The sequence below is a fragment of the Serratia sp. DFXYC6 genome (assembly GCF_057196085.1).
In genome coordinates, this window is the sequence record NZ_JBXUNV010000005.1 from 1 (window position 1) to 57042 (window position 57042).

The following is a 57042-nucleotide window of genomic DNA, read 5'->3' on the forward strand; positions in this document are numbered from 1 at the left end:
GCTTTCTTCTCGTTGACCCGGCGGCTTGTCAGTCGTTGTTCCCGGTCAGTGGAGGCGCATTATAGGGAGTTCTCGGCAGGCCGCAACCCCTAATTGCAAAAAACTTTTCAAGCGCGGATTTTTTCAACAAAAGGGCGAAAAAGCGGCGAATTAATGTCACTTTTTCAGGTAAACAGCCATAAAAGCTGGCGATCACTGGAGTAAAATAGAAATAACGATGTCAGTAAGGATCCGCAGCCATGCCGTTAAATGCACAACAACAGGCCGCCCAACGCAATCTTTCTTATCTGCTTGCAGAAAAACTCGGCCAACAAATTCTGGCAGGCGATTATCAGGCCGGCAGCATCCTGCCTGGTGAAATGGAACTGGGCGAGCAATTCGGCGTCAGCCGCACCGCGGTGCGCGAAGCGGTAAAGATGTTAGCCGCCAAAGGCATGTTGTTGCCGCGCCCGCGCATTGGCACCCGCGTGATGCCGCAAAGCCAATGGAATTTCCTCGATCAAGATTTACTGACCTGGTGGATGACGCGGGAAAACTTCGATCAGGTGATGCAACACTTCCTTATCTTGCGCACCTCGCTGGAGCCGCAGGCCTGCGCGTTGGCGGCAAACCACGCCAGCCCGCAACAAACCAAGTTGCTGGCGGGGCTGATGGCGGAAATGCGCGCGCTGCATACCCAGTTTGATCGCGAGCGTTGGATCCAGGTCGATACCCAATTCCACCAGCTTATCTACGAGGCCAGCGGCAACCCGTTCCTGACCTCGTTCGCCAACCTGTTCAGTTCGGTGTACCAAAGCTACTTCCGCGCCATCACCGGCAATGAAGTGATCAAGCTGCGCCATCATCAGGCTATCGTCGATGCGATACTCGCCGGAGACAGCGCAGGCGCACTCGTCGCCTGCCAGGTGCTGCTGAAAGAGAAAGACTAGACACGCTCCCCGCTTATATATAGAAGAAAGAGACGAGGGACAGACGACCATTTAACCAGGACCGACCATGACCCAATCCGCGCGCAGTATGGCAGGACTACCGTGGATCGCCGCAATGGCGTTCTTTATGCAGGCGCTGGACGCCACTATCCTCAACACCGCGCTGCCGGCGATCGCCCAAAGCCTGGGGCGTTCGCCGCTGGCGATGCAATCGGCCGTCATCAGCTACACGCTGACGGTGGCGATGCTGATCCCGGTCAGCGGTTGGCTGGCGGACCGCTTCGGCACCCGCCGCGTGTTCATCTTCGCCGTCACGTTATTCACCCTCGGTTCGCTGTTGTGCGCCCTCTCCCCCACGTTGAGCGTGCTGGTTGCCTCTCGCGTGCTGCAGGGCATCGGCGGCGCGATGATGATGCCGGTCGCGCGGTTGGCGCTGCTGCGCGCCTACCCGCGCAGCGAACTGCTGCCGGTGCTGAACTTCGTCACCATGCCCGGCCTGGTCGGGCCAATTCTCGGGCCGCTGCTGGGCGGCTGGCTGGTAACCTACGCCACCTGGCACTGGATTTTCCTGATCAATATCCCTATCGGTCTGCTCGGCATCTTCTATGCACGCAAATACATGCCGGACTTCACCACGCCCAAACGCCGCTTCGATTTCCTTGGTTTTATGCTGTTCGGCCTGAGTCTGGTGCTGATCTCTACCGGGCTGGAACTGTTTGGCGAGCGGGTGCTGGCGAGCTACGTTTCGCTGGGCATTCTGCTCAGCGGCTTCGTGATGCTGTTCGGCTACATCGCGCACGCACGCCGCCACCCTCAGCCGCTGATCGGTCTCGACCTGTTCAAAACCCGCACCTTCTCGGTCGGCATCGCCGGCAACGTCGCCTCTAGGTTGGGCACCGGCTGCGTGCCGTTTTTAATGCCGCTCATGCTGCAGGTGGGATTCGGTTACACGGCAATCGTCGCCGGTTGCATGATGGCGCCAACCGCCATCGGCTCACTGATGGCGAAATCCACCGTCACTCAGGTGCTGCGCTGGTTCGGTTATCGTAAAACGCTGGTCGGCATCACCGTTATCATCGGGGTGCTGATCGCCCAGTTTGCCCTGCAAAGCCCGGGCATGCCGCTGTGGCTGATGATCCTGCCGCTGTTCGTGCTGGGCATGGCGATGTCCACCCAGTTCACCGCCATGAACACCATCAGCCTGGCGGATTTGAACGACGCCAACGCCAGCGCCGGCAACAGCGTCCTGGCGGTCACCCAACAACTGTCCATCAGCTTCGGCGTGGCGATCAGCGCGGCGGTGCTGCGTTTTTACGAATCCCTGTCGTTAGGCACCATGATCGACCACTTCCACTACACCTTTATCACCATGGGGATCGTCACCGTGGCGTCGGCGCTGGTGTTTATGTTGCTGAGAAGGAAAGATGGCCGCAATTTGATCAGCGGCCAGGAAAGCAAGAAAGAAGCGAAGGCGGCCAGTTAACGGCGGCCCACCGAAGCGCGTTCCACCAGCTCGGGCGTCAGCACCAGCACCTGGGGCGCGCGCTCCGGGTTTTGCAGGCGGTTGATCAGCGCATCGATCGCCAGCTCGCCCAACGAATCCTTCGGTTGATGAATGGTGCTCAGCGGCGGCGCCAGATAACGCGCCAGCTCAATATCATCGTACCCCATCACCGCCATATCCTGCGGCACGGAAAGCCCGGCCTGATACAGCGCCTGATAAACGCCTACCGCCACCGCGTCGTTGCCGGCGAACACCGCATGCGGCGGTTCGTCCAGCGCTAACAGTTGGCGCATGGCGTTCACGCCGCCCTCAAACTCAAAGTCGCAATGCACTTCATACCCTGTCGGAACCGGTAATCCGGCGCGCCGCATCGCGTTGCGATAGCCTTCCAGCCGGTGACGGGCGGTGGTTTTATCCTGCGGGCCGGCGATGCAGGCGATCTTGCGGTAGCCGCGGGCGATCAGATGATCGGTCGCCATCTCGCCGCCCAGCAGCGAGTTATCCTGAATAATATCGTTCGCGCCCTCGAACGGCGCCCAGTCCATCATCACGATCGGCAATGACGGGTAACGGCTCAGGGCATCTTGCGATGGCCGGTGGTTTTCGGTGCACATCAACAGCAAACCGTCGACGCGCTTTTGCAGCAGCGTCTCCATGCTGCGGTTCATGCGCGCGGCGTCTTCTTCGGTATTGCACAGGATCAGACTGTAGCCACGTTCATAGCAGCTGCGCTCCACGCCGCGCACCACTTCAGCATAAAACGGGTTGTTGCTGGCGGTCACCAGCATGCCGATGGTGCGGGTCTGATTAAGCTTCAGGCTGCGCGCCAGCGCAGAAGGCGCATAGTTCAACTGTTCCACGGCCGCCATGACCTTGTCGCGCACGCTGTCGCTGACAAAGCGATTGTTGTTGACCACATGCGAAACGGTAGAGGTTGAAACGCCCGCCAGGCGGGCGACATCTTTCATGGTGGCCAAAGGATCACCCCTGTTGCTGCAAGAAGGCGTCAATCTCTTCGCGCCACGGCACCGAAGGCTGCGCGCCGGGGCGGGTTACGGCGATCGCCGCCGCCGCATGGGCGAAACGCACCGCGTCGGCCATGCTGTTGCCTTCCAACAGGGCGGTCACCAGCGCACCGTTAAAGGTATCGCCGGCGGCGATGGTATCCACCGCTTGCACTTTGAAGCCGGGCACCCGTTTGCCGTTGCCGTTTTCGCTCAGCCACACGCCACGGCTGCCGAGGGTGATGATCACCGTCGCGATGCCTTTGTCGTGCAGCGCCTGCGCCGCGCGCGCCGCATCGGCGTCGTTGTCCACAGCGATGCCGGTCAGGCGCTGCGCTTCGGTTTCATTCGGGGTGATCATATCAATCATCCCCAGCAGCTCGTCCGGCAGCTCGCGCGCCGGGGCCGGGTTGAGGATCACTTGCGTTTGATGTTGCTTCGCCAGGCGGGCGGCGGCGATCACCGTCTCCAACGGCGACTCCAGCTGCATCAGCAGGGCATCGGCGTCGATGACTTTTTGCCGGTAGCGCGCCAGGTAATCCGGCGTTACCGCGGCGTTGGCGCCGGCATTGATGCCGATCACGTTCTCGCCTTCGGCGTTGACGAAGATCAGCGCCACGCCGGTGGTGCTGTCGGCGATGGCTTCAATCGGTTGGGTATCAATGCGATCGCTCGCCAGCTGCCGGCGGACACGCTCGCCGATATCGTCGGCGCCCACGCAGGCGATAAAGGCGATCTCCGCCCCACTGCGCCCGGCCGCCACCGCCTGATTCGCGCCCTTGCCGCCAAACGCCACCTTATACTGCTTCCCGATCACCGTTTCGCCCGGGTGGGGGAATTGTTCAATATTGAGGATATGGTCGGCATTGATGCTGCCCAGAACCACCAGCTTACCTGTTTCCATCGCATTGATTCCTGAATTGCGCGCCATCGTAAACGCCCCGTCCCGATGGCGCTGGTATGACTTACTGAGTGACCAGTTTCAAATCGACCGGAATGGTCGCCGGCACTTTTTCGCCTTTCAGCACTTTATCGGCGGTTTCCACGCCTATCACGCCGATCTGATCGGGACGCTGCGCCACGGTCGCCGCCAGCTTGCCGCCTTCAACCGCTTTCACGCCGTCGGCGGTGCCGTCGAAGCCTACCACGATCACGTCGGTTTTACCGGCGGTTTGCAGCGCACGCAGCGCGCCCAGCGCCATTTCATCGTTCTGGGCAAATACCGCCTGCACATCCGGATGCGCAGTCAGCAGGTTCTGCATCACGTTCAGGCCCTTGGTGCGGTCGAAATCGGCCGGCTGGCTGGCCAGCAGCTTGAATTTATTCTGATCCAGCGACTGTTTGAAGCCTTCGCCGCGTTCACGCGCGGCGGAGGTGCCGGCAATGCCTTCCAGCTGAATCACCTTGGCGTCGGCGCCCGCTTTCTTGGCGATGAAGTCGCCGGCCATTTTGCCGCCCACGCGGTTATCCGAAGCGATATGGCTCACCACTTCACCCTTGCTCGCCACGCGGTCCAGCGTGATGACCGGGATCTTAGCCTGGTTGGCCATCTTGATGGCGTTGCCGACCGCATCGGAGTCGGTCGGGTTGATCAGCAGCAGCTTAGGCGCCCGCACCATCAGATCCTGCACGTTGGCCAGCTCTTTCGCCGGGTTGTTCTGGGAGTCCAGCACCACCAGGTTGTAGCCCAGCTTATTGGCCTCTTGCTGCGCTCCGTCCTTCATCGAGACGAAGAACGGGTTGTTGAGGGTGGACACCACCAGCGCGATGGTCTCTTTGGCCATGGCATTGGCGCTCAGGGTGGCGCTCAGCGCGATGGCGGAGGCTAAGGTTGCCAGTTTTTTCATTTTCATCATCGTGATTCCTGTAGGGGGAGGTTACTTGTTGCTTTTGTTATCTACCAGAACCGCCAGCAGTATCACCACTGCCTTCACGATCATTTGGTAGTAGGAAGAAACACCCAGTAAATTCAGGCCATTGTTCAGGAAGCCGAGGATCAGCGCCCCGATCAGCGTGCCGACGATGCGCCCCTTGCCGCCAGCCAGGCTGGTGCCGCCCAGCACCACGGCGGCGATGGCGTCCAGCTCATAGCCGGTACCGGCGGTCGGCTGTGCCGACGACAGGCGCGCTACTTCGATCACCCCCGCCAGCGCCGCCAGCAGGCCGCACAGCGAGTAGACGATAATCTTCACTTTATCGACGCTGATGCCGGACAGACGGGTCGCCGCCTCGTTGCCGCCCAAGGCATAAATATAGCGGCCCAGGCGCGTATGGTGCAGCATATACCAGGCGGCGATGAACACGATCGCCATGATCCAGATCGGCGTAGGCACACCCAGCGGACGGCCGATGCCGAACCAACCGAAGGTGTCGGCCACGTCGGTGAAACCGGTATTGATCGGGCTGCCGTTGGTGTACACCATGGTGACGCCGCGCAGCAGCAGCATCATCACCAGCGTGGCGATAAAGGCCTGCACTTTGCCTTTGGCGACGATCACCCCGGTGCAGGCGCCAATCGCGGCGCCCAGCGCCAAGGCCGCCGCCACCGCCACCAGCGCGTTGACTTCAAAGCCGACGATCGACGCCGCCACCGCGCCGGTCAGGGCCAGCAGCGATCCCACCGACAGATCGATGCCGGAAGTGAGGATCACCAGCGTCATCCCCACCGCCATGATGGCGTTGACCGAGGTCTGCTGCAGAATATTGAACAGGTTGTTCAGGGTGAAGAAGTTCGGGCTCATGGAAGAGACCACAGCGATCAGCACCAGCAGCGCAATCAACGACTTCTGCTCTAACAGCCACTCTTTACTGAACCAGCGCTTAGCTGCGATAGTCTGGGAACTCATATCTGATTACTCCTGCTTTACGCCGTATTGCTTGCCGACGGCTGCCGCCATCAACGCTTCCTGGGTGGCCTGTTCAATCGGGAACTCGCCGCTGAGATGCCCTTCGTGCATCACCAGAATGCGATCGCTCATGCCCATCACCTCCGGCATTTCCGAAGACACCAGAATGATGCTCAGCCCTTCCTGTTTGAACTGGTTGATTAACTGATAAATCTCTTTTTTGGCGCCGACATCGACGCCGCGCGTCGGCTCATCGAGGATCAGCACCTTCGGCCGGGTCATCAGGCCGCGGGCGATCGCCACTTTTTGCTGATTGCCGCCGGAAAGCAGACCTATAGGCTGCTCCATCGACGGCGTTTTAATATTGAACAGCCGGATGAAATCCCCCACCGCCTGCCGCTCGTCGGCCTGTTTCAGGCTGCCGTCGGCGCGGCTAAAGTAGCGCAGCGCGGTCAGCGACATGTTTTCCTTCACCGACATGCCCAACACCAGGCCGTCGCGCTTGCGGTCTTCCGAGATATAGACGATGCCGTTCGCCAACCCATCCTGCGGCGAATGGGCGACCACCTCGCGGCCGTCCAGGCTGACGGTGCCGGCCTTGCGCGGCGCGGCGCCGTACAGGATCTTCATCAATTCGGTGCGCCCGGCGCCCATCAGCCCGGCCACGCCGAGGATCTCGCCGCGGTACAGCGTAAAGCTGACGTCTTCAACGCCGGGGCCGGAAAGATGACTGACTTCCAGCCGCTTTTCACCACGCGGCAAATCCAGGCGCGGATATTGTTCTTCCAGCTTGCGGCCGACCATCATCTCAATCAGCGAATCTTCCTGCAGCTCGCTCACCGGCCGCTCGGCGATAAACTGCCCGTCGCGGAACACGGTCACGTCGTCGCAGATTTCAAAGATCTCTTTCAGACGGTGCGAGATATAGACGATGCCGCGCCCTTCGGCCTTCAGCTCATTGATCACCTTGAACAGCGAGGCGGTTTCGGTGTCGGTCAGCGCATCGGTCGGTTCGTCCATGATGATCACTTTCGATTCGAAGCTCAGCACCTTGGCAATCTCCACCATCTGCTGATCGCCGATCGACAGCTCGCCCACCAGCCGGTGGCTGCTGTAGCGCAGATTGAGGCGCGCCAGCAAGCGATCGGCCTCGGCGTACATGCGCTTCCAGTCAATGCGGCCGAAACGGTTGACGAACTCGCGGCCGAGGAAGATGTTTTCCGCAATCGTCAGCTGCGGGATCAGGTTCAGCTCCTGATGAATAATGCCGATGCCCGCTTCCTGCGAATCCTTTGGCCCGTTGAACGCCACCTCTTTACCGAGAAAATACTGGCTGCCGGCGTCTTTCTGGTAGATGCCGGTCAGCACTTTCATCATGGTGGACTTCCCGGCGCCGTTTTCCCCCACCAGCGCCATCACCTTGCCGGGATAAACGCTGAGGGCAGCGCCGGAAAGCGCCTTCACGCCGGGAAAGGCTTTATCAATCCCTTTCAGTTGCAGTAAAGGTTGCATAAACGCCTCAGAAAGTTACGCCGGCGCACAGGATCACGTTCGCGTAAGGCGAACACTCCCCGCTGCGGATCACCGCCCGGCTGTGCTCGGTTTGCGCTTTAAACGCCTGATGGCTGATATAGCGCACGCTGATGGTATTGCCCTGGCGTTGGCCCAGTGCGGTCAGTTCAGCCAACAGAGCCTCGTGGAGCGACGGATTCTGTTTCACGATCTCTTCCGCCAGGATGGCGCTTTCTACCTGCATCTCTTGCGTGACCGCCGCGAACACCTGCATGAAGGTCGGCACGCCCTGCGTCAACGCCAGATCGATGCGCTGCGTCGCCGCCGGTATCGGCAGGCCCGCATCGCACAGGGTGAGCTGGTCGGTATGCCCCAGCCGGGCAATCACGGCAGACACGTCAGAATTCAGTAATACGCCTTTTTTCATCTTCTCACTCCGCTAGCGAAACGTTTCGCTCTTTGGGGGAGTTTAAAAAAACGTCAGGGGAAGGCAACCCGGACAATGCAGAAGTGTGATCGTTATCGAAACGTTTCGTTCGCGCACGGAGAAAGCGCAAACAAAAGGGGCTCAGCCATGCTGAGCCCCTGTCAGGCAGATTAGATCTCGACCTGCGTACCGAGTTCGATGACCCGGTTCGGCGGGATTTCGAACTGATCCGGCGCGCGCAGGGCATTGCGGCTCAGGGCGACGAACAGTTTGCCGCGCAGGTAGAGGTACCACGGCCGCTTGGTGAGGATCAGCGATTCATGGGACATGAAGAACGACGTCTCCGACATGCGGCACGGCAACCCTTCCAGCCCGCAGCGGTGGAACACCTCCTCGACGTTCGGTGTTTCGCGCCAGCCGTAGCTGGCCACCACCCGCCAGAAGGTCGGCGACAGCTGCTCGATGGTCACCCGGCGCACGTTGTGCACGTAAGGCGCATCCTCGGTGCGCAGCGTCAGCAGCACCACGCGCTCGTGCAGCACCTTGTTGTGTTTCAGGTTATGCAACAGCGCAAAAGGAATGACGTTGGTGGCGCGCGACAAGAAGACCGCGGTGCCCGGCACCCGTACCGGCGGCGATTTCTCCAGCGAGGCAATCATCGCCTCCAGCGAGTTGCCGTGCTCATGCAGACGACGCAACAGGCGGAAACGCTCGCTCTTCCAGGTAGTCATAATGATGAACATCACCAGCGCCAGGGTCAGCGGTAACCAGCCGCCGGAGAACAGCTTCAGGGCGTTGGCAGAGAACATCGGCACGTCGATGATCAGCAAGATGGTTACGATGCCGATCGCCAGGAAGCGGTTCCAGTGCCAGTTATTAATCGCCACCGAAGTGACCAGAATGCTGGTCAGCACCATGGTGCCGGTGACGGCGATGCCGTACGCCGCCGCCAGGTTGCTGGAGTGCTCGAAGCCGATGATCACCAGCACCACCGAGATGTACAGCGTCCAGTTGATCACCGGAATGTAGATCTGGCCGGATTCCATTTCCGAGGTGTGAATGATGCGCATCGGCGACAGATAGCCCAGGCGCACCGCCTGGCGAGTCAGCGAGAAGACGCCGGAAATCACCGCCTGCGAAGCGATCACCGTCGCCAGGGTCGCCAGAATCAGCAGCGGGATCAGCGCCCAATCGGGCGCCAGCAGGAAGAACGGGTTTTTGATCGCCTCCGGATTTTTCAGCAGCAGCGCCCCTTGGCCGAAGTAGTTGAGCACCAGCGAAGGCAGCACCACGGTGAACCAGGCCAGGCGGATCGGGAACTTGCCGAAGTGCCCCATATCGGCATACAGCGCCTCGACGCCGGTGATCGACAACACCACTGCCCCCAGTGCGAAGAACGACACCTTCTTATATTCAATGAAGAAGTTGAGCGCCCATTTGGGATTCAGCGCCTGCAGCACTTCCGGGTTTGAAATGATGCTGCGCGTGCCCAGCACCGCCAACACGATGAACCACAGCAGCATTACCGGGGCGAACAGCTTGCCGACGCTGCCGGTGCCGTGCTTTTGGATAACGAACAGCAGCGTCAACACCAGAATGGAGAGCGGCACGATATAGGCGTCAAGCGCAGGCGCGGCGATTTCCAACCCCTCTATCGCCGACATCACCGAGATAGCCGGGGTGATCACCACCTCGCCATAGAAGAAGCTGCCACCGATCAGGCCCAGTATCACCAGCACCGCAGTAGTACGCGCCGAGGTATTGCGCCCGGCCAGCGACATCAGCGTCAGAATACCGCCCTCGCCGGCGTTGTCCGCGCGCATCACGTAGGTGAGATATTTGAGGGAAACGATCACGATCAGCATCCAGAAAATCAGCGACAGGAAGCCGAAAACCACGTCTGGACGAACATCGAAGCCGTAATGGCCGGAGAAACACTCTCTCAGCGTATAGAGAGGGCTGGTGCCGATATCACCGTAGACCACGCCGATGGCAGCCAGGGTTACCGCCGATAAGGACTGCTTATGCTCTGCGCTCATAATTCGTTTCTTTATCAGAACATCCGTTAGCGATGCATCCGCATCAGGCAAAATACGGGCTCAAAGATCCGTCACGCCCACCAGAAAGCCGCACAGTATGCACCATTTATACCGCTTGCCTACCCTTATATCAGAGCCGAAAAATAAACAAAATGTGAACCGAATATCCGGCTTAACGTAGAAAAATATTACTAATCAACGGGCTATACCACTAAAAATAATGGTGGTTTATCATCGGATTATCGACCAAGATTGGCTAACTCTCGGACAATGCGACAATTATATGACGCCATCATCCCTTCTGGCAGAACGAATTTCCCGCCTCAGCAGCTCGCTGGAGAGCGGTCTTTATGAGCGGCAAGAGGCAATCCGTCTGTGCCTGCTGGCGGCGCTGAGCGGCGAAAGCGTATTCCTGCTCGGCCCGCCCGGCATCGCCAAGAGCCTGATCGCGCGCCGGCTGAAGTTTGCCTTCCGCAACGCCCGCTCCTTTGAATACCTGATGACGCGTTTTTCCACGCCGGAAGAGGTCTTCGGCCCGCTCTCTATCCAGGCGCTGAAAGATGAGGGGCGCTATCAGCGTCTGACCGCCGGCTATCTGCCGGAAGCGGAGATCGTGTTTCTGGACGAGATCTGGAAGGCTGGCCCGGCGATCCTCAACACCCTGCTGACGGCGATCAACGAACGCCGCTTTCGCAACGGCAACAGCGAAGAACCGATCCCGCTGCGCCTGCTGGTCACCGCCTCCAACGAACTGCCCGAATCGGACAACAGCCTCGAAGCCTTATATGACCGCATGCTGATCCGCCTGTGGCTGGACAAGGTGCAGGATAAACAGAATTTCCGCTCGCTGCTGGTCAACCGCCAGAGCGAAAGCCAAAACCCGGTGCCGGCGGCGCTGAGCATCAGCGACGAAGAGTTTCTGCAGTGGCAGCCGCAGATCGATAAGGTGGCGCTGCCGGAAGCCTGCTTTGAGCTGATTTTCCAACTGCGCCAGCGGCTGGACGCGCTGGAACAGGCGCCGTACGTCTCCGATCGACGCTGGAAAAAAGCCCTGCGCCTGCTGCAGGCCTGCGCCTTCTTCAGCGGGCGCGACGCCATCGCCCCGCTCGATCTGATGCTGTTGAAGGACTGCCTGTGGCACGATCTCACCTCGCTGAAGCTGCTGCAACAGCAGATAGATCAGCTGCTGACCGAGTCGGCCTATCAGCAGCAGTCGATGCTGATCCAGTTGCAACAGATCCACACTCGCTGGCTGCAGGACCAGCAGCAACAAAGCGACCGGCAGGCCATCAGCCTGGTGAAAAAAGGCGGCATGTTCAGCCGCAAACCGCAATACGCGCCGGCCACGCCGTTCGCCGGCGGCACCCTCACTCTGCTGTTGCAAAAGCCGCTGCAGTTGCATGACATTCAGGTCAACCATCTGAGCATCGAAAGCAGCGCGCTGGACAACTGGCTGCAAAAAGGCGGCGACGTGCGCGCCAAGCTGAACGGCATCGGCTTTGCGCAGCCGATCGACCTGGAAGTGGATGACCAACTGCACCTCACGGTGTTGGACGTCAGCCGCCAGCCGTCGTTGCTGGCGCTGCCGGGCAAACAGGCCACCGCCACGCCGCAGGCGCTGCTGGATGAAATGGACGCATTGGCCCAGCGCCTGGCGGAGCAACGCCGCGCCTTCAGCCAACATCAGCCTTGTCTGTTCACCCCCGCCGCCGGCCTGGCCAAGATCGAAGCCAGTCTGCTGCAGGTCGCGGAACAGGTTAAACAGCAACTGCAGCAAATGCGCGGCCAGTAACCATGCTCAGTCTGGAGACGCTCGATCTGCTGCTGGCGATCACCGAAGGCGAGATGATCGAAGAGATGATCGTCGGCATGCTGGCGGCGCCGCAGCTGTCGGTATTCTTTAAAAAGTTTCCGGCCCTTCGCCGAGCGCTGGATCGCGATCTGCCGCGCTGGAAGCTGCAGCTTAAGGAACGCCTGCAGGAGGCGATGGTGCCGCCGGCGCTGGCGCAGGAATTCTATCGCTACCAGCAGTGCCAGCTGGAGAACAACACCCAGTTCTATCACAACCTCAACGACACCATGGAGCTGCTGCGCCAGCTGGCCTCACCGTTTTATGAACAGGCGCGCGCGCTGGTGGACGCCGCCGATCTGCCCAATCATCCGCTGGACGACAGCTTTCAAACGCTGTTTCTGCAGCGCTGGCGCATCAGCCTGACGCTGCAGGCCACCATGCTGCACCACCAACTGCTGGAACAAGAGCGCGAGCAGCTGATGGCGGAACTGCAGGAGCGGTTGGCGCTGAGCGGCGCGCTGGAACCTCTGCTGTCGGAAAACGACACCGCCGCCGGCAGGCTGTGGGACATGAGCAAAGGCCAGCTGCAGCGTGGCGATTATCAGCGGCTGGTGGAGTACGGCAACTTTTTGCAGCAGCAGCCGGAGCTGAAAAAACTGGCGCAACAGCTAGGCCGCAGCTATCAGGCCAAGGCGGTGCAGCAACAGGACGCGCAGCCGGAGCCGTTCAGGGTCATGGTGCAGGTGCCGGCCACGCTGCCGGAAGAAGTGAGCGGCATTCATCAAAGCGACGACATTCTGCGCCTGCTGCCGCCGGAGCTGGCGACGCTGGGGATTGAAGAGCTGGAATTCGAGTTTTATCGCCGCCTGTTGGAAAAGCGGCTGCTGAGCTACCGTCTGCAGGGCGACGTCTGGCAGGAACAGATCCTGATCCGCCAGGTCACTCACCAGCAGCAGGATCAACAGCCGCGCGGGCCGTTTATCGTCTGCGTGGACACCTCCGGATCGATGGGCGGTTTCAACGAACAGTGCGCCAAGGCGTTCTGTCTGGCGCTGCTGCGCATTGCGCTGGCGGACAACCGCCGCTGCTATATCATGCTGTTCGCCAACCAGATCGTGCATTACGAACTCACCGCCGCCAGCGGCATCGAGCAGGCAGTGCGCTTTCTCGGCCAGCAGTTTCGTGGCGGCACCGATCTGGCGGCCTGCCTGAACGCCACCGTCACCAAAATGGCGGAGAGCGGCTGGTTCGACGCCGATGCGGTGATCATTTCCGATTTTATTGCCCAGCGGTTGCCGGAGGAGGTAATAAAGAAGGTGAAACAGCAGCAACAAAGCCACCAGCAACGTTTCCACGCGGTGGCGATGTCCGCCTACGGCAAACCCGGCATCATGCGCATCTTCGATCATATCTGGCGCTTTGATACCGGGCTGAAAAGCCGTTTGATGCGCCGCTGGCGGCGCTAGGCGAGATTAGAGCAGGCCTTCGACCGCGCCGCGCACTTCCGGCGACCACACGCCGCATTGCACCTGGCCGATATGCGACAGTTGCAGCAACAACATCACCAGACGCGACTGACCGATGCCGCCGCCGATGGTCTGCGGCATATCGCCGCGCAGCAACGACTGGTGCCATTCCAACGCCATGCGCTCTTCATCGCCGGTCAGCGCCAGCTGATGTTTCAGCGCGGCGGCGTCAACGCGGATCCCCATGGAGGACAGCTCGAAAGCGTCCTGCAGCACCGGGTTCCACACCACGATATCACCGTTCAGGCCCGCCAGGCCATCCGCCGTCGGCGTGGTCCAGTCATCATAGTCCGGCGCCCGCACATCGTGCGATTTACCGTGTGACAGCTTGCCGCCGATGCCAATCAGGAACACTGCGCCCAATTCTTTGGCGATCGCCCGCTCACGCCCCTTGGCGTCCAGATCAGGGTAGCGCTGCAGCAGGGTTTCGCTGTGCACAAAGTGGATCTGTTCCGGCAGGAACGGGGTCAGGCCATGCTCGCGGCTGACTTCCGCCTCCGTCGCCTTGATCGCAGCGTAAATGCTGCGCACGGTGTTTTTCAGGTAGTCCAGGCTACGCTCACCGTCGCCCATCACCCGTTCCCAGTCCCACTGATCGACGTACACCGAGTGGATAGGCGTCAGGCGGTCTTCATCCGGGCGCAGCGCCTTCATATGGGTATACAGGCCTTCGCCGGCACCGAAATCGTAGCTGCCCAGGGTTTTGCGTTTCCATTTCGCCAGCGAATGCACCACTTCGAAGGTGGCGTCCGGCAAGGTTTTGACTTTGACCTGCACCGCTTTCTCGCTGCCGGAAAGGTTATCCTGCGTGCCGTCGCCCAGGCGGCTAAGGATCGGGGCTTGCACTTCGATCAGACCGAGCTGTTGCTCCAGCTGGCGGGAGAAGAAGGCTTTGACCTGGCTGATTTGTTGTTGTTTTTGGATAAACTGTTTTTTCATTGCCGTATCTCTTGTAAACCTGTCTCTGTTGCCATCGATTAAGCAACAAAATGACACGACAATTCAATATCCATTAATCAATATTGCCTTTTCACTTTTAATCGTTCATTTTTACCCGGACAGAATTCAACAATCGTTAATTAATGGGGGATTAAATGGCGGAAATTTATCAGATCGATAATCTCGATCGCGGCATTCTCAACGCCCTGATGGACAATGCGCGCACACCGTACGCCGAACTGGCGAAAAACTTCGCCGTCAGCCCCGGCACCATTCATGTGCGGGTGGAGAAGATGAAGCAGGCCGGGATCATCACCGGCGCGCGCATCGACGTCAGCCCCAAACAGCTGGGCTACGACGTGTGCTGCTTTATCGGCATCATATTAAAGAGCGCCAAGGATTACCCTTCGGCGCTGAAGAAGCTGGAAAGCCTGGAAGAAGTGGTGGAAGCCTATTACACCACCGGCCACTACAGCGTCTTTATTAAGGTAATGTGCCGATCGATCGACGCGTTGCAACAGGTACTTATCAACAAGATCCAGACCATCGACGAGATCCAGTCCACCGAAACGCTGATCTCACTGCAGAACCCCATTATGCGCACCATCGTGCCGTAACCCGCCAAATTGCATACCCACATTATCCACAGGTAGATCCCAGCCGATTCACAGCGTACAATGCAGCCACTTTGAGTGAGAAGGTTGGGATCGTTGGTTCATGGCAGACATTACTCTGATCAGTGGCAGTACGCTTGGCAGCGCCGAATACGTGGCTGAACATTTGGCTGAAAAGCTGGAAGACGCGGGTTTCTCTACCGAGATGCTGCACGGCCCTGAACTGGATGAACTGCCGTTGACCGGCCGCTGGCTGGTGGTCTCTTCCACGCACGGCGCCGGCGAACTGCCAGATAACCTTCAACCGCTGTTGGAACAGATCGCTGAGCAGCAGCCGGATCTTTCCGAGGTACAGTTCGGCGCCGTCGGTTTGGGCAGTTCGGAATACGATACCTTCTGCGGCGCAATCAAACAGATCGACGATCTGTTGATCGCCAGAGGCGCTAAAAGGATCGGCGATCGTCTCGAGATCGACGTGACCGAGCATGAAATTCCCGAGGATCCGGCCGAGGAATGGGTAAAAAACTGGATTAATTTACTCTAATTCGTCTAAAGATCGTGCGAACGATTGTGGATAACTATACTTAAAAGCAGGGTAAAAGCCGTAGTTATCCCAATAACAACCGTAGTGCGCTTTTTGTCCTGTGCATAACAAGCCTTTTAGATCCCAGCTTATCTGCATCGGGATCACCGATCATTCACAGCAAACGATCCTCCTTAATCTGCTGATCTTCATCGTGAATAGTCACTTATCCACAGAGGATCGCGATCCTAATAAGAGATCTAATAAAGAGATCTTTAAATAAAAAAGATCTTCTTTTAATTACCGACGATCCTGACCACTTGGTCGATCGTCTAAACTTGAGTAGAATCCCCGACCCCAGGGCAAATACGATCGTTCGCAATACGGCGAGGTGCAGTTCCATGTTTTATCCAGATCAATTTGACGTCATCATCATCGGTGGTGGCCATGCAGGTACCGAGGCCGCCATGGCCGCGGCGCGCATGGGACGTCAGACTTTATTATTGACACACAATATCGATACGCTGGGACAGATGTCCTGCAACCCGGCGATTGGCGGTATTGGTAAAGGGCATCTGGTTAAGGAAATTGATGCGCTCGGCGGCCTGATGGCAACGGCGATCGACCATGCCGGCATACAGTTTAGGATACTAAACGCCAGCAAAGGCCCTGCCGTTCGCGCCACTCGCGCTCAGGCGGATCGCGTCCTGTATCGGCAGGCGATCCGTACCGCGTTGGAGAACCAGCCCAACCTGATGATCTTCCAACAGCCGGTTGAGGATCTGATCGTCGAAAACGATCGCGTCGTGGGTGCCGTCACCCAAATGGGTCTGAAATTCCGCGCCAAGGCGGTGGTATTGACCGTAGGCACCTTCCTGGACGGCAAGATCCATATCGGCCTGGAGAATTACAGCGGCGGCCGCGCAGGGGATCCTCCTTCGATCTCGCTGTCGCAGCGTTTGCGTGAACTGCCGCTGCGCGTTAACCGCTTGAAAACCGGTACGCCGCCGCGCATCGACGCCCGCACTATCGATTTCAGCGTATTGGCACCTCAACACGGCGATACGCCGGTGCCGGTATTCTCGTTCCTGGGCGATGCCAGCCAGCACCCGGAACAAATGGCGTGCTACATAACCCACACCAATGAAAAAACCCATGACGTAATCCGCAATAACCTCGATCGCAGCCCGATGTATGCCGGGATCATCGAAGGGATCGGCCCACGTTACTGTCCGTCGATCGAAGACAAGGTCATGCGTTTTGCCGATCGCAACGCGCACCAGATCTTCCTTGAGCCGGAAGGCCTGACCAGCAACGAGATTTACCCTAACGGGATCTCCACCAGCCTGCCGTTCGACGTGCAGATGCAGATCGTTCGTTCAATGGAAGGGATGCAGAACGCGCGTATTATTCGCCCTGGTTATGCCATCGAGTACGATTTCTTCGATCCACGCGATCTGAAACCGACGCTGGAAAGCAAATTTATTCAGGGCCTGTTCTTCGCCGGCCAGATCAACGGCACCACCGGCTATGAAGAAGCCGCCGCACAGGGCCTGCTGGCCGGCCTGAACGCCGGCCGCTTCGCCGATGAACAAGAGGGCTGGGCGCCACGTCGCGATCAGGCCTACCTCGGCGTGCTGGTGGACGACCTCAGCACCCTCGGCACCAAAGAACCGTACCGTATGTTTACCTCACGCGCCGAGTATCGTCTGATGCTGCGCGAAGACAACGCCGATCTCCGCCTGACGGAAAAAGGCCGTGAACTCGGTCTGGTGGACGACGTGCGCTGGGCGCGCTACAGCGAAAAGCTGGAGCGGATCGAACGTGAACGTCAGCGCCTGCGCGACATCTGGATGCACCCGCATGCCGAGAACGTCGAACAGGTCAATGCGTTGCTGAAAGCGCCGCTGTCGCGTGAAGCGAACGGTGAAGAGTTGCTGCGCCGTCCTGAGATGGATTACGCGCAGTTGACCGGCATCGACGCCTTCGCGCCGCCGTTGGACGACGTACAAGCCGCCGAGCAGGTCGAGATCCAGGTCAAATACGAAGGCTATATCGCTCGCCAGCAGGAAGAGATCGAAAAACAGCAGCGCAACGAGAACACCGTGCTGCCGCTGGATCTTGACTACCGTCAGGTTTCGGGGCTGTCGAACGAAGTGATCGCCAAGCTGAACGATCACAAACCGAACTCCATCGGCCAGGCTTCGCGCATCTCCGGCATTACACCGGCGGCGATCTCGATTTTGCTGATCTGGCTGAAAAAGCAGGGACTGCTGCGCCGCAGCGCATAAATCCCGCATCCAGGCGGCCGTTTGCTCAACCCGTAGCCAAACGGCCGCTGACATCACTTGCGCCCTGAATTATCATAGTCGCCTCATTGCGCCAGCTAACCATCCGCTGGTCGTTCAGCGCCTGCCAGAGGATCCGTTGTGCAAAAAAAATTAGACTCGCTGCTCGCGGCAGCAGGCATTGAGCTGCCCGATCAGCAGAAACAGCAGCTGCTGGGCTATGTCGGCATGCTGGATAAGTGGAACAAGGCTTATAACCTCACGTCGGTGCGCGATCCGCAGCAAATGCTGGTGCGCCACATCCTCGACAGTATTGTGGTCAATCCGCATCTGCAGGGCTCGCGTTTTATCGATGTCGGCACCGGCCCCGGCTTGCCGGGCATTCCGCTGGCGATTGTGCGCCCGGATGCGCATTTCACGCTGCTCGACAGCCTGGGCAAGCGCGTGCGTTTCCTGCGCCAGGTGCAGCATGAGCTGGGCCTGAACAATATCGAGCCGGTGCAGAGCCGCGTCGAAGCGTTTCCGGCCGAGCCACCGTTCGATGGCGTGATCAGCCGGGCATTCGCTTCGCTGCAGGATATGCTGTCCTGGTGCCATCACCTGCCGGCGAAAGGGCAGGGGCGTTTTTACGCGTTGAAAGGCGTGCGCCCGGATGAAGAACTGACGCAGCTGCCGGCTGGCGTTAGCCTGGAGTCTATCGTGCGGCTGCAGGTGCCTGAACTGGAAGGCGAACGTCATCTGGTGATTCTTAAGGCAAACTGAGTTTGCTTTTGATCAAACAAGCGTGAATTAAAGGTCGTACCCAGCAGAAAGATAAGCAGGCTAATTAGTTGGTCGCTTTTTTTAGTTAATTTACTTTCTATTAACACAAAAAACGCGGCTAATTAGCGACAATAGAGTAATTGCATTTAGAAATAGTCACGTTAGCAATCATGTGCGAAAGATTGGCGTTTGCTGCTAATGTTAATTGGCTGTTGGAATATTGCCCCGCTGCTTGTCAATAAAAGGTTTTCATCGGGTATACGGATTGTTTTTGAACAGTTAACTAGTAATGTTTTGATTTATATAATTTTTTGATCGCTCAAATTGCTAAAGACGGTTTGGTTGACCATCGGCTATAAATCAGGAAGGGACATTACTGTGATCAGCTTCGCGTTTCTAAACGCAACGCTGGAATAATCAGACAATTAAATGCGCCCTATTATTCCGACCGTTTTCTTGTGAAAATAGGCTGGAATAGGGAAATTTAAATAATTGTTCACCTTTTCGCTACTTATCGATTGAATTCGTTGGTATGCCCCGTATAATTTGCTCGTTTTTTGCTGCTTGACTCAGGACAGCAAAAACAGTTGTATACGTCACTCAGCATACCCCCTCTGGGGTACGGAGAGAACAAACGTCATGTCTGTGTCCCTTTACAGCGGGAAAGTCGCACGCAAACTGCTGTTTTTGCAGTTAATGACTTTTGTTCTGATCAGCGTTGCTTTCTGGCTGAAAAGCCCGGAATGGAGCGCTTCGGCGTTGGCAGGCGGTCTCGCCGCCTGGTTGCCGAGTGCAATGTTTATGCTGTTTGCCTTGCGCCATCAGGCGCAAACGCCGGCGCCCGGTAGGGTTGCCTGGTCGTTCGCCATCGGCGAGGGGCTAAAGGTCGTGATCACCATCGTTTTGCTGATCGTGGCGCTGGGGGTGTTCAAGGCGGAGTTTATACCGCTTGGCCTGACCTATTTAGCGGTGTTAGTGGTGCAGATAGTGGCACCGGCCGTGATTAACAGTTACCGAACTTAACTAAATAAGGGTAAGAGGCATCATGTCTGCAGGAGAAGTCTTGACTCCACAGGAGTATATCGGTCACCACCTGACGCAGCTTCAGGTCGGGACTGGGTTCTGGTCGATCAACATCGACTCGATGTTTTTCTCCGTCGTCCTCGGGGCGCTTTTCCTGGTGATCTTCCGCAAAGTGGCCAAAAACGCCACCAGCGGCGTGCCGGGTAAACTGCAAACCGCCGTGGAGCTGGTGGTCGGTTTCGTCGACAGCAGCGTGCGCGACATGTACCACGGCAAGAGCAAGGTGATTGCGCCGCTGGCGCTGACCGTGTTCGTCTGGGTGTTCCTGATGAACCTGATGGATTTGCTGCCCATCGACTTCCTGCCTTACGTTGGCGAACACATCCTCGGCCTGCCTGCGCTGCGCGTAGTGCCTACCGCCGATGTAAACGTCACGCTGTCGATGGCGCTGGGCGTGTTTATCCTGATTCTGTTCTATAGCATCAAAATGAAAGGCGTTGGCGGGTTCGTTAAAGAGTTGACCATGCAGCCGTTCAACCACCCTGTATTCATTCCTATCAACCTGATTCTTGAAGGTGTCAGCCTGCTGTCCAAACCTGTTTCACTGGGTCTGCGACTGTTCGGCAACATGTATGCGGGTGAGTTGATCTTCATCCTGATTGCCGGCCTGTTGCCGTGGTGGTCACAGTGGGTCCTGAGCTTGCCTTGGGCTATCTTCCACATCCTGATCATTACGCTTCAAGCCTTTATTTTCATGGTTCTGACGATCGTCTATCTGTCGATGGCGTCTGAAGAGCACTGATTTTCTTAAAACACTTGCACTTTTAAACTGAAACAAACTGGAGACTGTCATGGAAAACCTGAGTATGGATCTGCTGTACATGGCTGCCGCTGTGATGATGGGTTTAGCGGCAATCGGTGCTGCGATCGGTATCGGCATCCTGGGTGGTAAATTCTTGGAAGGCGCTGCTCGTCAGCCTGACCTGATTCCTCTGCTGCGTACACAGTTCTTTATCGTTATGGGTCTGGTCGACGCCATCCCGATGATCGCTGTAGGTCTGGGTCTGTACGTGATGTTCGCCGTCGCGTAAGTAGAGCAACCCTCTACGACGTAACCAAACTATTAACTTTTAAAGAGGCATTGTGCTGTGAATCTTAACGCAACAATCCTCGGCCAGGCCATCGCGTTCGTTCTGTTTGTCTGGTTCTGCATGAAGTACGTATGGCCGCCGATCATGGCTGCCATCGAGAAGCGTCAGAAAGAAATCGCTGACGGCCTCGCTTCTGCAGAGCGTGCCAAAAAAGATCTGGACTTAGCGCAAGCCAATGCGACCGACCAGCTGAAAACTGCCAAAGCAGAAGCTCAGGTGATCATCGAGCAAGCGAACAAACGCAAAGCTCAGATCATGGATGAAGCGAAAGCCGAAGCCGAGCAGGAACGTAACAAAATCGTGGCGCAGGCTCAGGCTGAGATCGAAGCCGAACGTAAGCGCGCTCGTGAAGAGTTGCGTAAGCAAGTCGCGATGCTGGCAATTGCCGGCGCCGAGAAGATCATCGAACGTTCCGTGGATGAAGCTGCTAACAGCGACATCGTTGATAAACTGGTCGCTGAACTGTAAGGAGGGAGGGGCTGATGTCTGAATTTGTAACTGTAGCTCGCCCCTACGCCAAAGCAGCTTTTGACTTTGCCGTTGAGCACCAAAGCGTAGAGCGCTGGCAGGAAATGCTGGCGTTTGCGGCTGAAGTCACTCGCAATGAACAGATTTCTGAACTGCTGTCTGGCGCGGTTGCGCCAGAAACGCTGTCCAAGACGTTCATCGCGGTTTGTGGCGATCGGCTCGACGAACATGGCCAGAACTTTATCCGTGTAATGGCCGAAAATGGACGTTTACTGGTTCTTCCTGCCGTGCTGCAGCAGTTCATCGAACTGCGCGCCTCGCTGGAATCCACCGTCGAAGTCGAAGTGCTCTCTGCGAGCGCGCTGAACGACGAACAGCAGGCGAAAATCGCCGCTGCGATGGAAAAACGTCTGTCACGCAAAGTTAAGCTGAATTGCAAAATTGACAAGTCTGTACTGGCCGGCATCGTTGTTCGCGCCGGCGATATGGTGATTGATGGCAGCGTTCGCGGTCGTCTTGAACGCCTGACAGACGTCTTGCAGTCTTAAGGGGACTGGAGCATGCAACTGAATTCCACCGAAATCAGCGAACTGATCAAGCAGCGCATTGCTCAGTTCAATGTAGTGAGCGAAGCTCACAATGAAGGTACTATCGTTTCCGTCAGTGACGGGATCATCCGCGTACACGGCCTGGCCGAAGTTATGCAGGGCGAAATGATCGCGCTGCCTGGCAACCGTTACGCAATCGCATTGAACCTGGAGCGCGACTCCGTCGGTGCCGTGGTCATGGGTCCGTACGCGGATCTGGCCGAAGGCATGAAGGTGAAATGCACCGGCCGTATCCTGGAAGTTCCAGTCGGTCGTGGTCTGCTGGGCCGCGTAGTTAACACCCTGGGCGCGCCAATCGACGGCAAAGGCCCGATTGAGAACGACGGTTTCTCTCCGGTAGAAGCTATCGCGCCAGGCGTTATCGAGCGTCAGTCCGTTGATCAGCCGGTTCAGACTGGCTACAAATCCGTTGACGCCATGATTCCAATCGGCCGTGGCCAGCGTGAGCTGGTGATCGGTGACCGTCAGACCGGTAAAACCGCGCTGGCGATCGATGCGATCATCAACCAACGCGACTCCGGCATCAAATGCGTTTACGTGGCTATCGGCCAGAAAGCGTCCACCATCGCTAACGTGGTGCGCAAACTGGAAGAGCACGGCGCACTGGCCAACACCATCGTGGTGGTGGCGACCGCTTCCGAATCCGCTGCACTGCAATACCTGGCGCCATATGCCGGTTGCGCAATGGGCGAATACTTCCGTGACCGCGGTGAAGATGCGCTGATCGTGTACGATGACCTGTCCAAACAGGCCGTTGCTTACCGCCAGATTTCCCTGCTGCTTCGTCGTCCGCCAGGTCGTGAAGCTTACCCAGGCGACGTATTCTACCTGCACTCCCGCTTGCTGGAGCGCGCAGCGCGCGTCAACGCCGAATACGTTGAAGCCTTCACCAAAGGTGAAGTTAAAGGCCAAACCGGTTCACTGACCGCTCTGCCGATCATTGAAACCCAGGCGGGTGACGTTTCCGCGTTCGTTCCGACCAACGTAATCTCGATTACCGATGGTCAGATCTTCCTGGAATCCAACCTGTTCAACTCCGGTATTCGTCCGGCAGTTAACCCGGGTATCTCCGTATCCCGTGTTGGTGGCGCCGCGCAGACCAAGATCATGAAGAAACTGTCCGGTGGTATCCGTACCGCGCTGGCGCAGTATCGTGAACTGGCTGCGTTCTCCCAGTTCGCATCCGATCTGGACGACGCGACCCGCAAACAGCTGAGCCACGGTCAGAAAGTGACCGAGCTGCTGAAACAGAAACAGTATGCGCCGATGTCGGTTGCACAACAGTCTCTGGTGCTGTTTGCCGCAGAACGCGGTTACCTGAACGACGTCGAAGTCGCCAAAGTGGTGAGCTTCGAAGCCGCGCTGGTAGCCTATGCGGACCGCGAGCACGCCGAACTGCTGAACCACATCAACCAAACTGGCAACTTCAATGATGAGATCGAGGGCAAGTTGAAAGACATCCTCGAGACCTTCAAGAAAACCCAGTCCTGGTAACGCCGAACGGTCCTGCTGTTGAAAGACAGCAGGCCGTCTGGCACTGAGGAGAAGCAGAGATGGCCGGCGCAAAAGAGATACGTAGTAAGATCGCTAGCGTGCAAAACACGCAAAAGATCACTAAAGCGATGGAAATGGTCGCCGCCTCCAAAATGCGTAAATCGCAGGATCGCATGGCGGCCAGCCGTCCTTATGCAGAGACCATGCGCAAAGTGATTGGTCACCTTGCGTTAGGGAATCTGGAGTACAAGCACCCGTACCTGGATGAGCGTGACGTTAAGCGCGTCGGGTATCTGGTGGTGTCTACTGACCGTGGTCTCTGCGGCGGCTTGAACATCAACCTGTTCAAAAAGCTGCTGGCGGAGATGAAAGCCTGGTCCGAAAAAGGCGTCGAAACCGATTTGGCGCTGATTGGCTCTAAAGCGGCCTCTTTCTTTGGTTCCGTGGGCGGCAACGTGGTTGCCCAGGTGACCGGCATGGGGGATAAACCTTCCCTGTCGGATCTGATCGGGCCGGTGAAAGTGATGTTGCAGGCCTACGACGAAGGTCGTTTGGACAAGCTGTACATTGTCAGCAACAAATTTGTTAATACGATGTCCCAAGAGCCGCAGGTGCTTCAGCTGCTGCCGTTACCGCCAGCCGATGACGAAGAGCTGAAGAAAACGCCTTGGGATTACCTGTATGAACCGGATCCAAAAGTGCTGCTTGATACCTTGCTGCGCCGCTATGTGGAGTCGCAGGTTTATCAGGGCGTCGTGGAAAACCTGGCCAGCGAGCAGGCCGCACGAATGGTCGCGATGAAAGCCGCAACCGATAACGGCGGTAGCCTGATCAAAGAGCTGCAGTTGGTATACAACAAGGCGCGTCAGGCCAGCATCACTCAGGAACTCACCGAGATCGTTTCGGGAGCCTCCGCGGTTTAAGCTAGGTTTACGAATTACGTAGAGGATTCAAGATGGCTACTGGAAAGATTATCCAGGTAATCGGCGCCGTGGTGGACGTCGAGTTCCCTCAGGATGCCGTACCAAAAGTGTACGACGCCCTTGAGGTAGAAAACGGCACCGAAAAACTGGTGTTGGAAGTTCAGCAACAGCTGGGCGGTGGCGTGGTTCGCTGTATCGCAATGGGGACCTCCGACGGTCTGCGTCGCGGTCTGAAAGTGAACAACCTGGACCACCCGATTGAAGTGCCGGTGGGTAAAGCTACCCTGGGCCGTATCATGAACGTATTGGGTCAACCCATCGACATGAAAGGCGACATCGGCGAAGAAGAGCGTTGGGCGATTCACCGCGCGGCGCCAAGCTACGAAGAGCTGTCCAGCTCCCAGGAACTGCTGGAAACCGGTATCAAGGTAATGGACCTGATTTGTCCATTCGCCAAGGGCGGTAAAGTCGGTCTGTTCGGCGGTGCGGGCGTAGGTAAAACCGTAAACATGATGGAGCTGATCCGTAACATCGCGATCGAGCACTCCGGTTATTCCGTGTTCGCGGGCGTGGGCGAGCGTACTCGTGAGGGTAACGACTTCTACCACGAAATGACCGACTCCAACGTTCTGGACAAAGTATCTCTGGTTTACGGCCAGATGAACGAGCCACCAGGTAACCGTCTGCGCGTTGCGCTGACCGGTCTGACCATGGCGGAGAAATTCCGTGACGAAGGCCGTGACGTTCTGCTGTTCGTTGACAACATCTACCGTTACACCCTGGCCGGTACCGAAGTGTCCGCACTTCTGGGCCGTATGCCATCCGCGGTAGGTTATCAGCCAACGCTGGCGGAAGAGATGGGCGTTCTGCAAGAACGTATCACCTCGACCAAGACCGGTTCCATCACTTCCGTACAGGCCGTTTACGTTCCTGCGGATGACTTGACTGACCCGTCACCAGCCACCACCTTTGCGCACTTGGACGCAACCGTGGTACTGAGCCGTAACATCGCTTCTCTGGGTATCTACCCGGCCGTTGACCCGCTGGATTCCACCAGCCGTCAGCTGGATCCGCTGGTTGTTGGCCAGGAGCACTACGACGTAGCGCGTGGCGTGCAGTCCATTCTGCAACGCTACCAGGAACTTAAAGATATCATCGCGATCCTGGGTATGGACGAGCTGTCTGAAGAAGACAAACTGGTCGTATCCCGTGCGCGTAAGATCCAACGTTTCCTGTCTCAGCCGTTCTTCGTGGCAGAAGTCTTCACCGGTTCTCCGGGCAAGTTCGTATCGCTGAAAGACACCATCCGTGGTTTCAAAGGCATTATGGACGGCGACTATGACCACCTGCCGGAGCAGGCGTTCTACATGGTTGGCACCATTGAAGAAGCAGTGGAAAAAGCCAAGAAACTGTAACGCCTTGAGAGGAGGGTGATATGGCTATGACTTACCATCTGGATGTAGTCAGCGCGGAAAAACAGATGTTTTCCGGCCTGGTGCAGAAGATCCAGGTGACAGGCAGCGAAGGTGAACTGGGGATCTTCCCTGGCCATGCGCCGCTGCTGACTGCCATCAAGCCTGGCATGGTGCGTATTGTTAAGCAGCACGGTGAAGAAGAGTTCATCTACCTGTCCGGCGGCATCCTCGAGGTGCAGCCGAGCGTGGTTACCGTGCTGGCGGACACTGCTATCCGTGGTACTGACCTCGACGAAGCGAGAGCGTTGGAAGCTAAGCGTAAAGCTGAAGAACACATTCGCAGCTCTCATGGCGATGTCGACTATGCTCAGGCATCCGCTGAACTGGCGAAAGCGATCGCAAAACTGCGCGTTATCGAGCTCACCAGAAAAGCGATGTAATGTTTGGGTGCCCGGCACCCAACTTTAAGAAAGCGGCCTATAGGGTCGCTTTTTTTTTACTTTAAAATAAGCATTTCAGCCCGGCGGGCGGTGTGGTGTATAACCGCTGATATCGGGAAATAAACGTCGCCGATCGCCGACAGTTTTTTCGTCCCGACGCCGAATTAGCCGTGATAGCGGCAGACCAAGGCCCACGCGGCCTGCGCCGGGTTCGTGCAGAGAAATATGTAGTAATATCGCCGCTAAACGGTTTTACTTTCGTCTATCAAAATGGAGTTATCAGGTTGCTTATGTCGAACAGCGCAATGAGCGTGGTCATCCTCGCCGCGGGCAAGGGAACACGCATGTATTCCGATCTTCCCAAGGTCTTACATCCGTTGGCCGGCAAGCCGATGGTGCAACACGTCATTGATGCCGCGATGAAACTGGGCGCGCAACAGGTTCATCTGGTATACGGCCACGGCGGCGATCTGTTGAAAAGCACGTTGACCGAAGGCGCGCTGAACTGGGTGCTGCAGGCCGAGCAACTGGGTACCGGCCATGCGATGCAGCAGGCCGCGCCGCACTTTGCCGACGATGAAGACGTGCTGATGCTGTACGGCGATGTGCCGTTAATCTCCGTGGATACGCTGCAACGCCTGCTGGCGGCCAAGCCGCAGGGCGGCATCGGCCTGCTGACGGTCAAGCTGGACGATCCGAGCGGTTACGGCCGCATCGTGCGTGAGCAGGGCAACGTGGTGGGCATCGTCGAACACAAGGACGCCAGTGAGGCACAGCGCCAGATCAACGAGATCAATACCGGCATCCTGGTGGCGAACGGGCGCGATCTGAAGCGCTGGCTGGGAATGTTGAATAACGACAACGCACAGGGCGAGTTTTACATCACCGATATCATTGCGTTGGCCCATGCCGACGGCAAGAAAATCGAAGCCGTGCACCCGTCGCGTTTAAGTGAAGTGGAAGGCGTGAACAACCGTCTGCAGCTGGCGACTCTGGAGCGCGTATTCCAGTCGGAACAGTCTGAAAAGCTGCTGTTGGCCGGCGTGATGTTGTTGGATCCGGCGCGTTTCGATCTGCGCGGGGAACTTGTTCACGGCCGTGACATCACTATTGATGCGAATGTGATTATCGAAGGTCACGTCAAGCTGGGCGACCGGGTGAAAGTCGGCGCCGGCTGCGTGCTGAAAAACTGCGTGATTGGCGATAACTGCGAGATCAGCCCTTACAGCGTGCTGGAAGACAGCGTGCTGGAAGCAGACTGCACGGTGGGGCCGTTCGCCCGCCTGCGCCCAGGCGCGGAGCTGGCGGCAGGGGCTCACGTCGGCAACTTCGTGGAAATGAAAAAGGCGCGTCTGGGCAAAGGCTCCAAGGCCGGCCACCTCAGCTACCTGGGCGATGCCGAAATCGGTGATGACGTGAATATCGGCGCCGGCACCATCACCTGTAACTACGATGGCGCCAACAAGCACAAAACGCTGATCGGCGATGGCGTGTTCGTCGGTTCCGATACTCAGCTGGTGGCGCCGGTGTCGGTCGGCAAAGGATCCACCATCGCCGCCGGCACCACGGTGACGCGCGATATCGCCGAGAACGAACTGGTGCTGAGCCGCGTCAAGCAGGTGCACATTCAGGGTTGGCAACGTCCGGTGAAGAAGAAGCCATAGTGTGTTTTGCGTTGGGCTCCGTTCAGAGCCCAATACAAAACATAATAACCCCCACCATCTACAGGCTCGGGGGACGCACGGTAAAAACCGGCAAAAATCAGGTCAAGGCATCGAAAGCGCCCATGAAGGGCGTTCATTAGGAATATAACTGATGTGTGGAATTGTAGGCGCAGTAGCGCAACGTGATATCGCAGAAATCCTGTTGGAAGGTTTACGTCGTCTCGAGTATCGCGGTTATGACTCCGCTGGTCTGGCGGTGGTCGATGAAAAAGGCAACGTCAGTCGCCTGCGTCGCGTTGGCAAGGTACAAAAGCTGGCCGAAGCGGCGGAACAAACCGATCTGCACGGCGGTACCGGCATCGCTCACACCCGTTGGGCTACGCACGGTGAACCGACCGAAGCGAACGCGCACCCGCATGTTTCCGACTACATTACCGTGGTGCATAACGGCATCATCGAAAACCACGAGCCGCTGCGCGAACTGCTGATTGAACGCGGTTACCGTTTCAGCTCTGAAACCGACACCGAAGTGATTGCGCACCTGGTGCACTGGGAACAACTGCAAGGCGGTACGCTGCTGGAAGTGGTTCAGCGCGTGATCCCGCAGCTGCGCGGCGCTTATGGCACCGTGGTGATGGACAGCCGCGATCCGAGCGTGCTGGTCGCGGCGCGTTCCGGCAGCCCGCTGGTTATCGGCCGCGGCGTCGGGGAAAACTTCATCGCTTCCGATCAGCTGGCGCTGCTGCCGGTCACCCGCCGCTTCATCTTCCTGGAAGAGGGCGACGTGGTGGAAGTGACTCGCCGCACCGTCAACATCTTCGACAAACAGGGCAACGCCATCGAGCGTCCTGAGATCGAATCCCAGGTGCAGTATGACGCTGGCGACAAGGGCGCTTATCGCCACTACATGCAAAAAGAGATTTACGAACAGCCGCTGGCGCTGAAAAACACCCTGGAAGGGCGTTTCAGTCATGGCCAAATCAACCTGAGTGAGCTGGGGCCGCACGCCGACGAGCTGCTCGCCAAGGTGCAGCACGTGCAGATTATCGCCTGTGGGACTTCTTACCACTCCGGTATGGTGGCGCGTTACTGGTTCGAAGCGCTGGCCGGCGTGCCATGCGATGTCGAGATCGCGTCCGAATTCCGTTACCGCAAATCGGCGGTGCGTCCGGGCAGCCTGATCATCACTCTGTCGCAGTCCGGCGAAACCGCCGACACCCTGGCGGCGCTCCGCCTGTCCAAAGAGCTGGGTTATCTCGGTTCGTTGGCCGTTTGTAACGTTGCCGGCTCTTCGCTGGTGCGCGAATCCGATCTGGCGCTGATGACCAAAGCCGGTACGGAAATCGGCGTAGCCTCGACCAAAGCCTTCACCACGCAGCTCACCGTGCTGTTGATGCTGGTGGCGCGCCTGGGCCGTCTGAAAGGCATGGCGGAAAGCGTGGAGCACGAGATCGTGCATGGTCTGCAGGCGCTGCCGGCGCGTATCGAGCAGATGCTGTCGATGGATAAAGAGATCGAAGCGCTGGCGGAAGGCTTCTCCGACAAGCACCATGCGCTGTTCCTCGGCCGCGGCGATCAGTATCCGATCGCCATGGAAGGGGCGCTGAAGCTGAAAGAGATCTCCTATATTCACGCTGAAGCTTATGCGGCGGGTGAGTTGAAACACGGCCCGCTGGCGCTGATCGACGCCGATATGCCGGTGATCGTGGTGGCGCCAAACAACGAACTGCTGGAAAAGCTGAAGTCCAACATTGAAGAAGTGCGCGCGCGCGGCGGCCAGCTGTACGTGTTCGCCGATCAGGACGCCGGCTTCGTCAGCAGCGAAGGCATGACCCTCATTCCTCTGCCGCACGTCGAGGAAATCGTCGCGCCGATCTTCTACACCGTGCCGTTGCAGCTGCTGTCTTACCACGTGGCGCTGATCAAGGGCACCGACGTTGACCAGCCGCGCAACCTGGCGAAGTCTGTCACCGTAGAGTAATTTGTCACAGGTAAACTGCAAAAGCCGGCCTTAGCGCCGGCTTTTTTCATGAGTGACCTTAAAGATGACAGCGCTGCCGTTTCGGTGATAAACGTTGTCATATTCAAGCGGATAGGCCGCGCCAAGCCGGTTTTTTATTGCTTGGGAAATGTGCTGTTTCACGGCTAACCTTCTGATTTACATAAAAACAAATACCTATCAAATACGCTGTAATATAACTGTCATATTGCGTACATTTTTCTGTCACCAAACTGTCCTATTTTCCCTCCTGCAGCAATACTTACTCTGATTAAAACGACTCGAAGTCGATTTTAAGTATCCCATTAGGAGGGATTATGAAACTGATGCGTACCACCGTCGCCAGTATTGTGGCAGCGACCTTCTCCCTGACCGCCGTGTCCGCGTTCGCTGCTGCCAGCCTGACCGGTGCAGGTGCGACATTCCCCGCTCCGGTTTACGCCAAGTGGGCAGATTCTTATCAGAAAGAAACCGGCAACAAAGTTAACTATCAGGGCATCGGCTCCTCTGGCGGCGTGAAGCAAATCGTGGCCAACACCGTTGACTTTGGTGCCTCCGACGCCCCGCTGTCTGACGACAAGCTGGCGGCCGACGGCCTGTTCCAGTTCCCGACCGTGATTGGCGGCGTGGTGCTGGCGGTGAATATCCCGGGCATCAAATCCGGCGAACTGACGCTGGACGGCAAAACCCTGGGCGATATCTACCTGGGCAACGTCAAAAAGTGGAACGATCCGGCTATCACCAAGCTGAACCCAGGCGTGAAACTGCCTGACCAGAACATCGCCGTAGTGCGCCGCGCCGACGGTTCCGGCACCTCGTTCGTGTTCACCAGCTACCTGTCCAAGGCCAATGCGCAGTGGAAAGAAAAGATTGGCGCCGGTTCTACCGTTAACTGGCCGACCGGTCTGGGCGGTAAAGGCAACGACGGCATCGCCGCCTTCGTTCAGCGCCTGCCAGGCTCTATCGGCTACGTAGAATACGCTTACGCCAAGCAGAACAACCTGGCTTACACCAAGCTGGTGTCCGCCGACGGCAAACCGGTCAGCCCGACCGAAGAGAGCTTCAGCAACGCCGCCAAAGGCGCGGATTGGAGCAAAACTTTCGCTCAGGATCTGACTGACCAGAAAGGCGACAACGTGTGGCCAATCACCTCCACCACCTTCATCCTGGTGCACAAAGAGCAGAAAAACCCTGCTCAGGGCGCCGAAGTGCTGAAGTTCTTCGACTGGGCGTATAAAACCGGTGCAAAACAAGCTAACGAGCTGGATTACGCCACCCTGCCGGCAGAAGTGGTTGAGCAGGTGCGTGCGGCCTGGAAAACCAACGTAAAAGACAGTTCAGGTAAAGCGCTGTACTAACAACGCAGGGGCGCGGGTTCGCCGCGCCCCACACAGTTCTTCAGGCTCCGATCCCGATTGGGGCTGCCAGGGTTCAAACAGAGAGTAATCTATGGCTGAGTACAAGCCGACCATCAAAGCACCGGGCAAAAACGGTGACATCATTTTCAGCGCGCTGGTGAGACTGGCTGCGCTGATTACCCTATTGTTGCTGGGCGGCATCATCGTTTCGCTGATCTTCGCCTCCTGGCCAAGCATGCAGAAATTCGGCTTTGCGTTCCTGTGGACCAAAGAATGGGACGCGCCGGCGGAGCAGTTCGGCGCGCTGGTGCCGATCTACGGCACCGTGGTCACCTCGCTTATCGCGTTGATCATCGCCGTGCCGGTGAGCTTCGGCATCGCGCTGTTCCTGACCGAACTGGCGCCGAACTGGCTGAAGCGGCCGCTGGGCATCGCCATTGAGCTGCTGGCGGCCATTCCGAGCATCGTCTACGGCATGTGGGGCCTGTTCGTGTTCGCCCCGCTGTTCGCCGAATACTTCCAGACGCCGGTGGGCGAAGTACTGTCGGGCATTCCAATCGTCGGCGAGCTGTTCTCCGGCCCGGCCTTCGGCATCGGCATCCTGGCCGCCGGGGTGATCCTGGCTATCATGATCATTCCTTACATCGCCGCGGTGATGCGCGACGTGTTCGAACAGACCCCGGTAATGATGAAAGAGTCGGCCTACGGTATCGGCTGCACCACCTGGGAAGTCATCTGGCGCATCGTGCTGCCGTTCACCAAAAACGGCGTCATCGGCGGCGTGATGTTGGGCCTGGGCCGCGCGCTGGGGGAAACCATGGCGGTGACCTTTATCATCGGCAACACCTACCAGCTCGACAGCGCTTCGCTGTACATGCCGGGCAACAGCATCACCTCGGCGCTGGCCAACGAATTCGCCGAAGCCGAGTCCGGCGTGCACACCGCCGCGTTGATGGAGCTGGGCCTGATTCTGTTTGTTATCACCTTTATCGTGCTGGCGCTGTCGAAACTGATGATCATGCGTCTGGCCAAGAATGAGGGGCGTTAACATGGCGACGATGGATATGCAAAACGCAGTCGTTCTGGCGGAAAGCCGCCGCAAAATGCAGGCCTGGCGCCGGCAGAAAAACCGCCTCGCGCTGTTCCTGTCGATGGCGACCATGGCGTTCGGGCTGTTCTGGCTGATCTGGATCCTGATCGCCACCGTCACCAAAGGCTTCGACGGCATGTCGCTGGCGCTGTTCACCGAAATGACTCCGCCGCCGAACACCGCTGGCGGCGGCCTGGCCAACGCCATCGCCGGCAGCGGGCTGTTGATCCTGTGGGCGACCCTCTTCGGTACGCCGCTGGGCATCATGGCCGGCATCTACCTGGCGGAATACGGCCGTAAATCCTGGCTGGCGGAAGTGATCCGCTTTATCAACGACATCCTGCTGTCCGCACCGTCGATCGTGGTGGGCCTGTTCGTTTACACCATCGTGGTGGCGAAGATGGAGCACTTCTCCGGTTGGGCCGGCATCGTGGCGCTGGCGCTGCTGCAGGTGCCGATCGTCATTCGCACCACCGAGAACATGCTGAAGCTGGTGCCGGATACGCTGCGCGAGGCCGCCTATGCTCTGGGCACGCCGAAATGGCGCATGATTTCCGCTATCACGCTGAAGGCGTCGGTGTCCGGCATCATCACCGGCGTGCTGCTGGCGATTGCGCGCATTGCGGGGGAAACGGCGCCGCTGCTGTTCACCTCGCTGTCGAACCAGTTCTGGAGCACCGACCTGATGCAGCCGATCGCCAACCTGCCGGTGACCATCTTCAAATTCGCCATGAGCCCGTTCGCCGAATGGCAGCAGCTGGCCTGGGCGGGGGTGCTGTTGATCACCCTGTGCGTACTGCTACTGAATATCCTGGCGCGCGTGATTTTCGCCAAGAAAAAGCATTCATAAAATTTTGAGCGCCGCTTTGGCGGCGCTGATGAAAAGAGAGAAGTCTTGATGAGTATGGTTACTGACGCTTCCAGCAGCAAAATTCAGGTACGCGATCTGAACTTCTATTACGGCAAATTCCATGCGCTGAAGAACATCACGCTGGATATCGCCAAGAACAAGGTCACCGCGTTTATCGGCCCGTCCGGCTGCGGCAAATCCACCCTGCTGCGCACCTTCAACAAGATGTACCAGCTGTACCCGGAACAGCGTGCGGAAGGCGGCATCCTGCTGGACGGCCAGAACATCCTGACCGACAACTCGGATATCGCGCTGCTGCGCGCCAAGGTCGGCATGGTGTTCCAAAAGCCGACGCCGTTCCCGATGTCGATTTACGACAACATCGCCTTCGGCGTTCGCCTGTTTGAAAAGCTGTCGCGCGCCGATATGGACGAGCGCGTGCAGTGGGCGCTGACCAAGGCGGCGCTGTGGAACGAAACCAAGGACAAGCTGCACCAGAGCGGCTACAGCCTCTCCGGCGGCCAGCAGCAGCGTCTGTGCATTGCCCGCGGCATCGCCATTCGTCCGGAAGTGCTGTTGCTGGATGAGCCTTGCTCGGCGCTGGATCCGATCTCCACCGGCAAGATTGAAGAGCTGATCAGCGAACTGAAGGCCGATTACACCGTGGTGATTGTGACGCACAACATGCAGCAGGCGGCGCGCTGCTCCGACTCTACCGCATTTATGTATCTGGGCGAGCTGATCGAGTTCAGTGATACTGATAACCTGTTCACTGCGCCGCAGAAAAAGCAGACTGAAGACTACATCACTGGCCGTTATGGTTGATAGGAAGCATCATGGATAACCTGAATTTAAACAAACACATTTCCGGCCAGTTCAACGCAGAGCTCGAGCATATCCGCACCCAGGTGCTGACCATGGGCGGGCTGGTGGAGCAGCAGCTGACCGACGCCATCACCGCGATGCACAATCAGGATGGCGAGCTGGCCAAGCGCGTGATCGAAGGCGACGCCAAGGTCAACATGATGGAAGTGGCGATCGACGAAGCCTGCGTGCGCATTATCGCCAAGCGCCAGCCGACCGCCAGCGATCTGCGTCTGGTGATGGCGATCATCAAAACCATTTCCGAACTGGAACGCATCGGCGACGTGGCGGACAAGATCTGCCGCACCGCGCTGGAGAAGTTCTCGCACCAGCACCAGCCGCTGCTGGTCAGCCTGGAGTCGCTGGGGCGCCACACCGTGCAGATGCTGCACGACGTGCTGGACGCGTTCGCGCGCATGGATCTGGACGAGGCGATCCGTATTTACCGGGAAGATAAAAAGGTCGACCAGGAATATGAAGGCATCGTGCGTCAGCTGATGACCTACATGATGGAAGATTCGCGCACCATTCCGAGCGTGCTGACCGCGCTGTTCTGCGCCCGTTCTATCGAGCGTATCGGCGATCGCTGCCAGAATATCTGCGAATTTATCTTCTATTTCGTCAAAGGACAGGATTTCCGTCATTTGGGCGGCGACGCCCTGGAAAAGCTGCTGTCTCCGGGCGGTAAAGACGAAAAAGACGACTAACCCTTTCCGGGTAATATCCTTCCAAGGCGCGGTTTCCCGCGCCTTTATTCCATCTTAAGCGCGTAAAGATAAAAAGGTTATAAATATAGCTTTTTATATTATTTCCTGACCTATGTGGCGCTTGCTAGCTTATCCGCCAGCAGGACATCAACCACTTAGGAGCTTTCTATGAAACATCGCGCTTTGGCCTTAACGTTGTTAGCCAGTCTGACCGGTTTCGCCGCCGGCGCCGCGCACGCGGACAAACTTGACGATATCAAGCAAGCCGGCGTGGTGCGCATCGCGGTGTTCGACAGCAATCCGCCGTTCGGTTACATCGATCCGCAGAGCAAGAAGCTGGTGGGCTACGATGTGGATGTCGCCGACGCGATCGGCAAAGCGCTGGGGGTGAAAGTGGAGCTGCGCGCCACCAACCCGGCCAACCGCATTCCGCTGCTGGTGTCGAAGAAGGTTGACCTGATTGCCGCCAACTTCACCATTACCGACGAGCGCGCCAAGGAAGTGAACTTCAGCGTGCCGTATTTCGCCACCGGCCAGAAATTCATCGCCCGCAAAGGCGTATTGAAAACGCCGGAAGACATCAAGAAGCTGCGCATCGGCGCGGATAAGGGCACGGTGCAGGAAATCACCCTGCGCGAGCGTTTCCCGACGGCGAAAGTGATCTCCTACGATGATACCCCGCTGGCGTTCGTGGCACTGCGTAACGGCAACGTGCAGGCGATCACTCAGGACGACGCCAAGCTGGTCGGCCTGCTCGGCAACCTGCCGGCAGCGCAAAAGGCGGAGTTTGAAATTTCGCCGTTCAGCCTGACCAAAGAGTATCAGGGCGTCGGCATTCCCAAGGGCGAAGATCGCCTGACCGCCGCGGTGAACGAGACGCTGATCAAGCTGGAAAAAGACGGTGAAGCGGTTAAGATTTACGATCGCTGGTTCGGGCCGGAAACCCAATCCGCCCAGCCGCGCGGCGATTTCAAAATCGCGCCTTTGGATCAGCAACCGAAAGCCTGATTTAACCGCGCGCGGTGAGATCGGTACGGAGGGGCGCAGCTTGCTGCGCCCCTGATGCATTCTGCAAGACAAGGATTGAACATGAACCTGGACTGGCTGCTGGCGCCGCAATACCTGAGCTGGCTGTGGCACGGCTTTCTGCTGACGCTGTGGCTTTCCGCCTGCGCGGGCCTGGCGGCCACGCTGCTGGGCTTCGTGCTGGCGGCGATGCGCGACAGCAGCCTGCGGCCGTTGCGCTGGCTGGCGATGGGCTACAGCTCGCTGTTTCGCAATACGCCGCTGCTGGTGCAGCTGTTCTTCTGGTACTTCGCCGCCGGCCAGATCTTGCCGTCCGCCGCCATGCAGTGGCTGAACAGCGCCCATCAGATCGGCCCGCTTGAGTGGCCGTCGTTTGAGTTTCTCGCCGGTTTCTTCGGCCTGACGCTCTACTCCACCGCCTTTATCGCCGAAGAGATCCGTTCCGGCATTCGCGGCGTCGCCGGCGGGCAGAAATATGCCGCTCAGGCGCTGGGGCTGACCGGCTGGCAGGCGATGCGCTACGTGGTGTTGCCGCAGGCGCTGAAAATCGCGCTGCCGCCGCTGCTGGGGCAATACATGAACGTGATCAAGAACTCGTCGCTGACCATGGCGATCGGCGTGGCCGAACTCTCTTACGCCTCGCGTCAGGTCGAAACCGAAACCCTGCGCACTTTCCAGGCGTTCGGCGTGGCGACGGTACTGTATATCGCCATCATCGCGCTGCTGGAAGGCTGGGGCATGTGGCGACAACAGCGTAAACCGCTGGGAGGACATTGAGATGGATTTCAGCGTGATTCACGACAACCTGGGTTACCTGCTGTGGGGCACCTGGCCGGACGGGCCGTTGGGCGGCGCGGCGTTGACGTTGGCGATCAGCCTGATGGCCGGCGTGGCCTCGGCGGTGCTCGGCACCCTGCTCGGCGTGGCGCTGGCGATGTCGCGCGGCATCGCCGCCGGGCTGCTGGCGGCGGTGTTGGGCTTTTTCCGCGCCATTCCGGTCATCATGCTGATCTTCTGGACCTATTTCCTGCTGCCAATGGTGTTTGGCGTCGAGATCCCGGAAATCACCACCGTCGTGTGCGCGCTGGCGCTGATCGCCTCGGCCTATCTGGCCCATGCGGTGAAAGCCGGCATCGCCGCCATCGGCCCCGGCCAGTGGCAGGCCGGGCTCTCTCTGGGGCTGACCCGCTGGCAGACGCTGCGCATGATCGTGCTGCCGCAGGCGCTGCGCATGATGGTGCCGTCGTTCATCAACCAGTGGATCTCCCTGATCAAAGACACCTCGCTGGCTTATATCGTCGGCGTTGGCGAACTGACCTTCCTGGCGACCCAGGTCAACAACCGCAGCATGGTCTACCCGATGGAAGTGTTCCTGTTCGTGGCGCTGGTCTATTTCGTGTTCTGCCTGGCGCTCGATCTGCTGGCCAACGCGGTCAACCGCCGCTTCGGCGCGCAAACCCGCGCGCTGAAACGGTCCTGGCGCTGGTGGCGCAACAAGCCGCCGTTGCCGGCCAGTTAATCGGCCGTCAGCCGCCAGCCGCGTTCGCGCCACAGCGCGGGCAATTGAGCCAGGTCGTCAAACGTTGTCACCAGCGGGTGATCGATCGGCGGGTTATGCGGATCGGCGCAGAAGTAAAAGACCGGGATGCCGGCATTGATGCCGGCCTGCGCGCCGGCGGGCGAGTCGTCCACCAGGATGCAGCGCGTCACCGACACCCGCATCTGTTCGGCGGCGTGAAACACGATCGCCGGATCCGGCTTCCAGCGCTGAATGTCATAGCCGCTGAACAACCGGTCATCAAAATAAGGCAGCATGCCGGTCAGGCCGAGTGAGTGCTGCATCTTGCTGATCGGCCCGTTGGAGACGGTGCAGACGGGCACCGTCACCTGCGCCAGCAGCTCGCGGGCGCCGGCAATCTGCTGCAGCTCGCTGTCGAACAACCGCGCCACTTCCTGCCGATACAGCGGCTCCAGCGTCTCTTTTGCCAGGTCAGTGCCCTGCTCGGCGTTGACCCGATCGATGATCTCGTACAGCTTCACCCCTTTGTATTTCTTGAACACCTCTTCCAGCGACAGATGAATGCCGTAGCGGGCGAACATGTGCACATAGGCTTTGCTGCACAGCACTTCGCTGTCCACCAGCGTGCCGTCGCAGTCGAACAAAATGCAGTCAATCTGATTCATGCGGGACAGGTTCCTTCGGGTTAACGCCGCTGAGGCGACTCAGCGATCACTTGATCAGGTTACGCGCCTTGAGATCGTGCAAAATCAGCGCGGCGACGTGTGAGCACTGCGGCAGATCGCGGCTGTCGCACCACTTCAGCTCGGCGATTTCGGCGGCCGGCTGCAACTGCCCGGTAAAGCCGGCCTGGTAGCAGCGAATGCGCACCTGGGTGCCGTCCTGCTTGCCGTCTGCCGGGCCGGAGAACTCGCCGTAAAACGCGATGGAGTTCGGCTGCAGCGCGACGGTCAGCTCTTCGTCGATTTCGCGGCACAGCGCCTGTTCGTCGGTTTCACCCGCTTCGCGCTTTCCGCCTGGCATATAAAACAGCGTCTTGTTGTGTGAGCGCACCAGCGCCACTTTGTCATCTTTCAGCGCGATCAACGCCAGCTTATCGATAAAGGTCGAAGACATGCGGATTCCTGTTTGTTAACGGATAGGGAAAGAGGGGGCGATAGGCCATTTTATCGGCCGTGCCGACAAACGGCAACGCAGCGGGCGGTCGGGGGATGAATGTCTGTAAATACAAGCCGTTGACGCATTTAGCCGTAAAGACGGCGAAAAAAACCTGTGACCGGCGTCAAAAGCCCCACTTTTTGTTATAGGATAGCCGGCGACTGTCCATTCCCATTTTCGGAATTCTGATAATGACCAAACCAGTATCTGGCCTTGACGCTGAGCAAGGCTTGCTTGGGCGCGTGTTTAAACTCAAGCAACATGGCACGACGGCGCGTACGGAAACGATTGCCGGTATCACCACCTTCCTCACCATGGTGTATATCGTGTTCGTTAACCCGCAAATTTTAGGCGCGGCGGGCATGGATACCCAGGCGGTATTTGTCACCACCTGTTTGATCGCCGCCTTCGGCAGCATCTTTATGGGCCTGCTGGCGAACCTGCCGGTGGCGTTGGCGCCGGCGATGGGGCTGAACGCTTTCTTCGCCTTCGTGGTGGTCGGGGCGATGGGCATCTCCTGGCAGGTGGGCATGGGCGCCATCTTCTGGGGCGCGGTCGGCCTGCTGCTGCTGACCATTTTCCGCATTCGCTACTGGATGATCGCCAACATTCCGGTCAGCCTGCGGGTCGGCATCACCAGCGGCATCGGCCTGTTCATCGGCATGATGGGGCTGAAAAACGCCGGCATCGTGGTGGCCAACCCGGACACCCTGGTGACCATCGGCAGCCTGACCTCGCACAACGTGCTGCTGGGGGCGCTCGGCTTCTTCATTATCGCCGTGCTCTCTTCGCGTAACTTCCACGCGGCGGTGCTGGTGTCGATCGTGGTCACTACCCTGATCGGCTGGATGCTGGGCGACGTGAAATACGGCGGTCTGTTCTCGCTGCCGCCGAGCATTACCTCGGTGGTGGGCCAGGTCGACGTGGCCGGCGCGCTGAACATCGGGCTGGCCGGGGTCATCTTCTCGTTTATGCTGGTGAACCTGTTCGACTCCTCCGGCACCCTGATCGGCGTCACCGATAAAGCCGGTCTGACCGACAACCAGGGCAAGTTCCCACGCATGAAGCAGGCGCTGTACGTTGACAGCATCAGCTCAGTGGCCGGTTCGTTGGCTGGCACCTCTTCCGTGACCGCTTATATCGAAAGCTCATCCGGCGTCGCCGTCGGCGGCCGTACCGGTTTGACGGCGGTGGTCACCGGCCTGCTGTTCCTGCTGGTGATCTTCCTGTCGCCGCTGGCGGGCATGGTGCCGGCTTACGCCGCCGCCGGTGCGCTGATCTACGTCGGCGTGCTGATGACCTCCAGCCTGGCGCGGGTGAAGTGGGACGATCTGACCGAAGCGGTGCCGGCGTTTGTCACCGCGGTGATGATGCCGTTCAGCTTCTCGATCACCGAGGGCATCGCGCTCGGCTTTATCTCCTACTGCGTGATGAAGCTGGGTACCGGCCGCTGGCGTGAAATCAGCCCGTGCGTGGTGGTGGTGGCGCTGCTGTTCGTGCTGAAGATCGTCTTCGTCGACGGCCATTGACAGCCAAAGGGCCGACGGCGGTCGGCCCTGAATCCCTAGACGCCCGGCGTCGCATCCGGCGCCTGATCCAACACCCACTGCAACGGCCGCCTGAAGCGCGCCTGCCAGCTGCCGGCGGCATCCTCTCCCTGGGCGAAGTGCAGCGTCTGCACCTGATTCTCCTCCCCGAACAGATTGGCGAAATGTAGCGCCAGCGCCTGCTCGCTGAAGGTCTGCCGATCGTAATACGCCATCACGATTTTCTTTTTCGCCGCCAGCGACTGCTGGGCCGGCTTGATCTCGCCGTGGGGGGCGATCAGGAGCGCGCCGGCGTAAAACTGCGGGTACTTCGCGATCAGGTTGGCGGCGTGCAACGCGCCCTGGCCGCGGGCACTGAGGTAAATCCGCCGGGGATCCAGCTTTAGCTGCGGAGCCAGCTGTTGCACCGTGCGCTGCAGGGTGGTTTGGGTGCTCTCGTCGCTGTAATTTGACCAGCGGAAGCTGTTTTCCGACAGCATCTGCGTGCCGTTGATCTCGATGTAGGCCACGCCCATTTCGCCGAACAGCAGCCGCTCCTCGGGGCTGATGGCGGCGGCTTTGCCGTAGGTATGCAGGAAGATAACCGTTGGCCAACCTTCGGGCGGCGCTTCGCCGTCCGGCACCGCGTAGCTGGCTTTGCCTTCATACTGACGGGCGTGCTGCAGATAGCGCGCTTTGGTGGCGGCCAAAATGGATTGGTAAGTGGCGGAGTGTTGGATGCTGTTGAAGGCGTCGTCCTCCAGCAGGTTGTAGTAGTACCACAGGCCGCGGTCGGCGCTCAGCTGCAGGTAACGCTCCGCCAGTTCGGTTTGCCCTTTCTCCGCCGACGACACCGCCAGCTGGTAGGGCGCCCAGACGTTGCGGCCGTCTTCGCGCATCAGCGTCAGGTACAGCGACATGGCGCCGAGCTTTTTGTCTTCCTGGGTTTGCGCGGAACGCGATAGTTGGGCGTTGAGCGCGCTGTGCGCCGGCAGCTCCAGCGGCTCTTCACCGGCGGGATAACGCATGTCTGCGGCGAAAGCGGGACTGGTGATGGAAACGAAAAATAACGCTAAAATGAATAAATACATGATGCTATGGCTTTAATTTCAATAAATTGACGGACGTCATGTCCTGTTGCGGCGCCCAGCGGGCGCCGCGAGACCTTCACTCCACGCGGCGAATAAAATCGCTGAACGCGGACAGCTGGCCGGTCAGGAAATCCAGCGTTCCCTGATCGCTCAGTTCACCGGCCTGTTCATCGACCTTGCTCTGGATCACGCCGCCCATAAACTCAGGCTTGTTCATTACCATCGCATCGAGGAACACCAGGATCTGGCGCAGATGGTATTGGCAGCGCGCGCCGCCGATCGGCCCCATTGAGCTGGTTTGAATGGCGACCGGCTTGCCGGCCAGCGGCTGATTCGGTACGCGAGACAGCCAGTCGATGGCGTTCTTCAACCCGCCGGGCACGGAATAGTTATATTCAGGGGTGACGATGATCACGCCGTCGGCCTGGCGGATCTGCTCGGCGATCGCCTCGACCGCGGCAGGGAAGCCTTCACCCTGTTGCATGTCGGCGTCGTACAGCGGGATATCGCGGATGGAGGGCAGCGCTTCAATGGTGACGCCCTGCGGGGCCAGGCCAGGCAGGGCGCGGGCCACCATGGCGTTGTAGGAGCCTTTGCGCAGGCTGCCGAGTAGAGTGACGATTTTTAAGGCTTGGTCTGACATGGTGATTCTCCCTTTCGAATGAGCAGATTCAGCGTACAACATGGGCGAATAGTAGGCTAAAGCGCTGGTCGAGAATAGGCGATTGCTCAACATTTAGCTGTCTTTACAATTTAATCCAGTAACTGGTGCGGTAAAGACCGCGTTATCCGCTTTGCGCCGCGTCAACCTGGCGTCTTCAGGCCCGTCAGTTTAACGAAGCGTGAGGATGCCGCCGGGCTGCGCGGCGAGATTTCCCCGTCTTTGTGCAGGCCGCCGCGCTCTTCGTAACGCCAGCACAGCAGGCGATCCAGCCCGGGGCTGCCGGCGCAGGCCCAGCTCAGATATTCGTCGGCATCGCTCATCACCTGAACGTCCGGCGTGGCGCTGGAGCGCAGGTGGCCGGAGAAGGGATGCAGACGCAGCGTAGACTGGCCGCTGTTGCCGAGGCCGGAAATTTTCAGCACGCTTTGCCGAATGCTCCACAGCTGAGTCTCCGCCTCCAGCCGATCGTCCTGCGCGCCGATCCAGGCGCTTTCCGCCGGCGTCTGGTGCGCGTTCTGCAGCGCGCTTTGCCGGCTGCCGCGCGCCCGCATCACTTCGATATCCAGTCCGACTTTGCCTTCGTCGCTGAGCAGCACGCCCACGGTGTTGCTGGCGTAGGCGAGGCTAAAATCGGGCAGTTGATGGTCGGCGAAGCAGGGGCGGCCGGTGGGCGTGGTGGCTATAGGGGGAAGCGTCGGCAGGCCGTACAGGTAGAACATCATTTCGGCGAGCAGAATGCGCCCTTGCAGGTAGCGCGTGCGGCGCTTAACGGAAAAGGTGCGGGTGGCGGCTATCACTTCGTCGGCGAGTCTCTGGGTATCCAGGACAGCGGAGGCCGGGGTCCATCGGGCAAAATGACACGCCATTGTTCACTCCATGACAGAGAGTCGCTAAGAACGCAGGGGTGTTAGATTAAGACTAAGTTGAGGATTTATCATCAAAAAACACTATGCGTTTTATCCGATTTGTTGCCGATTTCAGTGATGAGCTGCGCAGGCGTTATTCCAGGATCCAGCTATCGCCGGTGGCCGGCGCGATCCCTTCCGGCAGCCATAGCCGGCCCCACGCGCCGGTACAGTGGCAACCCATGATCTTTTCCGGCTGGTGCTGCCGTAAAAAACGGCGGACGCGCCAGAGCGTGCGCGGGGAAGCGCAACGCAGATGAAAACCGCCAATCAAGGCGTGGATCCGATCGATACCGGTGATTTTCTGGCAGTGGCGCACGATATTCACGATCCCGCGATGCCCGCAGCCGGTCACGATCACCAGACCGCGATCCGATTTGTAAATCAGCACCCCTTCGTCGATAACGTAATCCACCGCCGCGTTTTCCCCGGTAATCACCCCGTAGGCGCGCGGTGCGGGCACGGCGATTTCACCTGACCACATAAAGCGATCGCCGATCGCCAGCGGCTCGCGGCTGTAGTGCATGCGGTGGCGTGAGTAGTCGATGTCCAAAGAGAGCTTTTTGATTTTGCGGGTGTGGCCCAGCACCTTCAGCGCCGCATAGCGCTCATCGCCGACCTGCGGGTGGCAGATGATGCGGCTGTTGTCCGGCAGCCAGGCGACGCCGCCGCAGTGGTCATAGTGGCCGTGGGAGAGCACCGTCGCGGTGATACGGGAGAGATCGACGCCCATCAGCGCCGCATTGCGCAGGAAGCTGTCGTCGGGGCCGGTGTCGAACAGTATGGAGGTCGTCTCGTCCTCAATCAGCAGGCTTAACCCGGCCTTGGCCTGCAATAGCGGGTTGGCGCCGGCGGCGCGGCGGTTTTCCAGCAATACCTTGAGGGTTAACGCCATGTTGACTCGTTCCTGAGAAAGACACCTGACCGTCCAGTATATCGCGGGCAGTTGCAGCGGCGCTGTGAGCCAGCGCGCAGAGCGAGAGCGGGAAAGAAAAACGGCCGGAACAAGGGCTTATCCCGGCCGTGAAGGCCTCTGGCAGCGCGTTATTTCCCGATACAGAAGCTGGAGAAGATGCGGCCCAGCAGGTCGTCGGAGGTGAATTCGCCGGTGATTTCGCTCAAGGCCAGCTGCGCCTGGCGCAGTTCCTCGGCCAGCAGTTCGCCCGCGTAAGCGCTCACTAACTGTTCTTTGCCCTGCACCAGATGCTGCGCCGCCAGTTCCAGCGCCTGCAGGTGGCGACGGCGCGCCAGGAAGCCGCCTTCCATGTTGCTGGTGAAGCCCATGCTCTGTTTCAGATGATCGCGCAGCACATCGACGCCTTCGCCAGTGCGGGCCGACAGGCGAATAAGTGAGTGGTTATTCACTTCCGTCAGGCCCAGCGTTTCACCGGTGATGTCGGCTTTGTTGCGCACCACGGTGATCGGCAGCGTTGCCGGCAGGCGCGCCATAAACTCCGGCCAGATCTCCGCCGGCTCGGTGGCGGCGGTGGTGGTGCCGTCCACCATAAACAGCACCCTGTCGGCTTGTTCGATCTCGTTCCAGGCACGTTCGATGCCGATACGCTCCACTTCGTCGCTGGCGTCGCGCAGGCCGGCGGTGTCGATAATGTGCAGCGGCATGCCGTCGATATGGATATGTTCGCGCAAGACGTCGCGGGTGGTGCCGGCGATATCGGTGACGATCGCCGCCTCGCGCCCGGCCAACGCATTGAGCAGGCTGGATTTACCGGCGTTGGGGCGCCCGGCGATCACCACCTTCATCCCTTCGCGCAGCAGGCTGCCCTGGCGCGCTTCGCCGCGCACGCTGTCCAGATCCGCCATCACGTCGTTGAGCTGCGCCTCGATTTTACCGTCGGACAGGAAGTCGATTTCCTCGTCCGGGAAGTCGATCGCCGCTTCCACGTAGATTCGCAGGTGAGTGAGCGCTTCCACGAGCTGGTGGATGCGGATGGAAAATGCGCCCTGCAGCGAGTTCATCGCCGAACGTGCCGCCTGCTCGGAGCTGGCGTCGATCAGATCGGCGATCGCTTCGGCCTGCGCCAGATCGAGTTTGTCGTTGAGAAACGCGCGCTCGGAGAACTCGCCGGGCCGGGCGATGCGCACGTCGGGCAGCGCCAGCACGCGCTTGAGCAGCAGATCGAGGATCACCGGCCCGCCGTGGCCCTGCAGCTCCAGCACGTCTTCGCCGGTAAAGGAGTTTGGCCCCGGAAACCACAGCGCGATGCCCTGATCGAGGGTGGCGCCGGCGGCGTCGCGGAACGGCAGATAGTCAGCGTAGCGCGGCTTCGGCAGCTTGCCGAGCAACGCCTGAGCGACGTCTTTGGCCTTGCTTCCGGAAATGCGCAGAATGCCGACGCCGCCGCGTCCCGGCGGGGTGGCTTGGGCTACGATGGTATCGGTGGTGCTCATAACGGTTCTCTCTGACGATTAAGATGCAAAAAGGCGGTCTAATGACCGCCTTTGGTGTGACTGCAAGGGTCGGCGCGCCGAACCCCTACACTACGCTTAGCTTTTTTTCTTGTCGCGGCTGTGCAGACCGCGTTTTTCCAGACCACGGTAAATCAGCTGCTGCTGCAGGATGGTCACCAGGTTGCTGACGATGTAGTACAGCACCAGACCGGACGGGAACCACAGGAAGAACACTGTGAAGATCACCGGCATGAAGGTCATGATTTTCTGCTGCATCGGGTCAGTCACGGTGGTCGGCGACATCTTCTGAATGAAGAACATCGTCACGCCCATCAGGATTGGCAGGATGTAGTACGGGTCTTGCGCCGACAGGTCATGGATCCACAGGGCGAACGGCGCGTGGCGCAGCTCGACCGAACCCATCAGCATGTAGTACAGCGCCAGGAAGATCGGCATCTGAATGATCAGCGGCAGACAGCCGCCGAGCGGGTTCACTTTCTCCGCCTTGTACAGCGCCATCATCTCTTGGCTCATGCGCTGTTTGTCATCGCCGATGCGCTCGCGCATCGCCTGCAGCTTCGGCTGCAGCATGCGCATTTTCGCCATCGAGGTGTACTGCGCCTTGGTCAGCGGGTACATGATGCCGCGCACGATGAAGGTGATGATGATGATGGAGAAGCCCCAGTTACCGATAAAGCCGTGGATGAACTTCAGCAGTTTGAACAGCGGCTGGGAGATGAACCAGAGCCAACCGTAATCCACGGTCAGATCCAGGTGTGGCGCCAGCTGAGCCATCTGGTCCTGCAGCTCCGGGCCGACCCACAGGGTCGCGTTCAGCTGTTGCTGAGCGCCCGGCTGCACCACGACCGGTGTAGATTTGAAGCCGATGGTGGACAGGTTGTCACCCGGTTTGGCGGTGTAGAAGGTGTTGTCACCCTTGGTCGCCGGCACCCACGCGGTGGCGAAGTACTGCTGCAGCATCGCAACCCAACCGTCTTTGGTGGTGACGCTCAGGTTTTCGTCTTTGTCGAACGCGTATTTCTGGTACTTGTCCTCGCTGGACGAGTACGCCGCGCCGCGGAAGGTGTGCAGCGCGAAGTTGCTGCTGCCGGTGTCACGGTGCTTAGGCAATTCGGTGGTCTGCTTCAGCTGGCCGAACAGGGTCAGCTCCAGCGGCGTCGCGCCTTTGTTGTCGATGCTGTAATCCACGCCGACCGCATAGTGGTTGCGTTTGAGCACGAAGGTCTTGGTGTAGATCGCGCCGTCTTTACCGGTGTAGGTCAGCGGGATGCGCAGCTCGTCCTGGCCTTCCGGCAGGGTGTAGCTGTCTTGCGCCGCCTGATACAGCGGGCGTTCGCCGTTGGCCGGGTTGTCCGGGCCGTTTTTACCGGTCAGGCCGCTTTGCGCCTGATAGACGAACGACGGGGTGGTTTCCAGCAGTTGGAACGGAGTCGATGAACCCAGAGTATCCGGGTAGGCCAACAGTTTAGCCTGCTCGATATCGCCACCACGGGTGTTGATGGTCAGTGACAGCACGTCGGTGTTCACGGTAATCAGCTTACCCTGACCACTGGCTGGCACGGCCTGGCTGGCGGCATCACCGGCTACTGCGTTCGAAGTCTGTTGCGTGGTCTGTGCGGCCGGCTGCGGAGCGTTGTCCGTTTGCCATGCCTGCCAGATCATGAAAGACACGAACAGCAGAGCGATGAGAAGAAGATTGCGTTGCGAATCCATCGTTAGTGTTCTCTGTTATCGTCGGTTTTTGGCGGCACCGGATCATCGCCACCTGGGTTCAAAGGGTGGCATTTTAATACGCGTTTCAATGCTAACCAACTGCCTTTTATCATGCCAAACCTGCTTAATGCCTCAATTGCGTAATGAGAGCATGTCGGCTGGAAGCGACAACGAGGCCCTAGCAGCGGGCTGATGACGAGCTGATAGGCCCGCACCAGCCCGATCAGGATGCGGGAGCCTGGCGACAGTGGCGACGCCATAATTTATCCAAAGCTTCCGTCAGCGCGCGGTTATCCAAATCCGCTATCCCCTTTTTGGCCACCACGACAAAATCCATCGCCGGTAATTCGTGCTGACGCAGGCGGAAGCTTTCGCGGGTTAGGCGTTTGATCCGATTACGCTCGTGCGCGCGTTTGACGTGTTTTTTGGCGACGGTAAGACCGATGCGGGGATGCCCCAGCTGGTTCAGGCGGCCGAGGATGGTGATTTGCGGCGTGCCAGCCCGTTGTGGCTGCTGGAAGACGAAAGTGAAATGAGTGGGAGTTAACAAACGTAACTCCCTGGGAAAAGCGAGCTTAACCACTCAGCGGGTTAGCTTTATTACTTAGAAACAGTCAGACGAGCACGGCCTTTCGCACGACGGCGGGCCAGAACTTGACGACCATTTTTGGTGGCCATACGAGCACGGAAACCGTGGCTACGGTTGCGCTTCAATACGGACGGTTGGAAAGTGCGTTTCATAGCGATTTCTACCTAAACTTAAAATAATTACTGATCAGTAAACGCGTTTGGCTACTCGGCGTGAAGATGACCGACGCCTCAATCGCAATACATAAAGAAGCGGGATTGTAATAATTGTACAGTCCTGAGTCAATTCGCATCGCGCCAGCCTACCTGGTTGTCTGCCAGTAACGGAACAAAATCCGCTCTTGGCCCGTGGTCACCGCAGAATCCTGTCTGGCTAATGACGCACCATAAGGAACCAGGTATCACACGTAGGGCGAAGATTATACGGACTCGGGGTGAAATCGCAAGGATCCCCGTGAGATCCTTTGCGCGCGATCGCAGGATCCGACGTGGATAACAGGGTATAACCGGTTGACAATGTAAAAAATGCGGCGCAGCGGCCGGGATCTGCGCGGTCATTCGGCGCCGGCGGCGAAAAGATCGCCGCCGGCCGCGGCCTGTGGATAAAATGGATCTAATCTGTGAGGAAGGGGAGGATCTCTTGCGCGGATTGCGCTATGATCCGTCATTCCGATCGCGATCCCTCATGCCGGGATCGTGAGGGACACAAACCGTGAAAGGCGGTTCGCATCCCCCACAGGCAAACAGCCGATGCCGGGTATGTGTCAAAAATCATGAGTTATAAAAAAGTTGCCCGTTTCTTTTCTTTATTGATCTTGTTCGAGTGGAGTCCGCCGTGTCACTTTCGCTTTGGCAGCAGTGTCTTGCCCGATTGCAGGATGAGTTACCTGCCACAGAATTTAGTATGTGGATTCGCCCATTGCAGGCGGAACTGAGTGACAACACCCTGGCGCTGTACGCGCCAAACCGTTTTGTGCTGGATTGGGTTCGCGATAAGTACTTAAACAACATCAATGGTCTGCTGAATGATTTCTGCGGCACGGATGCGCCTTTGCTGCGTTTTGAAGTCGGCAGCAAGCCGATCACGCAGGTGATCAGCCAGACCGTGACCGCCAGCGTCAGCAGCGCCCCTGCGGCTCCGGCGGCGCGCACGGCCGCGCCTTCGCGCCCGAGCTGGGACAACGCTGCGGCGCAGCCCGAGCTCTCTTACCGCTCCAACGTCAACCCTAAACACACCTTCGACAACTTCGTCGAGGGTAAGTCCAACCAGCTGGCGCGCGCGGCGGCTCGCCAGGTGGCGGACAATCCGGGCGGCGCCTACAACCCTTTGTTCCTGTATGGCGGCACCGGCCTGGGTAAAACTCACCTGCTGCACGCGGTGGGCAACGGCATCATGGCGCGCAAGGCCAACGCCAAAGTGGTCTACATGCACTCGGAACGCTTTGTGCAGGACATGGTCAAAGCGTTGCAGAACAATGCCATCGAAGAGTTTAAGCGCTACTACCGTTCGGTCGACGCGTTGCTGATCGATGACATCCAATTCTTTGCCAACAAGGAGCGTTCGCAGGAAGAGTTCTTCCATACCTTTAACGCCCTGTTGGAAGGCAATCAGCAGATCATCCTGACTTCGGATCGCTACCCTAAAGAGATCAACGGGGTGGAAGATCGTCTGAAGTCCCGCTTCGGCTGGGGGCTGACGGTGGCGATCGAGCCGCCGGAGCTGGAAACCCGCGTGGCGATCCTGATGAAAAAGGCCGACGAAAACGACATTCGCCTGCCGGGCGAAGTGGCGTTCTTCATCGCCAAGCGCCTGCGTTCCAACGTGCGTGAGCTCGAAGGGGCGCTGAACCGCGTGATCGCCAACGCCAACTTTACCGGCCGGGCCATCACCATCGATTTCGTGCGCGAAGCGCTGCGCGATCTGCTGGCGCTGCAGGAAAAGCTGGTCACCATCGACAATATCCAAAAGACGGTGGCGGAGTATTACAAGATTAAAGTCGCGGATTTGCTGTCCAAGCGGCGTTCGCGATCCGTTGCCCGCCCGCGCCAGATGGCGATGGCGCTGGCGAAGGAACTCACCAACCACAGCCTGCCGGAAATCGGCGATGCGTTTGGTGGCCGCGACCATACCACGGTGTTGCACGCCTGCCGGAAGATCGAGCAGTTGCGTGAGGAAAGTCACGACATCAAAGAAGATTTCTCCAATTTAATCAGAACATTATCTTCATAGCGCTATGAAATTTATCGTTGAACGTGAGCATCTGCTAAAACCGCTGCAACAGGTGAGCAGCCCGCTGGGCGGCCGCCCGACCTTGCCGATCCTGGGCAACCTGCTGCTGCAGGTGACGGAAGGCTCCCTGCTGCTGACCGGCACCGATCTGGAGATGGAGATGGTGGCGCGCGTCGCCCTGTCCCAGCCGCACGAGCCGGGCGCGACGACTGTGCCCGCGCGCAAATTCTTTGATATCTGCCGTGGCCTGCCGGAAGGGGCGGAGATCGCCGTCACGCTGGAGAGCGAGCGCATGCTGGTGCGGTCCGGCCGCAGTCGCTTCTCGCTGTCCACGCTGCCCGCGGCGGACTTCCCGAACCTGGACGACTGGCAGAGCGAGGTGGAGTTCACCTTGCCTCAGGCGACGCTGAAGCGCCTGATCGAAGCCACCCAGTTCTCGATGGCCCATCAGGACGTGCGTTACTACCTGAACGGCATGTTGTTTGAAACCGAAGGCGAAGAGCTGCGCACCGTCGCGACCGACGGCCACCGCCTGGCGGTGTGCTCGATGCCGATAGGCCAGCAGCTGCCATCGCATTCGGTGATCGTGCCGCGTAAAGGGGTGATGGAACTGGTGCGTCTGCTGGACGGCGGCGACTCGCTGCTGCAGCTGCAGATCGGCAGCAACAACATCCGCGCCCACGTTGGCGATTTCATCTTCACGTCCAAGCTGGTTGACGGCCGTTTCCCGGACTATCGCCGCGTCTTGCCGAAGAATCCGGACAAAACGCTGGAAGCCGGCTGCGATCTGCTCAAGCAGGCGTTTGCCCGCGCTGCCATTCTCTCGAACGAGAAATTCCGCGGCGTGCGGCTGTACGTCAGCCAGAACCAGCTGAAGATCACCGCCAACAACCCGGAGCAGGAAGAGGCGGAAGAGATCCTCGACGTCAGCTACGACGGCGCGGAGATGGAGATCGGCTTCAACGTCAGCTACGTGCTGGACGTGTTGAACGCGCTCAAGTGTGAAGACGTGCGCCTGCTGTTGACCGACTCGGTCTCCAGCGTGCAGATCGAAGACGGCGCCAGCCAGGCGGCGGCCTACGTTGTCATGCCAATGCGGTTGTAGTCTCGTTACCTTGAATTACAGCACCGTCATCGGTAAAGAGATTGCATGGCTCTGACGCGTTTATTGATTAAAGATTTCCGCAATATCGAGGCGGCGGATTTGGCGCTGGCGCCGGGATTCAACTTCCTGGTCGGCGCCAACGGCAGCGGCAAGACTAGCGTGCTGGAGGCGGTGTATACGCTCGGCCATGGCCGCGCCTTCCGCAGCCTGCAGGCCGGTCGGGTGATCCGCCACGACCAACCGGAGTTCGTGCTGCATGGCCGCATCGAAGGCGCGGAGCGCGAGCTGTCGGTAGGATTGAGCAAGAGCCGTCAGGGTGACAGCAAAGTACGCATCGATGGCAGCGACGGCCACAAGGTGGCCGAGCTGGCGCAGCTGCTGCCCATGCAGCTGATCACCCCCGAAGGTTTTACCCTGCTGAACGGCGGGCCGAAATTCCGGCGCGCTTTCCTGGACTGGGGCTGTTTTCATAACGAACCCGGTTTTTTCACCGCCTGGAGCAACCTGAAACGGTTACTGAAGCAGCGCAATGCCGCGCTGCGCCAGGTGAGTCGCTATGCGCAGATCCGCGCCTGGGATCAGGAACTGATCCCGCTCGCGGAGCGCATCAGCGAATGGCGGGCGGAATACAGCGACGCGATCGCCGCGGATATCACCGCGACCTGCGCGCAGTTTCTGCCTGAATTCGCCCTGAGCTTCTCCTTCCAGCGCGGCTGGGACAAAGAGAGCGACTACGGCGAGCTGCTGGAGCGCCAGTTTGAGCGCGACAGGGCGTTGACCTATACCGCGGTGGGGCCGCATAAAGCGGACTTTCGCATTCGTGCCGACGGCACGCCGGTAGAGGATTTGTTATCGCGCGGTCAGCTTAAGCTGCTGATGTGCGCGTTGCGCTTGGCGCAGGGTGAGTTTCTCACCCGGCAGAGCGGGCGGCGTTGCCTGTATCTGATTGATGATTTTGCCTCCGAGCTGGACACCGGCCGTCGCCGGTTGCTGGCCGATCGCCTGAAAGCCACCCAGGCCCAGGTTTTTGTCAGCGCGGTCAGCGCTGAACAAGTGACCGACATGGCCGGTGAAAAGGGCAAGATGTTCCGCGTGGAACAGGGTAAAATAGAGGTTCAACCACAGGACTAAAATGAGCGAGAAACGTTGATGTCGAATTCTTATGACTCCTCAAGTATCAAGGTATTAAAAGGGCTGGATGCGGTGCGCAAGCGCCCGGGCATGTATATCGGCGATACCGATGACGGCACCGGTCTGCACCACATGGTATTCGAGGTTGTGGACAACGCTATCGACGAAGCGCTCGCGGGCCACTGTAGTGACATTCAGGTCACCATCCATGCCGACAACTCGGTATCGGTACAGGATGACGGCCGCGGCATTCCGACCGGCATTCACCCGGAAGAAGGGGTTTCAGCCGCAGAGGTCATCATGACCGTGCTGCACGCCGGCGGTAAATTCGACGACAACTCCTATAAAGTTTCCGGCGGCCTGCACGGCGTGGGCGTCTCGGTGGTTAACGCCCTGTCGGAGAAACTGGAGCTGGTGATCCGCCGCGAAGGCAAAGTGCACGAACAAACTTACAGCCACGGCGAGCCGCAGGCGCCGCTGAACGTGGTGGGCGAAACCGAGCAGACCGGCACCATGGTGCGCTTCTGGCCGAGTCACCAGACTTTCACCAATGTGACCGAATTCGAGTACGACATTCTGGCCAAGCGTCTGCGCGAGCTGTCCTTCCTCAACTCCGGCGTGTCTATTCGCCTGAAGGACAAGCGCACCGACCGTGAAGACCACTTCCATTACGAAGGCGGCATCAAGGCGTTTGTCGAGTACCTGAACAAGAACAAAACCCCGATCCACCCGAACGTGTTCTACTTCTCCACCGTGAAAGACGACATCGGCGTGGAAGTGGCGCTGCAGTGGAACGACGGTTTCCAGGAAAACATCTACTGCTTCACCAACAACATTCCGCAGCGCGACGGCGGCACGCACCTGGTCGGTTTCCGTACCGCGATGACCCGTACGCTGAACAGCTACATGGAGAAGGAAGGTTACAGCAAGAAGGCCAAGGTCAGCGCCACCGGCGATGACGCGCGTGAAGGCCTGATCGCCGTGGTGTCGGTGAAGGTGCCGGATCCGAAGTTCTCTTCTCAGACCAAGGACAAGCTGGTCTCTTCCGAGGTGAAAACCGCGGTTGAAACGCTGATGAACGAGAAGCTGGTGGATTACCTGATGGAGAATCCGGGCGACGCGAAAATCGTGGTCGGCAAAATCATCGACGCGGCGCGCGCGCGCGAAGCGGCGCGTAAAGCGCGTGAGATGACCCGCCGCAAAGGCGCGCTGGATCTGGCCGGCCTGCCGGGCAAGCTGGCGGACTGCCAGGAACGCGATCCGGCGCTGTCCGAACTGTACCTGGTGGAAGGGGACTCCGCGGGCGGCTCTGCCAAGCAGGGGCGCAACCGCAAGAATCAGGCTATCTTGCCGCTGAAGGGTAAAATCCTCAACGTCGAGAAAGCGCGTTTCGACAAAATGCTCTCTTCGCAGGAAGTGGCGACGCTGATCACCGCGCTGGGTTGCGGCATCGGCCGCGACGAGTACAGCCCGGACAAGCTGCGTTATCACAGCATCATCATCATGACCGATGCCGACGTCGACGGTTCGCACATCCGTACGCTGCTGTTGACCTTCTTCTACCGCCAGATGCCGGAAATCATCGAGCGTGGCCACGTATTCATCGCACAGCCGCCGCTGTACAAGGTGAAGAAAGGCAAGCAGGAGCAGTACATCAAAGATGACGAGGCGATGGATCAGTACCAGATCGCCATCGCGATGGACGGCGCTACGCTGCACACCAACGCCAGCGCACCGGCGCTCGGCGGCGAGCAGTTGGAAAAACTGGTGGCCGAGCACTACGGCGTGCAGAAGCTGATCGGCCGCATGGAGCGCCGCTACCCGCGCGCGCTGCTGAACAGCCTGATCTATCAGCCGACGCTGAACGAAGGCGATCTCAGCGATGAAGCCAAGGTGAAAACCTGGATCGCTTCGCTGGTGCAGGCGCTGAACGACAAAGAGCAGCACGGCAGCAGCTATGACTTCGTGATCTTCGAGAACCGCGAACGCCAGATGTTCGAGCCGGCGCTGCGCATCCGCACCCACGGCGTGGATACCGACTACAAGCTGGACTTCGACTTCATCCACGGCGGTGAATACCGCAAGATCTGCCAGCTGGGCGAGCAGCTGCGCGGGCTGATCGAAGAGGGCGCGTTCATCGAGCGCGGCGAACGCCGTCAGCCGGTAGACAGCTTCGAACAGGCGCTGGAGTGGCTGGTGAAAGAGTCGCGCCGCGGCCTGTCGGTGCAGCGTTATAAAGGTCTGGGCGAGATGAACCCGGAGCAGCTGTGGGAAACCACCATGGATCCGGAAAGCCGCCGCATGCTGCGCGTGACCGTCAAGGACGCCATCGCTGCCGATCAGCTGTTCACCACGCTGATGGGCGATGCGGTTGAACCGCGTCGCGCCTTTATCGAAGAAAACGCCCTGAAAGCGGCGAACATCGATATCTGATGCGTTAATGGCTGTGAAAATCCGCGCCGGGCGACCCGCGCGGATTTTTTTTGGCCTTTTTTGGCGCTGACAGCCGAGGCTGAAACGCGTTAGCATGAATAAAAACCACTGGGAGAAGCGTTGAATGGCTATTGAACTGATTGCGATCGACATGGACGGCACGTTGCTGGATCCGCAGCATCAAATCACGCCGGCGGTAAAGCAGGCTATCGCGGCGGCGCGGCGCAAAGGGGTGCACGTGGTGCTGGCCACCGGGCGGCCTTATGTCGGCGTGCAGGACTATCTGCGCCAGTTGGACATTCAGGGCCCCGGCGATTTCTGTATCACCTATAACGGCGCGCTGGTGTTGCGCGCGGTCGACGGCGCCTGCATCCTGCAGGAAACCCTGGGCTTCGAGGATTATCTGCATTTCGAGCAGATGGCGCGCGAGTTAGGTGTTCACTTCCAGGCGTTTGATTTCGATACCTTGTATACCCCGAACAAGGACATCGGCAAGTACACCATACACGAGGCGGAAATGACCGGCATTCCGCTGAAATACCGCAGCGTGGAAGAGATGGATCGCCAGATGCGTTTTCCAAAAGTGATGATGATCGACGAACCGGCGCTGCTGGACAGCGCCATCGCGCGCATCCCGGAGGAAACGCGCGCGCGTTACACTATCTTGAAAAGTGCGCCTTACTACCTCGAGATCTTACATAAAAACGTCGATAAGGGCGCCGGGGTGAAAATGCTGGCCGAGCACCTCGGCGTGGCGCGGGAAAACATCATGACGCTGGGGGATCAGGCTAACGATACGGCGATGATCGAATATGCCGGCGTCGGTGTGGCGATGGGCAACGCCATTCCCGAGCTGAAAGCGGTGGCGCAGTTTGTCACCAGCGCCAATACCGAAGACGGCGTGGCGCGCGCTATCGAGAAGTTCGTGCTCAACGCCTGAGAAAACGGGGCGCTGCGGCGCCCCTTTATACTTTCGCCAACACCCCTTTGGCGATCTGCAGATCCTGAATCGCCAAGCCGGTGAGATCGGCGATGGTGATGTGCTGCGGCTCGCGTCGTACCCGCCCGCCCTGCGCCAATGCGGCGCCCATTTCGACGATCGGCGTTGAAGTCAGCTTGTTCTGCCGATAAGCCGTCGCGATCTCGCCATAGTCTGTGCACTGAGCCAGCGCATCGACCAACAGCGCGTCAGCGCGGGCCACCAGCTCGGTCGCCAGCTCCTGCTTACCGGGCGCGTCGGCACCCACTGCGGTAATGTGCGTGCCGGGCCGAACATCCGCCGCCTGCAAAATCGGTTCGCGGCTGGGCGTGGTGGTGACGATCAGCTGACAGTGCGCCGCCAGCTCCGCCGCATCCTGCGTGACCCGCACCCGAAAACCCTCAGCCTCGGCATCGCGCCGATACGCCGCCAGCGCCTGTTCGTTGCGGCCCCACACCCATACCTCGCGGCAATCGGTCACCGGTTTCAGACATTGCAGCTGCAGCCGCGCCTGCAGGCCGGTGCCGACCATGCCGATCGCCTGAATATGCGGCGGCGCGCACAGCTCGGCGACGATGCGGCCGGCCAGGGCGGTGCGCAGCGCGGTCAGCCAACCTTCATCTTGCAGCAGCGCCTGCGGCTCGCCGGTCTGGGCGGAGAACGCCATCATCAGCCCCTGATTGCTCGGCAGGCCGTGTTCGGCATTGCGATAGAAACCGGTAGAGATCTTGACCACGAACAGTTTGTCGCCTTTCAACCAGGCGGACTTGATGCAGCAGTCGCCGGCGGCCTGCTCGAACAGGAAATGCTGCACCGGCGGCTGTTGCACCCGCTGTTGCGAGTAGGCGATAAAACCCTGCTTCAGCAGCGGCGTAATGGCCTCGGCGTCGAACGCGGCGAGGATTTGCTGCTGATTAAGGATGCGCATCGGCGATGGCCTTGAGGTATTTCTCCAGCACGATGTTTTTACCGCACAGCACCACCGCCACCTTTTTACCTCGGTATTCCGGCGCCAGTTTGATCGCCGCCGCCAGCGCCACGCCGGCCGCGCCTTCGATAATCCAGCGATCGCTGGCGGCGATCCGGCGCATCGCGTGTTTGATCTCCGCCTCGCTGACCAGCACTTTACGGTCAATCAGCTGCTGGCACAGCGGGAAGGTCACGGCGCCCGGCTCGACGCCGCCGGCGGTGCCGTCGGACAGGGTTTCTTGTTCTTCCACCGGGAAGATATGGCCGGCTTCCAGCGCGCTGTACAGGCTGGTGGCGTTTTCCGGCCAGCAGGCGATAAGCTGCGTGTTCGGCGACAGTTGCCGCAGAACGGTGCCGATGCCGGCGATATAGCCACCGCCGCCGACCGCCACGAACACCGCGTCAAGATCGGCGAGTTGTTCAACCAGCTCCATGCCGCAGGTGCCCTGGCCGGCAATGACCTGCTCGTCGTTATACGGCGAGATGTAGGTTTTCCCCTGTTCGCGTGCGGCTTGTTCCCCCGCCAGTTCGGCGTTCAGCGCGTCGCCCGGCACCAATTCCACGGTGCCGCCCAGCGCCCGGATGGTGTCGAGCTTGATGCTCGCCGCCGTCTCCGGCGCATAAACCGTGACGCCAACGCCCATCCGTTGCCCCGCCAGGGCGACAGCCTGGCCGTGGTTGCCGGTTGAGGCGGCGATCACGCCGCGCCGGCGTTGCTCGTTATCCAACAGCCGCAGCTTGTTGCTGGCGCCGCGAAATTTAAAGGAACCGGTGTGCTGCAGGTGATCGCATTTCAGATACAGCTCGCAACCCAAT

At 59.0% G+C, this 57042-nt stretch carries 54 protein-coding genes (1 of these 54 only partly in view); 33 read left to right on the forward strand and 21 right to left on the reverse strand.

Annotation, left to right across the window (positions count from 1 at the left end):
* Window positions 1–239 precede the first annotated feature (239 nt).
* Together AC2CGQ_RS21060 and mdtD are read left to right on the forward strand one after the other, a co-directional pair.
* Window positions 240–929: a FadR/GntR family transcriptional regulator gene (locus AC2CGQ_RS21060; protein WP_004933751.1), complete on the forward strand. Its 690-nt coding sequence runs from the start codon at window positions 240–242 to the stop codon at window positions 927–929.
* A 67-nt stretch (window positions 930–996) separates the two neighbouring features.
* Complete coding sequence (gene mdtD, locus AC2CGQ_RS21065) at window positions 997–2412, forward strand: multidrug transporter subunit MdtD (RefSeq protein WP_015379462.1); 1416 nt, start codon at window positions 997–999, stop codon at window positions 2410–2412.
* Here the strand turns inward: mdtD and rbsR are convergent.
* From rbsR to kup, 7 genes are all read right to left on the reverse strand, one after another.
* Entirely contained in the window at window positions 2409–3410 is a 1002-nt protein-coding gene (gene rbsR, locus AC2CGQ_RS21070) for a ribose operon transcriptional repressor RbsR (protein WP_021504176.1), read from the reverse strand. The two genes, mdtD and rbsR, sit on opposite strands and share 4 nt — an antisense overlap.
* Before the next feature lie 4 nt (window positions 3411–3414).
* On the reverse strand, window positions 3415–4341 hold the full coding sequence (gene rbsK / locus AC2CGQ_RS21075; RefSeq protein ID WP_015379464.1) for a ribokinase: 927 nt from the start codon (window positions 4339–4341) through the stop codon (window positions 3415–3417).
* Between the two features lie 61 nt (window positions 4342–4402).
* Window positions 4403–5290, reverse strand: a complete 888-nt coding sequence (gene rbsB / locus AC2CGQ_RS21080; RefSeq protein ID WP_041922379.1) for a ribose ABC transporter substrate-binding protein RbsB — start codon at window positions 5288–5290, stop codon at window positions 4403–4405.
* Window positions 5291–5314: 24 nt separating this feature from the next.
* Window positions 5315–6283, reverse strand: coding sequence for a ribose ABC transporter permease (gene rbsC / locus AC2CGQ_RS21085; protein WP_033652333.1), 969 nt, complete (start codon window positions 6281–6283; stop codon window positions 5315–5317).
* Between the two features lie 6 nt (window positions 6284–6289).
* A complete protein-coding gene (rbsA, locus tag AC2CGQ_RS21090; protein ID WP_004933767.1) occupies window positions 6290–7795 on the reverse strand; it encodes a ribose ABC transporter ATP-binding protein RbsA in 1506 nt (501 codons plus the stop codon).
* A 7-nt stretch (window positions 7796–7802) separates the two neighbouring features.
* Window positions 7803–8222 carry a D-ribose pyranase gene (gene rbsD, locus AC2CGQ_RS21095; protein WP_015379466.1) on the reverse strand — a complete coding sequence of 140 codons (420 nt, stop codon included), beginning with the start codon at window positions 8220–8222 and terminating at the stop codon, window positions 7803–7805.
* Between the two features lie 170 nt (window positions 8223–8392).
* Complete coding sequence (kup, locus tag AC2CGQ_RS21100) at window positions 8393–10261, reverse strand: low affinity potassium transporter Kup (protein WP_484593866.1); 1869 nt, start codon at window positions 10259–10261, stop codon at window positions 8393–8395.
* A gap of 283 nt (window positions 10262–10544) precedes the next feature.
* Between kup and ravA the strand changes: the two genes are divergently transcribed.
* The gene (gene ravA / locus AC2CGQ_RS21105) at window positions 10545–12053 is read left to right on the forward strand and encodes an ATPase RavA (RefSeq protein WP_484593867.1); all 1509 of its coding nucleotides are present in this window, start codon (window positions 10545–10547) and stop codon (window positions 12051–12053) included.
* Between the two features lie 2 nt (window positions 12054–12055).
* Complete coding sequence (gene viaA / locus AC2CGQ_RS21110; protein WP_033631382.1) at window positions 12056–13519, forward strand: ATPase RavA stimulator ViaA; 1464 nt, start codon at window positions 12056–12058, stop codon at window positions 13517–13519.
* 6 nt (window positions 13520–13525) lie between these two features.
* Here the strand turns inward: viaA and asnA are convergent, their stop codons facing one another.
* A complete protein-coding gene (gene asnA / locus AC2CGQ_RS21115) occupies window positions 13526–14518 on the reverse strand; it encodes an aspartate--ammonia ligase (protein ID WP_484593868.1) in 993 nt (330 codons plus the stop codon).
* 155 nt (window positions 14519–14673) lie between these two features.
* On the opposite strand from asnA, the gene asnC reads away from it, so the two are divergent.
* From asnC to AC2CGQ_RS21230, 23 genes are all read left to right on the forward strand, one after another.
* On the forward strand, window positions 14674–15135 hold the full coding sequence (gene asnC / locus AC2CGQ_RS21120) for a transcriptional regulator AsnC (protein WP_004933786.1): 462 nt from the start codon (window positions 14674–14676) through the stop codon (window positions 15133–15135).
* A gap of 100 nt (window positions 15136–15235) precedes the next feature.
* On the forward strand, window positions 15236–15676 hold the full coding sequence (mioC, locus tag AC2CGQ_RS21125; protein WP_016929621.1) for an FMN-binding protein MioC: 441 nt from the start codon (window positions 15236–15238) through the stop codon (window positions 15674–15676).
* 380 nt (window positions 15677–16056) lie between these two features.
* Window positions 16057–17946 (forward strand): tRNA uridine-5-carboxymethylaminomethyl(34) synthesis enzyme MnmG, encoded by a 1890-nt coding sequence (gene mnmG / locus AC2CGQ_RS21130; protein WP_044030154.1) that lies wholly within the window; start codon window positions 16057–16059, stop codon window positions 17944–17946.
* Window positions 17947–18084: 138 nt separating this feature from the next.
* Entirely contained in the window at window positions 18085–18705 is a 621-nt protein-coding gene (gene rsmG, locus AC2CGQ_RS21135; protein ID WP_015379471.1) for a 16S rRNA (guanine(527)-N(7))-methyltransferase RsmG, read from the forward strand.
* A gap of 639 nt (window positions 18706–19344) precedes the next feature.
* Window positions 19345–19728 (forward strand): F0F1 ATP synthase subunit I, encoded by a 384-nt coding sequence (gene atpI / locus AC2CGQ_RS21140; RefSeq protein ID WP_004933796.1) that lies wholly within the window; start codon window positions 19345–19347, stop codon window positions 19726–19728.
* 22 nt (window positions 19729–19750) lie between these two features.
* Window positions 19751–20530 carry a F0F1 ATP synthase subunit A gene (gene atpB, locus AC2CGQ_RS21145; RefSeq protein WP_015376132.1) on the forward strand — a complete coding sequence of 260 codons (780 nt, stop codon included), beginning with the start codon at window positions 19751–19753 and terminating at the stop codon, window positions 20528–20530.
* A 49-nt stretch (window positions 20531–20579) separates the two neighbouring features.
* Window positions 20580–20819 (forward strand): F0F1 ATP synthase subunit C, encoded by a 240-nt coding sequence (gene atpE, locus AC2CGQ_RS21150; protein WP_004093904.1) that lies wholly within the window; start codon window positions 20580–20582, stop codon window positions 20817–20819.
* 57 nt (window positions 20820–20876) lie between these two features.
* Window positions 20877–21347 carry a F0F1 ATP synthase subunit B gene (atpF, locus tag AC2CGQ_RS21155; RefSeq protein WP_004933804.1) on the forward strand — a complete coding sequence of 157 codons (471 nt, stop codon included), beginning with the start codon at window positions 20877–20879 and terminating at the stop codon, window positions 21345–21347.
* 14 nt (window positions 21348–21361) lie between these two features.
* The gene (gene atpH, locus AC2CGQ_RS21160) at window positions 21362–21895 is read left to right on the forward strand and encodes a F0F1 ATP synthase subunit delta (RefSeq protein WP_004933806.1); all 534 of its coding nucleotides are present in this window, start codon (window positions 21362–21364) and stop codon (window positions 21893–21895) included.
* A gap of 12 nt (window positions 21896–21907) precedes the next feature.
* Entirely contained in the window at window positions 21908–23449 is a 1542-nt protein-coding gene (gene atpA, locus AC2CGQ_RS21165) for a F0F1 ATP synthase subunit alpha (protein ID WP_004933808.1), read from the forward strand.
* 59 nt (window positions 23450–23508) lie between these two features.
* Entirely contained in the window at window positions 23509–24372 is an 864-nt protein-coding gene (gene atpG / locus AC2CGQ_RS21170) for a F0F1 ATP synthase subunit gamma (RefSeq protein WP_004933811.1), read from the forward strand.
* Between the two features lie 32 nt (window positions 24373–24404).
* Window positions 24405–25787, forward strand: a complete 1383-nt coding sequence (atpD, locus tag AC2CGQ_RS21175) for a F0F1 ATP synthase subunit beta (protein ID WP_004933813.1) — start codon at window positions 24405–24407, stop codon at window positions 25785–25787.
* A gap of 20 nt (window positions 25788–25807) precedes the next feature.
* Window positions 25808–26227 (forward strand): F0F1 ATP synthase subunit epsilon, encoded by a 420-nt coding sequence (locus AC2CGQ_RS21180; RefSeq protein WP_004933814.1) that lies wholly within the window; start codon window positions 25808–25810, stop codon window positions 26225–26227.
* 290 nt (window positions 26228–26517) lie between these two features.
* Complete coding sequence (gene glmU / locus AC2CGQ_RS21185; RefSeq protein ID WP_015376135.1) at window positions 26518–27891, forward strand: bifunctional UDP-N-acetylglucosamine diphosphorylase/glucosamine-1-phosphate N-acetyltransferase GlmU; 1374 nt, start codon at window positions 26518–26520, stop codon at window positions 27889–27891.
* Window positions 27892–28042: 151 nt separating this feature from the next.
* Complete coding sequence (glmS, locus tag AC2CGQ_RS21190; RefSeq protein ID WP_004933817.1) at window positions 28043–29872, forward strand: glutamine--fructose-6-phosphate transaminase (isomerizing); 1830 nt, start codon at window positions 28043–28045, stop codon at window positions 29870–29872.
* A gap of 335 nt (window positions 29873–30207) precedes the next feature.
* The gene (gene pstS, locus AC2CGQ_RS21195) at window positions 30208–31248 is read left to right on the forward strand and encodes a phosphate ABC transporter substrate-binding protein PstS (RefSeq protein WP_004933819.1); all 1041 of its coding nucleotides are present in this window, start codon (window positions 30208–30210) and stop codon (window positions 31246–31248) included.
* 91 nt (window positions 31249–31339) lie between these two features.
* Window positions 31340–32296: a phosphate ABC transporter permease PstC gene (gene pstC, locus AC2CGQ_RS21200; RefSeq protein WP_004933822.1), complete on the forward strand. Its 957-nt coding sequence runs from the start codon at window positions 31340–31342 to the stop codon at window positions 32294–32296.
* A 1-nt stretch (window position 32297) separates the two neighbouring features.
* Window positions 32298–33188, forward strand: coding sequence for a phosphate ABC transporter permease PstA (pstA, locus tag AC2CGQ_RS21205; protein WP_004933824.1), 891 nt, complete (start codon window positions 32298–32300; stop codon window positions 33186–33188).
* 54 nt (window positions 33189–33242) lie between these two features.
* Window positions 33243–34013, forward strand: a complete 771-nt coding sequence (pstB, locus tag AC2CGQ_RS21210; RefSeq protein WP_016929614.1) for a phosphate ABC transporter ATP-binding protein PstB — start codon at window positions 33243–33245, stop codon at window positions 34011–34013.
* A gap of 11 nt (window positions 34014–34024) precedes the next feature.
* On the forward strand, window positions 34025–34759 hold the full coding sequence (phoU, locus tag AC2CGQ_RS21215) for a phosphate signaling complex protein PhoU (RefSeq protein ID WP_004933833.1): 735 nt from the start codon (window positions 34025–34027) through the stop codon (window positions 34757–34759).
* Window positions 34760–34927: 168 nt separating this feature from the next.
* Window positions 34928–35767: an ABC transporter substrate-binding protein gene (locus AC2CGQ_RS21220; RefSeq protein ID WP_015376136.1), complete on the forward strand. Its 840-nt coding sequence runs from the start codon at window positions 34928–34930 to the stop codon at window positions 35765–35767.
* Between the two features lie 81 nt (window positions 35768–35848).
* Window positions 35849–36562, forward strand: coding sequence for an amino acid ABC transporter permease (locus tag AC2CGQ_RS21225; protein WP_015376137.1), 714 nt, complete (start codon window positions 35849–35851; stop codon window positions 36560–36562).
* 1 nt (window position 36563) lies between these two features.
* Window positions 36564–37304 (forward strand): amino acid ABC transporter permease, encoded by a 741-nt coding sequence (locus AC2CGQ_RS21230; protein WP_015376138.1) that lies wholly within the window; start codon window positions 36564–36566, stop codon window positions 37302–37304.
* On the opposite strand, the gene yieH is transcribed toward AC2CGQ_RS21230, so the two are convergent.
* Together yieH and AC2CGQ_RS21240 are read right to left on the reverse strand one after the other, a co-directional pair.
* A complete protein-coding gene (gene yieH / locus AC2CGQ_RS21235) occupies window positions 37301–37969 on the reverse strand; it encodes a 6-phosphogluconate phosphatase (protein WP_484593869.1) in 669 nt (222 codons plus the stop codon). The two genes, AC2CGQ_RS21230 and yieH, sit on opposite strands and share 4 nt — an antisense overlap.
* A gap of 46 nt (window positions 37970–38015) precedes the next feature.
* On the reverse strand, window positions 38016–38420 hold the full coding sequence (locus tag AC2CGQ_RS21240; protein WP_015376140.1) for an NUDIX hydrolase: 405 nt from the start codon (window positions 38418–38420) through the stop codon (window positions 38016–38018).
* Window positions 38421–38653: 233 nt separating this feature from the next.
* Here AC2CGQ_RS21240 and AC2CGQ_RS21245 point away from each other — a divergent pair, with 233 nt between their 5' ends.
* Window positions 38654–39991 carry an NCS2 family permease gene (locus AC2CGQ_RS21245; RefSeq protein WP_004933851.1) on the forward strand — a complete coding sequence of 446 codons (1338 nt, stop codon included), beginning with the start codon at window positions 38654–38656 and terminating at the stop codon, window positions 39989–39991.
* Between the two features lie 35 nt (window positions 39992–40026).
* Here the strand turns inward: AC2CGQ_RS21245 and AC2CGQ_RS21250 are convergent, their stop codons facing one another.
* From AC2CGQ_RS21250 to rpmH, 9 genes are all read right to left on the reverse strand, one after another.
* The gene (locus AC2CGQ_RS21250) at window positions 40027–41079 is read right to left on the reverse strand and encodes an alpha/beta hydrolase (RefSeq protein WP_166444707.1); all 1053 of its coding nucleotides are present in this window, start codon (window positions 41077–41079) and stop codon (window positions 40027–40029) included.
* Between the two features lie 76 nt (window positions 41080–41155).
* Window positions 41156–41722 (reverse strand): NADPH-dependent FMN reductase, encoded by a 567-nt coding sequence (locus AC2CGQ_RS21255; RefSeq protein WP_004933859.1) that lies wholly within the window; start codon window positions 41720–41722, stop codon window positions 41156–41158.
* A 161-nt stretch (window positions 41723–41883) separates the two neighbouring features.
* On the reverse strand, window positions 41884–42609 hold the full coding sequence (locus AC2CGQ_RS21260; protein WP_004933861.1) for a 4'-phosphopantetheinyl transferase family protein: 726 nt from the start codon (window positions 42607–42609) through the stop codon (window positions 41884–41886).
* Window positions 42610–42742: 133 nt separating this feature from the next.
* A complete protein-coding gene (locus AC2CGQ_RS21265; RefSeq protein ID WP_484593870.1) occupies window positions 42743–43543 on the reverse strand; it encodes an MBL fold metallo-hydrolase in 801 nt (266 codons plus the stop codon).
* A 149-nt stretch (window positions 43544–43692) separates the two neighbouring features.
* Window positions 43693–45057 (reverse strand): tRNA uridine-5-carboxymethylaminomethyl(34) synthesis GTPase MnmE, encoded by a 1365-nt coding sequence (gene mnmE / locus AC2CGQ_RS21270; RefSeq protein ID WP_118892614.1) that lies wholly within the window; start codon window positions 45055–45057, stop codon window positions 43693–43695.
* Between the two features lie 96 nt (window positions 45058–45153).
* A complete protein-coding gene (gene yidC / locus AC2CGQ_RS21275; protein WP_004933876.1) occupies window positions 45154–46791 on the reverse strand; it encodes a membrane protein insertase YidC in 1638 nt (545 codons plus the stop codon).
* Between the two features lie 2 nt (window positions 46792–46793).
* Complete coding sequence (gene yidD, locus AC2CGQ_RS21280) at window positions 46794–47051, reverse strand: membrane protein insertion efficiency factor YidD (protein ID WP_004933881.1); 258 nt, start codon at window positions 47049–47051, stop codon at window positions 46794–46796.
* Complete coding sequence (gene rnpA / locus AC2CGQ_RS21285) at window positions 47015–47374, reverse strand: ribonuclease P protein component (RefSeq protein WP_004933883.1); 360 nt, start codon at window positions 47372–47374, stop codon at window positions 47015–47017. Before rnpA ends, yidD begins: the two co-directional genes overlap by 37 nt.
* A 17-nt stretch (window positions 47375–47391) precedes the next feature.
* Window positions 47392–47532, reverse strand: a complete 141-nt coding sequence (gene rpmH / locus AC2CGQ_RS21290; protein ID WP_000831330.1) for a 50S ribosomal protein L34 — start codon at window positions 47530–47532, stop codon at window positions 47392–47394.
* Window positions 47533–48214: 682 nt separating this feature from the next.
* Here rpmH and dnaA point away from each other — a divergent pair.
* The 5 genes from dnaA (at window position 48215) to yidA (ending at window position 55218) form a co-directional block, all read left to right on the forward strand.
* Complete coding sequence (dnaA, locus tag AC2CGQ_RS21295; protein WP_004933889.1) at window positions 48215–49609, forward strand: chromosomal replication initiator protein DnaA; 1395 nt, start codon at window positions 48215–48217, stop codon at window positions 49607–49609.
* Window positions 49610–49613: 4 nt separating this feature from the next.
* Window positions 49614–50714 (forward strand): DNA polymerase III subunit beta, encoded by a 1101-nt coding sequence (dnaN, locus tag AC2CGQ_RS21300; protein ID WP_004933892.1) that lies wholly within the window; start codon window positions 49614–49616, stop codon window positions 50712–50714.
* A 45-nt stretch (window positions 50715–50759) separates the two neighbouring features.
* Window positions 50760–51845 carry a DNA replication/repair protein RecF gene (gene recF / locus AC2CGQ_RS21305; protein ID WP_004933895.1) on the forward strand — a complete coding sequence of 362 codons (1086 nt, stop codon included), beginning with the start codon at window positions 50760–50762 and terminating at the stop codon, window positions 51843–51845.
* A gap of 18 nt (window positions 51846–51863) precedes the next feature.
* A complete protein-coding gene (gene gyrB, locus AC2CGQ_RS21310) occupies window positions 51864–54278 on the forward strand; it encodes a DNA topoisomerase (ATP-hydrolyzing) subunit B (RefSeq protein WP_004933898.1) in 2415 nt (804 codons plus the stop codon).
* Window positions 54279–54402: 124 nt separating this feature from the next.
* The gene (yidA, locus tag AC2CGQ_RS21315; RefSeq protein WP_021504165.1) at window positions 54403–55218 is read left to right on the forward strand and encodes a sugar-phosphatase; all 816 of its coding nucleotides are present in this window, start codon (window positions 54403–54405) and stop codon (window positions 55216–55218) included.
* A 25-nt stretch (window positions 55219–55243) separates the two neighbouring features.
* Here the strand turns inward: yidA and AC2CGQ_RS21320 are convergent, their stop codons facing one another.
* A complete protein-coding gene (locus tag AC2CGQ_RS21320; protein WP_484593871.1) occupies window positions 55244–56185 on the reverse strand; it encodes an ornithine cyclodeaminase family protein in 942 nt (313 codons plus the stop codon).
* Window positions 56172–57042 carry the 3' portion of a threonine/serine dehydratase gene (locus tag AC2CGQ_RS21325; RefSeq protein WP_021504163.1) on the reverse strand. The gene runs 98 nt beyond the window's last position, so the window shows 871 of its 969 coding nt (coding positions 99–969); the start codon falls outside the window, past its right edge — the gene reads right to left on this strand; the stop codon is at window positions 56172–56174. The genes AC2CGQ_RS21320 and AC2CGQ_RS21325 overlap by 14 nt, the downstream gene beginning before the upstream one ends.

Bases quoted from the DNA above. Each gene is read 5' to 3' on its own strand.
- AC2CGQ_RS21060 (WP_004933751.1), top strand. From the start codon at position 240: ATGCCGTTAAATGCACAACAACAGGCCGCCCAACGCAATCTTTCTTAT.
- mdtD (WP_015379462.1), top strand. From the start codon at position 997: ATGACCCAATCCGCGCGCAGTATGGCAGGACTACCGTGGATCGCCGCA.
- rbsK (WP_015379464.1), bottom strand. From the start codon at position 4,341: ATGGAAACAGGTAAGCTGGTGGTTCTGGGCAGCATCAATGCCGACCAT.
- rbsB (WP_041922379.1), bottom strand. From the start codon at position 5,290: ATGAAAATGAAAAAACTGGCAACCTTAGCCTCCGCCATCGCGCTGAGC.
- rbsC (WP_033652333.1), bottom strand. From the start codon at position 6,283: ATGAGTTCCCAGACTATCGCAGCTAAGCGCTGGTTCAGTAAAGAGTGG.
- rbsA (WP_004933767.1), bottom strand. From the start codon at position 7,795: ATGCAACCTTTACTGCAACTGAAAGGGATTGATAAAGCCTTTCCCGGC.
- rbsD (WP_015379466.1), bottom strand. From the start codon at position 8,222: ATGAAAAAAGGCGTATTACTGAATTCTGACGTGTCTGCCGTGATTGCC.
- kup (WP_484593866.1), bottom strand. From the start codon at position 10,261: ATGAGCGCAGAGCATAAGCAGTCCTTATCGGCGGTAACCCTGGCTGCC.
- ravA (WP_484593867.1), top strand. From the start codon at position 10,545: ATGACGCCATCATCCCTTCTGGCAGAACGAATTTCCCGCCTCAGCAGC.
- viaA (WP_033631382.1), top strand. From the start codon at position 12,056: ATGCTCAGTCTGGAGACGCTCGATCTGCTGCTGGCGATCACCGAAGGC.
- asnA (WP_484593868.1), bottom strand. From the start codon at position 14,518: ATGAAAAAACAGTTTATCCAAAAACAACAACAAATCAGCCAGGTCAAA.
- asnC (WP_004933786.1), top strand. From the start codon at position 14,674: ATGGCGGAAATTTATCAGATCGATAATCTCGATCGCGGCATTCTCAAC.
- mioC (WP_016929621.1), top strand. From the start codon at position 15,236: ATGGCAGACATTACTCTGATCAGTGGCAGTACGCTTGGCAGCGCCGAA.
- mnmG (WP_044030154.1), top strand. From the start codon at position 16,057: ATGTTTTATCCAGATCAATTTGACGTCATCATCATCGGTGGTGGCCAT.
- atpI (WP_004933796.1), top strand. From the start codon at position 19,345: ATGTCTGTGTCCCTTTACAGCGGGAAAGTCGCACGCAAACTGCTGTTT.
- atpB (WP_015376132.1), top strand. From the start codon at position 19,751: ATGTCTGCAGGAGAAGTCTTGACTCCACAGGAGTATATCGGTCACCAC.
- atpE (WP_004093904.1), top strand. From the start codon at position 20,580: ATGGAAAACCTGAGTATGGATCTGCTGTACATGGCTGCCGCTGTGATG.
- atpH (WP_004933806.1), top strand. From the start codon at position 21,362: ATGTCTGAATTTGTAACTGTAGCTCGCCCCTACGCCAAAGCAGCTTTT.
- atpA (WP_004933808.1), top strand. From the start codon at position 21,908: ATGCAACTGAATTCCACCGAAATCAGCGAACTGATCAAGCAGCGCATT.
- atpG (WP_004933811.1), top strand. From the start codon at position 23,509: ATGGCCGGCGCAAAAGAGATACGTAGTAAGATCGCTAGCGTGCAAAAC.
- atpD (WP_004933813.1), top strand. From the start codon at position 24,405: ATGGCTACTGGAAAGATTATCCAGGTAATCGGCGCCGTGGTGGACGTC.
- AC2CGQ_RS21180 (WP_004933814.1), top strand. From the start codon at position 25,808: ATGGCTATGACTTACCATCTGGATGTAGTCAGCGCGGAAAAACAGATG.
- glmU (WP_015376135.1), top strand. From the start codon at position 26,518: ATGTCGAACAGCGCAATGAGCGTGGTCATCCTCGCCGCGGGCAAGGGA.
- glmS (WP_004933817.1), top strand. From the start codon at position 28,043: ATGTGTGGAATTGTAGGCGCAGTAGCGCAACGTGATATCGCAGAAATC.
- pstS (WP_004933819.1), top strand. From the start codon at position 30,208: ATGAAACTGATGCGTACCACCGTCGCCAGTATTGTGGCAGCGACCTTC.
- pstC (WP_004933822.1), top strand. From the start codon at position 31,340: ATGGCTGAGTACAAGCCGACCATCAAAGCACCGGGCAAAAACGGTGAC.
- pstA (WP_004933824.1), top strand. From the start codon at position 32,298: ATGGCGACGATGGATATGCAAAACGCAGTCGTTCTGGCGGAAAGCCGC.
- pstB (WP_016929614.1), top strand. From the start codon at position 33,243: ATGGTTACTGACGCTTCCAGCAGCAAAATTCAGGTACGCGATCTGAAC.
- phoU (WP_004933833.1), top strand. From the start codon at position 34,025: ATGGATAACCTGAATTTAAACAAACACATTTCCGGCCAGTTCAACGCA.
- AC2CGQ_RS21220 (WP_015376136.1), top strand. From the start codon at position 34,928: ATGAAACATCGCGCTTTGGCCTTAACGTTGTTAGCCAGTCTGACCGGT.
- AC2CGQ_RS21225 (WP_015376137.1), top strand. From the start codon at position 35,849: ATGAACCTGGACTGGCTGCTGGCGCCGCAATACCTGAGCTGGCTGTGG.
- AC2CGQ_RS21230 (WP_015376138.1), top strand. From the start codon at position 36,564: ATGGATTTCAGCGTGATTCACGACAACCTGGGTTACCTGCTGTGGGGC.
- yieH (WP_484593869.1), bottom strand. From the start codon at position 37,969: ATGAATCAGATTGACTGCATTTTGTTCGACTGCGACGGCACGCTGGTG.
- AC2CGQ_RS21240 (WP_015376140.1), bottom strand. From the start codon at position 38,420: ATGTCTTCGACCTTTATCGATAAGCTGGCGTTGATCGCGCTGAAAGAT.
- AC2CGQ_RS21245 (WP_004933851.1), top strand. From the start codon at position 38,654: ATGACCAAACCAGTATCTGGCCTTGACGCTGAGCAAGGCTTGCTTGGG.
- AC2CGQ_RS21250 (WP_166444707.1), bottom strand. From the start codon at position 41,079: ATGTATTTATTCATTTTAGCGTTATTTTTCGTTTCCATCACCAGTCCC.
- AC2CGQ_RS21255 (WP_004933859.1), bottom strand. From the start codon at position 41,722: ATGTCAGACCAAGCCTTAAAAATCGTCACTCTACTCGGCAGCCTGCGC.
- AC2CGQ_RS21260 (WP_004933861.1), bottom strand. From the start codon at position 42,609: ATGGCGTGTCATTTTGCCCGATGGACCCCGGCCTCCGCTGTCCTGGAT.
- AC2CGQ_RS21265 (WP_484593870.1), bottom strand. From the start codon at position 43,543: ATGGCGTTAACCCTCAAGGTATTGCTGGAAAACCGCCGCGCCGCCGGC.
- mnmE (WP_118892614.1), bottom strand. From the start codon at position 45,057: ATGAGCACCACCGATACCATCGTAGCCCAAGCCACCCCGCCGGGACGC.
- yidC (WP_004933876.1), bottom strand. From the start codon at position 46,791: ATGGATTCGCAACGCAATCTTCTTCTCATCGCTCTGCTGTTCGTGTCT.
- yidD (WP_004933881.1), bottom strand. From the start codon at position 47,051: ATGGCGTCGCCACTGTCGCCAGGCTCCCGCATCCTGATCGGGCTGGTG.
- rpmH (WP_000831330.1), bottom strand. From the start codon at position 47,532: ATGAAACGCACTTTCCAACCGTCCGTATTGAAGCGCAACCGTAGCCAC.
- dnaN (WP_004933892.1), top strand. From the start codon at position 49,614: ATGAAATTTATCGTTGAACGTGAGCATCTGCTAAAACCGCTGCAACAG.
- recF (WP_004933895.1), top strand. From the start codon at position 50,760: ATGGCTCTGACGCGTTTATTGATTAAAGATTTCCGCAATATCGAGGCG.
- gyrB (WP_004933898.1), top strand. From the start codon at position 51,864: ATGTCGAATTCTTATGACTCCTCAAGTATCAAGGTATTAAAAGGGCTG.
- yidA (WP_021504165.1), top strand. From the start codon at position 54,403: ATGGCTATTGAACTGATTGCGATCGACATGGACGGCACGTTGCTGGAT.
- AC2CGQ_RS21320 (WP_484593871.1), bottom strand. From the start codon at position 56,185: ATGCGCATCCTTAATCAGCAGCAAATCCTCGCCGCGTTCGACGCCGAG.